The sequence below is a fragment of the Bacillus sp. LQ01 genome, from assembly GCF_057624735.1.
Map to the genome: position 1 here is coordinate 1,328,812 of NZ_JBYEZL010000001.1, position 57,671 is coordinate 1,386,482.

62 protein-coding genes and 1 pseudogene (2 of these 63 only partly in view) are annotated in these 57,671 nt (G+C 33.9%); 53 read left to right on the top strand and 10 right to left on the bottom strand.

Going from position 1 to position 57,671, the window contains the following annotated elements; all coding sequences use genetic code 11:
• From AC22L0_RS07015 to AC22L0_RS07045, 7 genes are all read left to right on the top strand, one after another.
• Window positions 1–141: the 3' portion of a GntP family permease gene (locus AC22L0_RS07015; protein ID WP_000424327.1), read on the top strand. Its footprint begins 1,299 nt before the window's first position; the window shows 141 of its 1,440 coding nt (coding positions 1,300–1,440); the start codon falls outside the window, past its left edge; it ends in the stop codon at window positions 139–141.
• Between the two features lie 79 nt (window positions 142–220).
• Window positions 221–1,423, top strand: a complete 1,203-nt coding sequence (locus AC22L0_RS07020) for an iron-containing alcohol dehydrogenase (RefSeq protein ID WP_033667951.1) — start codon at window positions 221–223, stop codon at window positions 1,421–1,423.
• A 171-nt stretch (window positions 1,424–1,594) separates the two neighbouring features.
• Entirely contained in the window at window positions 1,595–2,290 is a 696-nt protein-coding gene (locus tag AC22L0_RS07025) for an aspartate/glutamate racemase family protein (protein WP_000848569.1), read from the top strand.
• A gap of 88 nt (window positions 2,291–2,378) precedes the next feature.
• A complete protein-coding gene (locus AC22L0_RS07030; protein ID WP_000493255.1) occupies window positions 2,379–2,852 on the top strand; it encodes an SAM-dependent methyltransferase in 474 nt (157 codons plus the stop codon).
• The gene (locus AC22L0_RS07035) at window positions 2,849–3,289 is read left to right on the top strand and encodes a GNAT family N-acetyltransferase (RefSeq protein WP_001223866.1); all 441 of its coding nucleotides are present in this window, start codon (window positions 2,849–2,851) and stop codon (window positions 3,287–3,289) included. The genes AC22L0_RS07030 and AC22L0_RS07035 overlap by 4 nt, the downstream gene beginning before the upstream one ends.
• Before the next feature lie 175 nt (window positions 3,290–3,464).
• The gene (locus AC22L0_RS07040; RefSeq protein ID WP_001050149.1) at window positions 3,465–3,950 is read left to right on the top strand and encodes a DUF2975 domain-containing protein; all 486 of its coding nucleotides are present in this window, start codon (window positions 3,465–3,467) and stop codon (window positions 3,948–3,950) included.
• 10 nt (window positions 3,951–3,960) lie between these two features.
• Entirely contained in the window at window positions 3,961–4,179 is a 219-nt protein-coding gene (locus AC22L0_RS07045; protein WP_000152538.1) for a helix-turn-helix domain-containing protein, read from the top strand.
• Window positions 4,180–4,420: 241 nt separating this feature from the next.
• Here AC22L0_RS07045 and AC22L0_RS07050 read toward each other — a convergent pair whose 3' ends face one another.
• Together AC22L0_RS07050 and AC22L0_RS07055 are read right to left on the bottom strand one after the other, a co-directional pair.
• Window positions 4,421–4,948 (bottom strand): HAD-IIIA family hydrolase, encoded by a 528-nt coding sequence (locus AC22L0_RS07050; RefSeq protein ID WP_000181772.1) that lies wholly within the window; start codon window positions 4,946–4,948, stop codon window positions 4,421–4,423.
• A gap of 29 nt (window positions 4,949–4,977) precedes the next feature.
• The gene (locus tag AC22L0_RS07055; RefSeq protein WP_000009776.1) at window positions 4,978–5,409 is read right to left on the bottom strand and encodes a GNAT family N-acetyltransferase; all 432 of its coding nucleotides are present in this window, start codon (window positions 5,407–5,409) and stop codon (window positions 4,978–4,980) included.
• A 153-nt stretch (window positions 5,410–5,562) separates the two neighbouring features.
• On the opposite strand from AC22L0_RS07055, the gene AC22L0_RS07060 reads away from it, so the two are divergent.
• The 6 genes from AC22L0_RS07060 to AC22L0_RS07085 all read left to right on the top strand — a co-directional run bounded on the left by AC22L0_RS07060 (window position 5,563) and on the right by AC22L0_RS07085 (window position 10,409).
• Window positions 5,563–6,273: an ABC transporter ATP-binding protein gene (locus tag AC22L0_RS07060; protein WP_487272179.1), complete on the top strand. Its 711-nt coding sequence runs from the start codon at window positions 5,563–5,565 to the stop codon at window positions 6,271–6,273.
• Window positions 6,266–7,480, top strand: coding sequence for an ABC transporter permease (locus AC22L0_RS07065; protein WP_087967893.1), 1,215 nt, complete (start codon window positions 6,266–6,268; stop codon window positions 7,478–7,480). Before AC22L0_RS07060 ends, AC22L0_RS07065 begins: the two co-directional genes overlap by 8 nt.
• A 267-nt stretch (window positions 7,481–7,747) precedes the next feature.
• Window positions 7,748–8,335: a YpjP family protein gene (locus tag AC22L0_RS07070; protein ID WP_001134421.1), complete on the top strand. Its 588-nt coding sequence runs from the start codon at window positions 7,748–7,750 to the stop codon at window positions 8,333–8,335.
• Window positions 8,336–8,441: 106 nt separating this feature from the next.
• Complete coding sequence (locus tag AC22L0_RS07075; protein ID WP_487272180.1) at window positions 8,442–9,077, top strand: HAD family hydrolase; 636 nt, start codon at window positions 8,442–8,444, stop codon at window positions 9,075–9,077.
• A gap of 1 nt (window position 9,078) precedes the next feature.
• On the top strand, window positions 9,079–9,465 hold the full coding sequence (locus AC22L0_RS07080; protein ID WP_087967891.1) for a VOC family protein: 387 nt from the start codon (window positions 9,079–9,081) through the stop codon (window positions 9,463–9,465).
• 11 nt (window positions 9,466–9,476) lie between these two features.
• Window positions 9,477–10,409, top strand: a complete 933-nt coding sequence (locus AC22L0_RS07085) for an aminoglycoside phosphotransferase family protein (protein ID WP_087967888.1) — start codon at window positions 9,477–9,479, stop codon at window positions 10,407–10,409.
• A gap of 50 nt (window positions 10,410–10,459) precedes the next feature.
• Here AC22L0_RS07085 and AC22L0_RS07090 read toward each other — a convergent pair whose 3' ends face one another.
• Window positions 10,460–11,917: a serine hydrolase gene (locus AC22L0_RS07090; RefSeq protein ID WP_087967887.1), complete on the bottom strand. Its 1,458-nt coding sequence runs from the start codon at window positions 11,915–11,917 to the stop codon at window positions 10,460–10,462.
• A 198-nt stretch (window positions 11,918–12,115) separates the two neighbouring features.
• Here AC22L0_RS07090 and AC22L0_RS07095 point away from each other — a divergent pair, with 198 nt between their 5' ends.
• From AC22L0_RS07095 to AC22L0_RS07115, 5 genes are all read left to right on the top strand, one after another.
• The gene (locus tag AC22L0_RS07095; RefSeq protein WP_087967886.1) at window positions 12,116–13,072 is read left to right on the top strand and encodes a thymidylate synthase; all 957 of its coding nucleotides are present in this window, start codon (window positions 12,116–12,118) and stop codon (window positions 13,070–13,072) included.
• Between the two features lie 19 nt (window positions 13,073–13,091).
• Window positions 13,092–13,580, top strand: coding sequence for a dihydrofolate reductase (locus tag AC22L0_RS07100; protein WP_000637207.1), 489 nt, complete (start codon window positions 13,092–13,094; stop codon window positions 13,578–13,580).
• Between the two features lie 155 nt (window positions 13,581–13,735).
• On the top strand, window positions 13,736–15,721 hold the full coding sequence (pbpC, locus tag AC22L0_RS07105; RefSeq protein ID WP_001227247.1) for a penicillin-binding protein 3: 1,986 nt from the start codon (window positions 13,736–13,738) through the stop codon (window positions 15,719–15,721).
• A 241-nt stretch (window positions 15,722–15,962) separates the two neighbouring features.
• On the top strand, window positions 15,963–16,598 hold the full coding sequence (locus AC22L0_RS07110) for an FMN-dependent NADH-azoreductase (protein ID WP_000170025.1): 636 nt from the start codon (window positions 15,963–15,965) through the stop codon (window positions 16,596–16,598).
• 110 nt (window positions 16,599–16,708) lie between these two features.
• Window positions 16,709–17,428: a lysophospholipid acyltransferase family protein gene (locus AC22L0_RS07115; protein ID WP_000616577.1), complete on the top strand. Its 720-nt coding sequence runs from the start codon at window positions 16,709–16,711 to the stop codon at window positions 17,426–17,428.
• A 41-nt stretch (window positions 17,429–17,469) separates the two neighbouring features.
• On the opposite strand, the gene trhA is transcribed toward AC22L0_RS07115, so the two are convergent.
• Window positions 17,470–18,126 (bottom strand): PAQR family membrane homeostasis protein TrhA, encoded by a 657-nt coding sequence (gene trhA, locus AC22L0_RS07120; RefSeq protein ID WP_000136889.1) that lies wholly within the window; start codon window positions 18,124–18,126, stop codon window positions 17,470–17,472.
• Window positions 18,127–18,339: 213 nt separating this feature from the next.
• On the opposite strand from trhA, the gene AC22L0_RS07125 reads away from it, so the two are divergent.
• The 4 genes from AC22L0_RS07125 to AC22L0_RS07140 all read left to right on the top strand — a co-directional run bounded on the left by AC22L0_RS07125 (window position 18,340) and on the right by AC22L0_RS07140 (window position 20,886).
• Window positions 18,340–18,525 (top strand): twin-arginine translocase TatA/TatE family subunit, encoded by a 186-nt coding sequence (locus AC22L0_RS07125; protein WP_000492443.1) that lies wholly within the window; start codon window positions 18,340–18,342, stop codon window positions 18,523–18,525.
• A 42-nt stretch (window positions 18,526–18,567) separates the two neighbouring features.
• Window positions 18,568–19,308, top strand: a complete 741-nt coding sequence (tatC, locus tag AC22L0_RS07130) for a twin-arginine translocase subunit TatC (protein ID WP_000390120.1) — start codon at window positions 18,568–18,570, stop codon at window positions 19,306–19,308.
• A gap of 329 nt (window positions 19,309–19,637) precedes the next feature.
• Complete coding sequence (locus AC22L0_RS07135; protein ID WP_000629012.1) at window positions 19,638–19,889, top strand: DUF2535 family protein; 252 nt, start codon at window positions 19,638–19,640, stop codon at window positions 19,887–19,889.
• A gap of 154 nt (window positions 19,890–20,043) precedes the next feature.
• Window positions 20,044–20,886: a DegV family protein gene (locus AC22L0_RS07140; protein ID WP_001169470.1), complete on the top strand. Its 843-nt coding sequence runs from the start codon at window positions 20,044–20,046 to the stop codon at window positions 20,884–20,886.
• Between the two features lie 329 nt (window positions 20,887–21,215).
• Here the strand turns inward: AC22L0_RS07140 and AC22L0_RS07145 are convergent, their stop codons facing one another.
• The gene (locus tag AC22L0_RS07145) at window positions 21,216–22,190 is read right to left on the bottom strand and encodes an MBL fold metallo-hydrolase (protein WP_087967885.1); all 975 of its coding nucleotides are present in this window, start codon (window positions 22,188–22,190) and stop codon (window positions 21,216–21,218) included.
• A gap of 335 nt (window positions 22,191–22,525) precedes the next feature.
• Between AC22L0_RS07145 and AC22L0_RS07150 the strand changes: the two genes are divergently transcribed.
• Window positions 22,526–23,113 (top strand): SCO family protein, encoded by a 588-nt coding sequence (locus AC22L0_RS07150; RefSeq protein ID WP_000833331.1) that lies wholly within the window; start codon window positions 22,526–22,528, stop codon window positions 23,111–23,113.
• A 34-nt stretch (window positions 23,114–23,147) separates the two neighbouring features.
• Here the strand turns inward: AC22L0_RS07150 and AC22L0_RS07155 are convergent, their stop codons facing one another.
• Entirely contained in the window at window positions 23,148–23,612 is a 465-nt protein-coding gene (locus AC22L0_RS07155; protein ID WP_001288085.1) for an Hsp20/alpha crystallin family protein, read from the bottom strand.
• 217 nt (window positions 23,613–23,829) lie between these two features.
• Here AC22L0_RS07155 and asnB point away from each other — a divergent pair, with 217 nt between their 5' ends.
• From asnB to AC22L0_RS07205, 10 genes are all read left to right on the top strand, one after another.
• Window positions 23,830–25,731 (top strand): asparagine synthase (glutamine-hydrolyzing), encoded by a 1,902-nt coding sequence (gene asnB, locus AC22L0_RS07160; protein WP_000333816.1) that lies wholly within the window; start codon window positions 23,830–23,832, stop codon window positions 25,729–25,731.
• A 93-nt stretch (window positions 25,732–25,824) separates the two neighbouring features.
• A complete protein-coding gene (locus AC22L0_RS07165; RefSeq protein WP_000627522.1) occupies window positions 25,825–26,184 on the top strand; it encodes a GNAT family N-acetyltransferase in 360 nt (119 codons plus the stop codon).
• 51 nt (window positions 26,185–26,235) lie between these two features.
• Window positions 26,236–26,565: a hypothetical protein gene (locus AC22L0_RS07170; protein ID WP_000200459.1), complete on the top strand. Its 330-nt coding sequence runs from the start codon at window positions 26,236–26,238 to the stop codon at window positions 26,563–26,565.
• 102 nt (window positions 26,566–26,667) lie between these two features.
• Window positions 26,668–27,654 carry an N-acetylmuramoyl-L-alanine amidase gene (locus AC22L0_RS07175; RefSeq protein WP_048567962.1) on the top strand — a complete coding sequence of 329 codons (987 nt, stop codon included), beginning with the start codon at window positions 26,668–26,670 and terminating at the stop codon, window positions 27,652–27,654.
• A gap of 239 nt (window positions 27,655–27,893) precedes the next feature.
• The gene (locus AC22L0_RS07180) at window positions 27,894–28,856 is read left to right on the top strand and encodes an ABC transporter substrate-binding protein (protein ID WP_000581991.1); all 963 of its coding nucleotides are present in this window, start codon (window positions 27,894–27,896) and stop codon (window positions 28,854–28,856) included.
• 131 nt (window positions 28,857–28,987) lie between these two features.
• Complete coding sequence (gene dat, locus AC22L0_RS07185; RefSeq protein ID WP_000648368.1) at window positions 28,988–29,863, top strand: D-amino-acid transaminase; 876 nt, start codon at window positions 28,988–28,990, stop codon at window positions 29,861–29,863.
• A gap of 98 nt (window positions 29,864–29,961) precedes the next feature.
• A complete protein-coding gene (locus AC22L0_RS07190; RefSeq protein ID WP_001105283.1) occupies window positions 29,962–30,609 on the top strand; it encodes a nitroreductase family protein in 648 nt (215 codons plus the stop codon).
• 258 nt (window positions 30,610–30,867) lie between these two features.
• Window positions 30,868–31,356 carry a putative periplasmic lipoprotein gene (locus AC22L0_RS07195; RefSeq protein WP_000713496.1) on the top strand — a complete coding sequence of 163 codons (489 nt, stop codon included), beginning with the start codon at window positions 30,868–30,870 and terminating at the stop codon, window positions 31,354–31,356.
• 125 nt (window positions 31,357–31,481) lie between these two features.
• Window positions 31,482–31,688 (top strand): hypothetical protein, encoded by a 207-nt coding sequence (locus tag AC22L0_RS07200; protein ID WP_487272181.1) that lies wholly within the window; start codon window positions 31,482–31,484, stop codon window positions 31,686–31,688.
• Window positions 31,689–31,941: 253 nt separating this feature from the next.
• Window positions 31,942–32,490 (top strand): cysteine hydrolase family protein, encoded by a 549-nt coding sequence (locus AC22L0_RS07205; protein WP_000816768.1) that lies wholly within the window; start codon window positions 31,942–31,944, stop codon window positions 32,488–32,490.
• 29 nt (window positions 32,491–32,519) lie between these two features.
• Here AC22L0_RS07205 and AC22L0_RS07210 read toward each other — a convergent pair.
• Window positions 32,520–32,615: pseudogene (locus tag AC22L0_RS07210) on the bottom strand (DNA mismatch repair protein MutT); the annotation flags it as partial.
• A 226-nt stretch (window positions 32,616–32,841) separates the two neighbouring features.
• On the opposite strand from AC22L0_RS07210, the gene AC22L0_RS07215 reads away from it, so the two are divergent.
• The 7 genes from AC22L0_RS07215 to adhP all read left to right on the top strand — a co-directional run bounded on the left by AC22L0_RS07215 (window position 32,842) and on the right by adhP (window position 39,809).
• Window positions 32,842–33,279: an Hsp20/alpha crystallin family protein gene (locus AC22L0_RS07215; RefSeq protein ID WP_001245054.1), complete on the top strand. Its 438-nt coding sequence runs from the start codon at window positions 32,842–32,844 to the stop codon at window positions 33,277–33,279.
• 300 nt (window positions 33,280–33,579) lie between these two features.
• On the top strand, window positions 33,580–34,464 hold the full coding sequence (locus tag AC22L0_RS07220; RefSeq protein WP_087967883.1) for a mechanosensitive ion channel family protein: 885 nt from the start codon (window positions 33,580–33,582) through the stop codon (window positions 34,462–34,464).
• 158 nt (window positions 34,465–34,622) lie between these two features.
• Entirely contained in the window at window positions 34,623–35,741 is a 1,119-nt protein-coding gene (gene casK, locus AC22L0_RS07225) for a two-component system sensor histidine kinase CasK (RefSeq protein ID WP_001008465.1), read from the top strand.
• Between the two features lie 14 nt (window positions 35,742–35,755).
• Window positions 35,756–36,397 carry a two-component system response regulator CasR gene (gene casR, locus AC22L0_RS07230; protein ID WP_000694629.1) on the top strand — a complete coding sequence of 214 codons (642 nt, stop codon included), beginning with the start codon at window positions 35,756–35,758 and terminating at the stop codon, window positions 36,395–36,397.
• 204 nt (window positions 36,398–36,601) lie between these two features.
• Entirely contained in the window at window positions 36,602–37,456 is an 855-nt protein-coding gene (locus AC22L0_RS07235; protein ID WP_087967881.1) for a MurR/RpiR family transcriptional regulator, read from the top strand.
• Window positions 37,457–37,620: 164 nt separating this feature from the next.
• On the top strand, window positions 37,621–38,478 hold the full coding sequence (locus tag AC22L0_RS07240; RefSeq protein WP_000704316.1) for a PhzF family phenazine biosynthesis protein: 858 nt from the start codon (window positions 37,621–37,623) through the stop codon (window positions 38,476–38,478).
• A gap of 293 nt (window positions 38,479–38,771) precedes the next feature.
• Window positions 38,772–39,809 (top strand): alcohol dehydrogenase AdhP, encoded by a 1,038-nt coding sequence (adhP, locus tag AC22L0_RS07245; protein ID WP_000649109.1) that lies wholly within the window; start codon window positions 38,772–38,774, stop codon window positions 39,807–39,809.
• Window positions 39,810–39,957: 148 nt separating this feature from the next.
• On the opposite strand, the gene AC22L0_RS07250 is transcribed toward adhP, so the two are convergent.
• Together AC22L0_RS07250 and AC22L0_RS07255 are read right to left on the bottom strand one after the other, a co-directional pair.
• On the bottom strand, window positions 39,958–40,977 hold the full coding sequence (locus tag AC22L0_RS07250; RefSeq protein WP_000836565.1) for an ABC transporter permease: 1,020 nt from the start codon (window positions 40,975–40,977) through the stop codon (window positions 39,958–39,960).
• Window positions 40,974–41,876 carry an ABC transporter permease subunit gene (locus AC22L0_RS07255; RefSeq protein WP_000932684.1) on the bottom strand — a complete coding sequence of 301 codons (903 nt, stop codon included), beginning with the start codon at window positions 41,874–41,876 and terminating at the stop codon, window positions 40,974–40,976. The genes AC22L0_RS07250 and AC22L0_RS07255 overlap by 4 nt, the downstream gene beginning before the upstream one ends.
• A gap of 562 nt (window positions 41,877–42,438) precedes the next feature.
• Between AC22L0_RS07255 and gntK the strand changes: the two genes are divergently transcribed.
• From gntK to gnd, 3 genes are read left to right on the top strand one after another with little or no spacing between them, the layout of a single operon-like run.
• On the top strand, window positions 42,439–43,977 hold the full coding sequence (gene gntK / locus AC22L0_RS07260) for a gluconokinase (protein ID WP_098878684.1): 1,539 nt from the start codon (window positions 42,439–42,441) through the stop codon (window positions 43,975–43,977).
• A gap of 14 nt (window positions 43,978–43,991) precedes the next feature.
• Window positions 43,992–45,341, top strand: a complete 1,350-nt coding sequence (locus tag AC22L0_RS07265; protein ID WP_000260202.1) for a GntP family permease — start codon at window positions 43,992–43,994, stop codon at window positions 45,339–45,341.
• 18 nt (window positions 45,342–45,359) lie between these two features.
• Complete coding sequence (gnd, locus tag AC22L0_RS07270) at window positions 45,360–46,256, top strand: phosphogluconate dehydrogenase (NAD(+)-dependent, decarboxylating) (RefSeq protein ID WP_000765995.1); 897 nt, start codon at window positions 45,360–45,362, stop codon at window positions 46,254–46,256.
• A gap of 27 nt (window positions 46,257–46,283) precedes the next feature.
• Here the strand turns inward: gnd and AC22L0_RS07275 are convergent, their stop codons facing one another.
• Complete coding sequence (locus tag AC22L0_RS07275; protein ID WP_002196444.1) at window positions 46,284–47,048, bottom strand: DUF2711 family protein; 765 nt, start codon at window positions 47,046–47,048, stop codon at window positions 46,284–46,286.
• A 139-nt stretch (window positions 47,049–47,187) separates the two neighbouring features.
• Between AC22L0_RS07275 and AC22L0_RS07280 the strand changes: the two genes are divergently transcribed.
• The 10 genes from AC22L0_RS07280 to AC22L0_RS07325 all read left to right on the top strand — a co-directional run.
• A complete protein-coding gene (locus AC22L0_RS07280; RefSeq protein WP_000526236.1) occupies window positions 47,188–48,408 on the top strand; it encodes a glycosyltransferase in 1,221 nt (406 codons plus the stop codon).
• Between the two features lie 34 nt (window positions 48,409–48,442).
• On the top strand, window positions 48,443–49,597 hold the full coding sequence (locus AC22L0_RS07285) for a CgeB family protein (protein ID WP_000422327.1): 1,155 nt from the start codon (window positions 48,443–48,445) through the stop codon (window positions 49,595–49,597).
• A 144-nt stretch (window positions 49,598–49,741) separates the two neighbouring features.
• Window positions 49,742–50,278 (top strand): NADPH-dependent FMN reductase, encoded by a 537-nt coding sequence (locus tag AC22L0_RS07290; protein WP_000780356.1) that lies wholly within the window; start codon window positions 49,742–49,744, stop codon window positions 50,276–50,278.
• Between the two features lies 1 nt (window position 50,279).
• Window positions 50,280–51,509 (top strand): MFS transporter, encoded by a 1,230-nt coding sequence (locus tag AC22L0_RS07295; RefSeq protein ID WP_000097173.1) that lies wholly within the window; start codon window positions 50,280–50,282, stop codon window positions 51,507–51,509.
• Between the two features lie 63 nt (window positions 51,510–51,572).
• Window positions 51,573–52,130: a YdcF family protein gene (locus tag AC22L0_RS07300; RefSeq protein ID WP_001045710.1), complete on the top strand. Its 558-nt coding sequence runs from the start codon at window positions 51,573–51,575 to the stop codon at window positions 52,128–52,130.
• Window positions 52,131–52,230: 100 nt separating this feature from the next.
• Window positions 52,231–53,178 carry an ABC transporter ATP-binding protein gene (locus AC22L0_RS07305; protein WP_000614079.1) on the top strand — a complete coding sequence of 316 codons (948 nt, stop codon included), beginning with the start codon at window positions 52,231–52,233 and terminating at the stop codon, window positions 53,176–53,178.
• A 3-nt stretch (window positions 53,179–53,181) separates the two neighbouring features.
• Window positions 53,182–54,693, top strand: coding sequence for an ABC transporter permease/substrate-binding protein (locus AC22L0_RS07310; protein WP_000181014.1), 1,512 nt, complete (start codon window positions 53,182–53,184; stop codon window positions 54,691–54,693).
• 213 nt (window positions 54,694–54,906) lie between these two features.
• Complete coding sequence (locus AC22L0_RS07315; protein ID WP_000129448.1) at window positions 54,907–56,334, top strand: basic amino acid/polyamine antiporter; 1,428 nt, start codon at window positions 54,907–54,909, stop codon at window positions 56,332–56,334.
• Between the two features lie 77 nt (window positions 56,335–56,411).
• On the top strand, window positions 56,412–56,672 hold the full coding sequence (locus tag AC22L0_RS07320) for a hypothetical protein (RefSeq protein ID WP_000391445.1): 261 nt from the start codon (window positions 56,412–56,414) through the stop codon (window positions 56,670–56,672).
• Window positions 56,673–56,777: 105 nt separating this feature from the next.
• Window positions 56,778–57,671 carry the 5' portion of an AAA family ATPase gene (locus AC22L0_RS07325; RefSeq protein WP_000766197.1) on the top strand. 924 nt of this gene lie beyond the right edge of the window, so 894 of the gene's 1,818 nt are visible here — the first part of the coding sequence; its start codon is at window positions 56,778–56,780; its stop codon lies off the right edge, out of view.

Here is a 57,671-nt window from a genome sequence, read left to right on the forward strand (position 1 = left end):
AACGGGGCTATTATTACTATTCTTACAGTAACAGGATTAACTCATAAACAGTCATATAAAGATATATTTGCTATTACAATTTTGAAAACGGTTGCTGTATTTTTAGTTATCGCATTCTATACTTTAACAGGACTCTATTAAAAAATTTGAATCGTAAAGATTCATCAAATCGATAATTTATATTATAAAATATTAATTAGGATAAGAAGGGGTGGGGGACTTGCAGGAGGTTTCTGAGTTTCGTATGCCAAAGTCGGTATTATATGGAAGGAATTCGCTTGAAAAACTGGGAGAACAATCAAAAAAGTTAGGGAAAAAAGCTTTTATAGTTACTGATACAATTATGGAGAAATTAGGATATGTTGAAAAGTGTATGCAACAACTAAATAAGAAAGGTATTACTGTTAGCACATATAATAAAGTGGATGCTGAGCCTACAAATATACACGTATTAGAAGCGTTATCTCTTTGTAAAGAGGAAAAGTGCGATTTTATTATCGGTATTGGTGGTGGAAGTTGTATTGATGCTGCGAAAGCGGTAGCGGTTTTATATAAAAATGGTGGAGAAGTTGAGGATTATGTCCAAAAGGATATTGAAATAGAAAACAATCCACTACCACTTATTGCAATTCCAACAACTTCTGGTACTGGTTCGGAAGTTACAAGTGTAGCAGTAATTACGAATAAAAAAACAGATGTAAAAATGATGATGAAGCATCCTAGTTTTATACCGAAAGTAGCAATTATAGATCCAGTTTTGACAAGTTCGTTACCACCACAAATTACGGCAGCAACAGGAATAGATGCGTTATGTCATGCGATTGAAGCTTATATTTCTAAATTTTCACAACCACTTACAGATGTACTTGCTCTTTCAGCTATTGAAAGTATTATGAAATATTTACGTATAGCATATGAAGATGGACATAATATGGAGGCAAGAGAAGCGATGATGATTGCTTCCTTACAAGCTGGAATTGCATTTTCGAATGCATCAGTTACATTAGTTCATGGAATGTCAAGGCCAGTGGGAGCATTATTTCATGTACCGCATGGAATATCAAATGCCATACTATTACCTACAGTGTTAGAGTTTACGAAAACAAGTGCAGTGAAAAGGTTAGCAAAAATTGGACGTAACTTAAATAAGGATTTGTATTCGAATTCTGATGAGGAAGTAGCAGACTACACGATTGGGGAAATAAAAAAGCTTTGCTATGATCTTCGTATTCCAAATTTAAAAGAATACGGTATCGATGAAATTGAATTTGAAAATGCTATCTCTAAAATGGCATCAGATGCAATTGAAAGTGGTAGCCCAGCTAATAACCCACGTGTTCCATCATATGATGAAATCAAAGAGTTGTATCGAGAGTGTTTTAATTATAAGTATAAAGAATTTATAAAAATATCAGATTATTAATTTCAGAATATTCTATAAAAATTTCCTTGGAAATGAAAGTACAATTATTCTATATTATTACGTTAAAACAAGACTTTATATTCCAAACTTAAAGTCTTGTTTTATTGTGTATAATATACATAATAAAACGTTGTTATTAGTTTTATAAAAAAAGTTTAGGTAGGTGTTTATATGAAAACGATAGGTCTTATAGGTGGTATGAGTTGGGAATCAACTTCTGAATATTATCGAATTATTAATGAAGAAATAAAAGAGAGATTAGGAGGGCTACATTCAGCAAAATGTTTGATTAATAGTGTGGATTTTGAAGAGATTGAACGATGTCAGTCTAGCGGAGATTGGGATGGTGCTGGAGAAATTCTAGGGAATGCGGCATATTCATTACAAAAGGGAGGAGCAGACTTTATAATCATTTGTACAAATACAATGCATAAGGTAGTTGGAAAAATAAAGGCCAAAATTGATATTCCAGTCTTACATATTGCTGATGCAACTGCAAAAGAAATTAAAAGAAAAGACATTCAAAAGGTTGGTCTGCTTGGAACTAAATATACAATGGAGCAAGATTTCTATAAGTCACGTATTGAAGAGCATGATATAAAAGTAATAGTACCATCAGAAAAAAATAGAAAAGAAATAAATAAAGTAATATATACAGAATTATGTTTAGGAAAAATAGTATCTCAATCTAGAGAATATTATAAAAGAGTCATCGAAGAGTTAGTGCAAAAAGGAGCACAGGGAATCATATTAGGTTGTACAGAAATAGGGTTATTAATAAAGCAAGAAAACGTATCTGTCCCGATATTTGATACAACTCATATACATGCAATTGAAGCAGTCAAGGTAGCTCTAGATAGAGTATAATTATATTATGTAAACTTTATTCGTATATCTGGAAAACATTCAGAAAATATTTTATAATGTAAGTGGTTACATTTAAGGGGGAATGCGTATGTTTTCAGTTCAACCAATCGCATTTGTACATAATGAAAGAAAGGAAATAAAAGATGATGAGTGGGGAGAAGTAAGATCTCGTATAACTTTAACTGAAATGTATGCAGAAGAGAGTATACAAGGGGTTGAAGATTTTTCTCATATTGAAGTTGTTTTTTATTTTCATAAAGTAACTGACGAGCAAATTCAGTATTTTGCTAGACATCCTAGAAATAATAAGGATTATCCTGAAGTAGGTATTTTTGCACAGCGCGGGAAAAATCGCCCAAATCGCATAGGTGTAACAATTGTAAAGGTGATCAAAAGAGAAGGTAAATCAATTATTGTTGAGGGATTAGATGCTATTGATGGCACTCCTATATTGGATATAAAACCAATAATGAAAGAGTTTATGCCGACAGAAGAAATACACCAGCCTAAATGGGCAACGGATATAATGAGACAGTATTGGAAGGGGAATGGAGTAAAATGAGAATATATGAGGCAACAATTGCAGATTTAGATGGACTAGCATCAGTTTTTAATAACTATCGCATGTTTTATAGGCAAGATTCTGATTTAGAAGGGGCAAAAGTATTTTTACGAAATAGAATTGAGAAAAAAGAGTCTGTTATTTTCGTAGCAGTTGAAGACGGCGAATATATTGGGTTCACGCAACTATATCCATCATTTTCTTCTATTTCAATGAAAGAATTATGGATTTTAAATGATTTATTTGTACAAGCGGCGAAGCGTGGAGCCGGAACAGGTAAAAAATTATTAGAAGCTGCTAAAGAATACGCATTAGAAAATGGAGCAAAAGGTGTAAAGCTGCAAACGGAGATTGATAATTTATCAGCACAACGATTATACGCTGAAAATGGTTATTTGAGAGATAATCGTTATTTCCATTACGAATTAACGTTTTAAAAAATTAAGTTGAAAGAGACATTTTCAAGAAAAAGAATTTCTTTGTAATGAGAAATTCTTTTTTATTTTTGCCTAAATTAAAAAACATGACGAAAATAAAACGATATTTATTTATTGTTAAACAATAAATATTGTGATAAAATTATGTTGCCATTAAATAAGTGAGGTATTGTAAATGAATCTTAAACGAAGTTCAACAACGTTCTTAAAAGTAATTATTTTTCTTGCTGGAATTTCAGTACTTGCTTTATGCATATTTTTAGTGCCGGAAATGGCGAATTTCGCAGCAAATTTGTATCCTAATATTGCTCCGATGAAATATCTTGTTTTCATTGTGATGTATGGAGCAGCTGTGCCTTTTTACGTTGCTCTTTATCAGGCTTTCAATCTTTTACAGTACATTGATGAGAACACAGCGTTCTCGGAATTGTCAGTAAAGGCGTTAAAGAATATAAAGCGCTGTGCAATTACAATCAGTGGTTTGTATGTATTAAGTTTACCACTTTTTCATTTTATAGCGAAAAAAATGGACCCTCCTATTGGGCTAGTGGGACTCATTATCGTTTTTGCTTCGCTCGTTATCGCCGTTTTTGCTGCTATCCTCCAACGACTTCTACAAGAGGCAATTAACATAAAATCAGAAAATGATTTGACGGTCTGAGGTGGCGGATATGACAATCATTATTAATATTGACGTCATGTTAGCAAAACGAAAAATGAGTGTAACGGAGCTTTCGGAGAGGGTTGGAATTACGATGGCGAATCTTTCTATTTTGAAAAATGGGAAAGCAAAAGCGGTTCGTTTTTCAACATTAGAAGCGATATGTAAAGCTTTGGAGTGTCAGCCAGGGGATATTTTGGAGTATAAAAACGATGAGAATACTCAATAAAAACAGATAACAAATGTAAATAATAGAAGTCAATAAAGAAGGGATAGCCACTAAGCTATTCCTTCTTTACGTTAATTGCTGTTACTAATAAAAAATATAATTTGAATTGCAATGTTTGCGTATCAAAAGGGAACTTGCTACCTTTTGAGGTGATCCGTTTTGTGGAATACAATTATTTGCCAAAAAGGCTATTTTAACTATGTTTTAAATTATTTCGGGTGAATCAAAATTTTCATTTGTATTATAGTTGATTTAAAACCCAGTTTGTTGCATCTTCAAAGTTATCTGCAATGTAGTTTGGTTCAATATGTGCCCATTTGTCTCGGTACGTATGCAAAGCATCATACCCAGCGCCTGTTCGGACTAGAATCGTAGTCGCATTTACTTTTGCTCCTGCAACAATATCAGTCCAGCGATCACCAACTACAGCACATTGTGTTAAATTAAGTCCATGTTTTTTTGCTGCTTTAAGCAGCATGCCTGTACTTGGTTTACGGCATTCACAACCATCACCGTGTTTATGAGGACATACATAAATATCATCAAAACCGAAGCCTTCTAATTCTTGTACAAAATCGGCTACAGTTGCAATTCCATCTGCGATACCAGGTTGATTTGTGAAAGAGAAAATTTTTATATTTTTAGCTTTTAGTTTTTGCAAGGATGTTTTTGTGAATGGAAATAATGAAAAAGATCCTGGATAATGTATTGTAGTGTCACCACCAATTGTACCGTCACGATCAATGAAAATTGCTTTAATGTTTGTCATAGTTATAGTCCCTTCAATTTATAAGTAGTTTAAAAATGTTTTACAAATCTGTAGCCATTTACTTCATATCCTAATTTTTTGTAAAAAGGATGAGCTTCTACTCTTTTTGTTCCACTAACTAGCCATGTGCCAATGCAATTATGTTTCTTTGCTAATTGCTCGGCATAATCCATCAACACTTGTCCAATGCCTTTCCGTCGTATGTTAGAATCAACGCTAATAATTGAAATCTCTCCATAACGTGTTACATCTTCTAAATTTTCACGTATACGAAATCCAAGTAATCCAAATATAGCTTCTTCTTCCTCGTAAACATATAAAAAATCAAACGGACTCATTTGTACGAATTGTAATCGGTTGTTCATATCTTCATAGGAAATAGAGGAACCTTTTAATTCTTTCGTTAAAGAACAAAGTGCGTCTATATCATCTATCGTTGCTTCACGAATTTGAAAAGACATATTATCCACTCCAATAAAATGTAATCAAACATTTAATATTCTGTTAAAAAATGTTTTTTCCTGCTATGAAAATAAATATTTTATAATGATATATAGATAGTTATATGTTATTCTTTTCCTTGAATGTATTAGAAATGGAAAGAAGGGGAATGCATGTTAAAAGTAAATATCCGCTCAGCTGGATATGAAATAGGCGAAAAAATAATTCATGATATAGCTTTTTCTATCGAAAAAGGTGAACTAGTTGCTCTTATTGGAGCAAATGGTGCTGGGAAGAGTACGACGATTAAAACGATACTCGGATTACTTGTAAATATGGACGGTGAAATATCATTCGGTGAAAAGAAAAATCCGTATGCATACGTACCAGAACATCCAACATACTATGATTACTTGACGCTCTGGGAACATATTGAATTATTAATGGCAGCTCGTGGAAGTGAAATGGGAAGTTGGGAAGAACGAGCGGAACAATTATTACATACTTTTCGAATGAATAAGCATAAACATGAGTATTTATCAAAATTTTCAAAAGGCATGAAACAAAAATCGATGCTAATATTGGCGTTTTTAACTGAGCCAGATTTTTATATCATTGACGAACCTTTTATCGGTTTAGATCCGGTAGCTACGAAAGAGTTTTTAAATTATTTATATAAAGAAAAAGAGCGCGGGGCAGGAATTTTACTTTGTACGCACGTATTAGATACTGCTGAAAAAATTTGTGAAAGATTTTTACTCATTTCACAAGGTACATTAGTCGCAGATGGACATTTAGAATCTATTCAAATATTAGCGGAAATGCTGGGTAGTTCATTATTAGACTGCTTTGATGTAATTGTAAGGCGTGAACAACATGATTAAACAACAATTTTATAAGAGATTACGCCATGAACTTGAGCGGAAATGGAAGTCTATACGTTCGGTAACAGATTGGACAGTCGCATTATATATTATTATTCCAGCACTTATATTTATGGGAATCTATTATCGATCGCTATGGATAAATGAATTATCAACGGAAGAGACGATTTATTTCGGATTAGGATTACTCGCATTTTATCTAGTAACATATCCAAGAGGAGTTCGTTCATTTTTTGAGCAAGCGGATAGTTTATTTTTAATTTCGTATGCAACACATATGCGAAAATTAGTCCAGTATGGCATGATGTACACATTTGTTCGAATAGCGATAACGAATATAATAGTAGTCGTTATTATGTTACCGGTGTTGATGAAAAGTATCGAAGTAACAGAGATACAAGTCCTATTATTTTGGGTATTCTTTACTATATTTCGATTTATGTTGTCGTTGTTAACGAGATTTGTTCATGTACATGTGGGGAAACGATGGGTTTTATGGATTGTAAAAAATGTAGTATTTTCTATGAGCGTGTCCTTTTTTGGAATTAGTTTATTTTTTATTTATAAAAATCCGTTGTATTCAATTTTATTTATCGGTCTAGTAATTTTCTTAAGTAGTGTATTAGTAAAAGAGAAAATGAATTATAAAAAGTTCTTTTTTAAAGAAATCGAGAAAGAAAAGGAGGAAAGCATGCGCTGGACGAGCGGAATTATGCAAGTTGGTGGTCATGCGGCTAAACCGAGTAGTTCGAATAAAAAACCGTGGATGTTTCCGCGCTCTAAAAGACTTTTAGGGAAAAAAGCTGATTCTCGTATTGTCGAATCTTTTTTGAAAGAATTTTTCCGTACAAGTACTGCACGAATATTTTATATTCAAATTGTATGTATCAGTACTGCAAGTATAATTATGACTCCAAGGTGGATTGCAGCTATTGTTCTGGTATTTGCTGTAGTTGCAATTTCTCGCTATGCACGTGATTATTGGAATGAATTTACGAATAAGATGTTTCTTCGTTTATATTGTGATGAAGGGAAATTACTATTGTTAAGATGGAAGGCAGATCGTTATTTACTACTACCAGCAATACTTTTATATGGAATAGTTATACTTTCACAGTTTTATTTATTGCCAGCTGTGGTAGGCAGCGTTGTTTTTATTTTATTAATTCTATGGATTGTATTTCTACCATTAAAAAAGAGCCATTGACGGCTCTTTTTCTAGTCTGTAACACATTGATAAATAAAATATACTAAAACGAGTATGCTTGCGGCGGAATACATGACATCTAAAGTCATTCAAGTGCCTCCTCAATATCGTGGTATTAATATTGTATGAAATCTTACAATTTCATATTCAAGTGAAAAATATGTGAACGTTAACAAAATTGTAAAGTGCAAAAATTACAATCATTTTGTATAATAGAAGAAACCACCGTTATATAAAAAATAATGAGTGAAAGGGGAGGGAACATAAATGCCAAATTGGTTTAGAAAAACCTTAGTCGCATTAATTACCGTATTTACATTTGGTTTAGTGACGCCTCCTTCCATATTGCTTGATAATGCCAAAGCTGCGGACAAGCCTACGAGCACAGCTGGGCAACAAAGTTTGGAGAGTACGTCCTATACATATGAAGAAACGAATGACAGGTTAACCACCGATACTTTTATTACTTATGCGATGCAAGAAGCAGAGAAGCAGTCGATGCAAAAGTTTGGTACTAAAATTGGTCCAGTAATTGAAGATGAATTTAAAGATGTAATATTACCAAAGATTGAAGAGGCAATTGCTGAGCTTGCTAGTGATGTACCAGAAGATTCACTACAATCATTAGCGATTTCTCAAAAACCAGCTGGTGGGAATAATGAAAAGATTTTTCATGTCTACGATACGAAATCAGGAAATGATTTATTGCGTTTCCATGTAAGAAGAGATCATCCACCGCAAGATGGTTATTATTTTAATTTCCATTATCATCGTTTTGATGATGGATACTCAGGACATCATGAGTTAGGAAATATTTATTGGAATACGAATGTACCGCCGAAATGGCTTTCTTAAAAAGAACAAGAGAAAATCTTGTTCTTTTTTATTTTTATAGAAGGGACAGACAACCATGTTGTTGAATAACATAGGTTTAGAAAACAGAAGCAAAGGGAGTATGGGAATGCAAAAATATATTGTTTTTGACTTTGATGGCACATTAGTAGATTCACAAAATATATTTGTACCAATTTATAATCAAATTGCTGAAAAGCACGGATATAAAACGGTAAGAGAAGAAGAAATTGAGTATTTACGCAAGTTAACGATGGCGGAGAGATGTAAACAACTCGATGTACCACTGTATAAACTACCGATATTAGCGCTGGAGTTTTATAAATTGTATCAACCTGCTATAAAAGATCTTATTTTGTTCCATGGGATGAAGGAAGTATTAGATGAACTACATAAAAAAGGCTACGGAATTGCAGTCATATCATCGAACTCAGAAGAGCATATTCGGGCGTTTTTACAAAAGAATGATATAGAAAATATAAAAGAAGTGTATTGTTCTAAAAATTTGTTCGGTAAAGACAAGATGATAAAAAGATTTTTAAAATCGAAAAAGATAACAGAGAAAGATATGTTATATGTCGGTGATGAACAGCGAGACGTAGCAGCGTGTAAAAAGGCTGGAGTGAACGTAATTTGGGTATCTTGGGGATATGATGTTATTGAAACAGTGAAAAAAGATGCACCAGATTACATGGTTCATAAGCCGATGGAAATTGTGCAAGTAGTACAAGGAGCGTATTCTTAATATGAATACACTACGAGCAGGCATTCATCATATTGAATTTTGGGTAGCAAATTTAGAGGAGTCCATTTCTTTTTATAATAAGTTGTTTTCCATAATTGGGTGGAGAAAGTTAAATGAAGTAGCATATAGCACAGGAGAAAGTGAAATATACTTTAAAGAAGTAGATGAGGAAATTGTAAGGACGTTAGGGCCTAGACATATTTGTTATCAAGCTATTCATAGAGAAGTAGTTGATGAAGTAGCAGATTTTCTTTCTAGTACGAAAGTGAAGGTAATACGTGGTCCAATTGAAATGAATCATTATTCGGAAGGTTACTATACGATTGATTTTTACGATCCGAATGGATTTATTTTAGAAGTTGCCTATACACCAAATGCAGAAATGTAAGGGGAATAGATATGAAGATAATTACAGCACGGCAAAGCAATATACAAATAGTAAAAGATGCAGCGAATATTGAAGAAATTTCTAAAGGTTTCTCTCCAGATAAGAAATATGTAATTACGAATGCAAATAATGAAAAATATTTATTTCGGACAGGCGATATAAAAGAGTATGAAAGAAAGAAAATAGAGTTTCAAATTTTAAATGAAATGGTAAAACGTAACGTACAGGCACAAAGGCCAATTGAAATAGGTATATTGGAAGAAGAAGGTGTATGCTATAGTATTTTTTCATATTTAGAAGGGGAAGATGCGAAGAAGCTATTGCCTACGTATTCACCAAAAGAACAATATGATATTGGTATAGAGGCAGGAAAAGATTTAGCAGAAATGCATACATTTGAAGCTCCTAAGGATATACTTCCATGGTATGAAAGAGCTATGAAAAAACATAGTAAATATGTAGAGGTATACAAAACATGCGGAATAAAAATAAAAAATGATGATAAAATCATAAAGTTTATAGAAGAAAATGAAATATATTTAAAGAGCCGCCCGAATCGATTTCAACACGATGATTTTCATTTAGAAAATATAATTGTACGGGATGGAAAATATGTAGGTGTTGTTGATTTTAATGGCTATGACTGGGGCGACCCAATTCATGATTTCGTAAAAATTGCACTGTTTGCAAGGGATATTAGTATTCCGTATTCAATCGGACAAATAGAAGGATACTTTAATAGGAAAATACCAGAGGAGTTCTGGAAATTATACACGGTGTACGTTGGCATGACAGTTTTCTCCTCAGTTGTCTGGACATTACGAGCAGCGCCGCATATGTTAGATGATATGTTGGAGCGTCTTACTATAGTTTTAGAGGATCATAATAACTTCGAGTTATCGAAGCCAATTTGGTTTCAACCAGATAAGATTGATATGAAATAGAAAAGGTAGGTGTGATTCGCACCTACCTTTATTTTTTAACATCAAGATACTTATTTAATTTTCTTAAATGTAAGCGGCTGAGTACTTAATGTAGCTGGTACATGTAACTGAAGGGATGGGAATTCACCACTTACATTCATTTCATAAGCGAATAATAAGCTCATTTTCATTTGGAATAAGTCAACTTTTGTGGAGAAGATGTCGTAATGATGATGCCCTAATTGAATATCCATTTCCATAAATTGTACATATAACGAATCATCTCGTTTGTATACTTGTAATGTTCCGTATGCAGGATGTTCAAAAGTACCAGTATAATCCTCTAACTTGTGCGAAGGTGTAGTCCCTTTAATTTGTTCAGGGAGGGATTCAGTTGCTTCTTTCATCATTTCCTTCATTTTTTTAGTATCTTCTACAGCACGTTTATGCCAATCAATGGATTCTAATTCAAGTAGTTCGTCATAAATTTGATTAGCGAGATAAGTAGGAAGTAATGTTCCTCCAGCATTCGTTAAAATAACAAGGCCTATGTTTTCTGTTGGTATGAATGAAACAAGCGCTGAAAATCCATCGATATTACCGCCATGATGAATCACTTTTTTACCACGATAAGCGCTAATAAACCAACCAAGACCGTAACTATTTAATGGAGATTCAGGGAGTGATAAAACCGGTTGGTCTGGAATTGAATTGTGTGGTGTATACATTTGTTGTAATAATTCAAAGGTGATTAATTCATGATCTCCAAATTTTCCTTCATTTAAGTGGAGAAGTACCCAATTTGCCATATCTTCAATTGTGGAATTAATACACCCAGCAGCGCCAACTGTATCGATGTTACGGAATGGAACTGCTTTTATTTCACCGTCATTTTCAATGTAAGGTAAAGCGTAATCATCTGTAGTTTGTGAATCGTTAACAGAGAAGTTTGTATGTCTCATATTTAAAGGTTCTAAAATATGTTCTGTAGTGTATTGCTCCCACGTTTGATTTGTAATGTTTTCAACAATGTAGCTAATTGTTGCATACATTAAGTTGTTATATAGAAATGCAGTCCGGAACGGTGCATCAAGTGGTAAATGTTTTATTTTTTCAACGAGATCTTTTCGAGATAAGGAAGAACTGTACCAAAGAGCCTCATGACGACTCACTCCAGTTCGATGAGAAGCTAAATCCCGTCCTGTAACTTGTGAACTAGCAAGTAGTTCAGATAAAGTAAAGTTAGGTATATAAGACGGGACAGGAGCATCCCAATTAAACTTTTTTTGCTGTGCTAACAAGCTTAATGAAAGTGTACCAAACGCTTTCGTTGAGGAACCGATTGCGAATCGAGTATTCGGTGTAACAGCCTCTTTTGTTTCTATATTACGATAGCCGAAACCTTCTGAAAGAATAACTTCACCGTCTTTTATAACAGCGACAGCAACACCAGGAACATTTAAATCCTTCATCATTTTTTCAACCGTGGTTTGTAAAGAAGTCATAACAGGTGTTTCAATTTTAGACATATTTCTAACCTCCAAATATAAATTTTGATCTACCGCACTATACTTTCGGTAATAGAAAATGAAAACCTTTTAAAATATGGAAAGTTAATAATTTTGTAAGAATTAGCGCAAGAAATTTTATTAATTAAGATTATTAAATTTACCATTTTTCATGTTATGATAAATTCCATATACGATTGAAAGAAGGTTTTCCTACATATGAAACATGCTGAAAATGAATACTTAAATTTATGCCGCCATGTAATGGAACATGGTACGAAGAAAGAAGATCGTACAGGGACAGGAACTGTATCTGTATTTGGATATCAAATGCGTTTTGATTTGAGCAAAGGATTTCCTTTATTAACGACAAAAAGAGTACCATTTCGCCTTGTAGCAAGTGAACTACTTTGGTTTATGAAAGGTGATACAAATATTCGCTATTTATTGCAGCATAATAATAACATTTGGAATGAATGGGCGTTTAAGAGCTGGGTAGAAAGTGATGAGTATACTGGTCCTGACATGACTGATTTTGGTCTTCGCTCACAACAAGATGAAGAATTTAAAGTACAGTACGATGAGCAAATGGAATTGTTTAAAAAGAACGTTTTAGAAGATGATGAGTTCTCAAATAAATATGGTTATTTAGGAGACGTTTACGGTAAACAATGGCGTGCTTGGAAAACGACAGCTGGTGAGACACTTGATCAATTAAAAGATGTAATTGAAATGATTAAAAAAACACCAGACTCACGTCGTTTAATCGTTTCTGCTTGGAATCCTGAAGACGTACCGAGTATGGCATTACCGCCTTGTCATACATTATTCCAATTTTATGTAGCGGACGGAAAACTTTCTTGTCAGCTATATCAAAGAAGTGGTGACATATTCCTTGGAATTCCATTTAACATCGCAAGTTATTCACTACTAACACATTTAATTGCACATGAATGTGGTCTTGAAGTAGGAGAATTTGTTCATACAATTGGAGATGCACACATTTATACAAATCATTTTGAACAAGTAGAAAAGCAATTGGCACGTGAACCACGTCCATTCCCGAAACTTACATTAAATTCAGATGTGAAATCTGTGTTTGATTTTGAAATGGAAGATTTAAAGATTGAAGGATACGATCCGCATCCAGCAATTAAAGCACCGGTTGCAGTATAATTGTAGAGGAGATGAAAAAATGATTGTTTCATTTATGGTCGCGATGGACGAAAATAGAGTAATTGGTAAAGATAATAATTTACCTTGGCGTTTACCGAGTGAATTACAATACGTGAAGAAAACAACGATGGGCCACCCGCTTATTATGGGAAGAAAGAACTATGAAGCGATTGGTAGACCACTGCCTGGAAGACGTAATATTATTGTAACTCGTAATGAAGGGTATCATGTTGAAGGCTGTGAAGTTGTTCATTCTGTAGAAGAAGTATTTGAACTATGTAAAAATGAAGAAGAGATTTTTATTTTTGGCGGAGCGCAAATTTACGATCTCTTTTTACCTTATGTAGACAAGTTATATATAACAAAAATCCATTATGCATTTGAAGGAGATACATTCTTCCCAGAAATGGATATGACAAATTGGAAAGAGATTTTTGTAGAAAAAGGTTTAACGGATGAAAAAAACCCGTATACGTATTATTACCATGTATATGAGAAGCAACAATAATAAAAAAGATTGATGTGAGAATTCACATCAATCTTTTTATTTGTATTCACCAATATAAGTTTATAGATGAGATTCGATAGTGCTATAATGATAGGTAGCATGTAAAAATGCTAAAATTTTCAAAAGTACTAATATAGAAAGAGGAGGAGAATCGATTGAGAAAGATATGGGGGATTCTTTTTCTTTGCTTAACATTCATGTTAGTTGGATGTGGTAAAGAAGAAAAACCACAAGAAGCGTTTGATACATATGTAAAAGCGTGGAATAAACAAAAATTTGCAGATATGTATGATCAACTATCAAAAAATGCAAAAAAAGATATTTCAAAGAAAGAGTTTACTGAGAAATATGAAAAAATTTATTCTGGTATCGAAGTGAAAGACTTAAAGGTAGAAACAGGGGAAGTAAAAGAAGATAAAAAAGATGAAGGTCCTGTTCCTTTTAAAGTAAGCATGGATACAGTTGGTGGTAAAATCACATTTGGTCATGAAGCGAAAATGGTGAAAGAAAAAGATGGAGATAAAGAATCTTGGAAAATAGATTGGACTCCTGATTTTATTTTCCCTGGCATGACGAAAGATAGTAAAGTGCGTATGCAGACAACACAGCCAAAACGTGGTGAAATATACGATCGTAATGGAAAAGGTCTTGCAACGAATGGGAAAGCTTCTGAAATCGGATTGATTCCTGAAAAGTTAGGCGATACTGCTCCGCAAACGAAAGAAACAGTAGCGAAGTTATTAAATATGTCTGTAGAAGAAATTGATCAAAAATTAGCTGCTAAATGGGTAAAACCAGGGTATCTCGTACCAATTGGAATTTTGCCTGAAGGGGCAACACAAAATACATACATTGATTTACCAGGTGTTTCAACAAAACCTGTAAATGTTCGTACATATCCGTTAGGGGAAGCGGCAGCTCATCTGACTGGTTATATTGGAAAGGTAAATGCTGAAGATTTAAAAACGCTACAAAAGAAAGGCTATCAAGCTGATGACCCAGTTGGTAAAGCTGGCTTAGAGCAAGTATTAGAGGAAAAGCTACGCGGTAAAAAAGGTGGCCGTGTCTTTGTAGAAGATGCGCAAGGAAAAGAAATTAAAAATTTAGCAAAAACAGATGCTGTTGATGGAGAAAATGTAACTTTAACTATTGATAGTGTTGTTCAAGAAAAAACGTATAATGAAATGAAGGGCGAAGCTGGTTCAAGTGCAGCAATTAATCCGAAAAGTGGAGAAACAATTGCACTAGTAAGTAGTCCAGCATATGATCCTAATATAATTGCACGAGGGACATCAAAGGCACAACGCGAAGCGTGGAATAATGATCCGAAAAAACCAATGACAAATCGCTTTACACAATTGTCGGTACCAGGTTCTGTATTTAAACCTATTACAGCTGCAATTGGTCTTGAAACGAAAACGATTGATCCAAAAGAAGAGTTGAAAATTGAAGGATTAAAATGGACAAAAGATTCTTCTTGGGGTAATTACTATGTAACGCGTGTGAAAGATGCAAATCCGATTGATCTTGATAAGGCGATGAAATACTCGGATAATATTTACTTCGCACAAGAAGCTTTAAAAATCGGAAAAGACAAGTTTATGAGTGAAGCAAAAAAATTCGGATTCGATGAGAAACTACCAATTGAATATGGATTCCCTGCTTCTAAAATTGCAAATGACGGCATTAAAAATGATATTCAAATGGCAGATACAGGATATGGACAAGGACAAGTATTAATGACTCCTCTTCATTTAGCTTTAACGTATGCGCCAATTGTAAATGATGGAGCGATTCCGTCACCGTATATTATTAAAACAGATAAACAACCAAAAGCTTGGAAAGAAAATGTAATTTCTAAAGGAAATCAGGATATATTAAAAACTGCAATGACGAAAGTAATTAATGATCCAGATGGTACAGGGAAAATTGCTAAAATTGATGGCATGACTCTTGCTGGAAAAACAGGTACAGCGGAATTAAAAGTATCAAAAGAGGCCGAAGGAAAAGAACTAGGTTGGTTCGCTGCATTTGATTTAAATTCACCAGATATGGTCATTACAATGATGATTGAAGATGTAAAAGGTAGAGGCGGAAGTAATATTCCAGCTGAAAAAGTAAAACATGTATTTCAAAAATAATATGTAATAGAAGGCTATCTCTATAAGTTGTAGAGGTAGCCTTTTTATATGAAAGAGTTCTTAATATCTGTATACTAAATTTTAAGGAAACAAAGTAAATCATTAACTTACGAAAAAAAAGTAGCTATTTTTTATTGACATTGATTAAAACTTTTTGTATTATACTTACATAAGGTAAGTTGTTAACTTTTAAAAAATAAATCTTGAATTAAAGATAAAGAGAAAAAAGGGAGAGAATACAATGACAAAAGTACTATTTATTACAGCAAATCCAAATTCAGCAGAAGGTTCTTTCGGAATGGCAGTAGGGGAAGCTTTCATCGAAGCTTATAAAAATGAACATCCACAAGACGAAGTTGTAACAATTGATTTATTCAATACTACAGTACCAGCAATTGATGCAGATGTATTTGCTGCTTGGGGTAAATTTGCAGCAGGTGAAGGCTTTGAAGCTTTAACTGAAGTTCAACAACAAAAAGTAGCAGCAATGAACACAAACTTAGAAACATTTATGAATGCAGATCGTTATGTATTCGTAACTCCAATGTGGAACTTTAGCTATCCACCAGTAGTAAAAGCATACTTAGATAACGTAGCAATCGCAGGTAAAACATTCAAATATACTGAAAATGGTCCAGTCGGCTTATTAGAAGGTAAAAAAGCACTTCACATTCAGGCAACAGGTGGCGTATATTCTGAAGGAGCATACGCAGCTGTAGACTTCGGTCGCAATCACTTAAAGACTGTATTAGGATTTGTCGGTGTAAATGATACTGAATATATCGCAGTTGAAGGTATGAATGCAAACCCTGAAAAAGCACAAGAAATTAAAGAAGCAGCAATTGCTAATGCTCGTGAATTAGCAAAACGTTTCTAATATAGAATGCTTAAAAAGTCCAAACACTTGCTGTTTGGACTTTTTTTCTTCTTTTTCCTTCGTTTGTCTAGTATAATGAAGGTCGGAATGATAATAGGTGGGGGTTCTGTATGATTCAAACGTTTTTTAAAATCTTTTATTTAATTTTAATCGTAATTGCGATTACACCGAGAATGTGGCGTCTTAAAAGACAAGTAAATACGATGGCGCCAAAAGAAAAAGACAATGCTGTGTATAAAACGACAAATTGGTTTGGTAAGAAAATGGTACGTGTAGCTGGAGGGGCAGTAGAAGTGAAAGGACTTGAAAATGTTCCGAAAGACAAGCCAGTACTAGTTGTAAGTAATCACCAAAGTAATATGGATATCCCTGTTTTACTAGGTTACTTAAATAAACCAATTGGATTCGTTTCAAAAGCAGAGATTAAAAAGTTCCCAGTTGTACCAACTTGGATGGAACTTATGAATTGTGTATTTATGGATCGTAGCGATCGTCGTCAATCTCTTCAAGCGATTAAAGATGGAATTGAACTATTAAAGAATGGACATTCTATCGTAATTTTCCCTGAAGGAACGAGAAGTAAGGGTGGCGAAGTTGGAGAGTTTAAGGCTGGTAGTTTTCATCTGGCAGTAAAGTCAGGTGTAGCAATTTTACCTGTAACGTTAGATGGTACATATAAGATGTTTGAAGCGAATGGAAATCGTATGAAGCCAGCTCATGCAACAGTAACAATTTCTAAGCCGATTACACCTGAAGATTATGCGAATATGGATATTAAAGAATTAACGAAGCATACACAGGAAGTTATCGCATCACAATTACATAAGTAATAAAAAAGGATTCAGCTTATAGTAAGCTGAATCCTTTTTTATTATGCTGTAGGTAAGACATAAAAGAGTACACAGAAGAACATCATCGCACTACCACCTAAAACGAACAGGTGCCATATGGCATGGTTGAAAGGTAGCTTTTCCCAAAGGAAGAATATAGCTCCGACAGAATATAAAATTCCACCTGCTAAAAGTAGTGAAAAACCATGTCCAGTTAGATTTTCATAAAGTGGTTTAATGGCAACGATTATGAGCCAACCCATAATGATGTAACATAAAGTTGAAGCCTTTATAAAGCGACGTACAAAGAAAATTTTGAAGACGATACCTCCGATTGCTAGTGTCCATATTATAGCAAGCAACGTCCATCCTAATGGGCCACGAAGTGTAATAAGTAGAAAAGGAGTATACGTGCCAGCAATCAATAAGTAAATGGCTGAATGATCTAAAATAGTAAATATTTTTTCTACTTTAGGATGATGAATGCTATGTAGCAATGTTGAAAACAAGTACAGTAAGAACATGCTTACACCATAAACAGTAAATGCAACTACAGCTGATGCGGTACCGTGCTTAGAAGCATGAATAATCAATATGATTAAGGCAGGGATGCTTAAAATGGCACCGATACCATGTGTAATTGCATTTGCAATTTCTTCTTTTACAAATTGGGTCATTCGTGTCATTTTTTCAGTCATAATGCAAATCCTTTCTACTATCATAAAATAATATGTCATTTCCCTTACCATATCATACACAAGAGCAATAGAAAATGAAATTTGTATAATTGATTATATTTTTGAATTTTTTTGACAAAAGACAATGGATTTGTTGACGTTTTCAAACTTTTTTGACAAAATAAAATTATGTAATAGTAGGACAAGGAAACTACTAATAAAGGGGATGGGGAAATGTTTTCAAATATTGGCTTTCCAGGGTTAATTTTAATTTTAGTAGCAGTACTCATTTTATTTGGACCTAAAAAATTGCCGGAAATCGGGAAGGCTTTAGGAGAAACGTTAAAAGAGTTTAAAAAATCAACGAAAGAATTGACAGATGACGCATTTCAAGAAAAGGAAAAGAAAGAAAAAATGTAGTGTATTTTCCTTGTAATGGATAAATAAAGTGTGGTGAACGAGATGGAAGATCGGGAAATGAGCGTAGTAGAACATATTGTTGAGCTTCGAAAAAGAGTAATATATACGGTGTTATCCTTTGTACTATTTTTAATTATTGGATTTACTTTTACAAAGGATATTTATTTTTGGCTTGTAAAAGATTTACCAATGAAATTAACTGTTCTCGGTCCAAGTGATGTATTGTGGATTTTTTTCTCGATTGCTACAGTATTTGCTATCGTTTGTACAATTCCTTTTGCTGCTATACAAATTTGGTTATTTGTAAAACCGGGTTTACATCCAAATGAACAAAAGATGACAATAATGTATATACCGGTATTGTCTATATTATTTCTCGCAGGTTTATGTTTTGGATATTTCATTGTAATGCCGTTTCTATTTCACTTTTTAACTACGATAGGTAATGAAATGTTTAATACGATGTTTACGACAGAAAAGTATTTTCATTTTGTACTTAATTTAACAGTTCCATTTGCTGTGATTTTTGAATTGCCAGTCGTTGTAATGTTTTTAACTAGTATTGGAATACTTACGGCGGAATTTTTAATAAAAATAAGAAGGTATGCTTACGTAGCATTAATTATCATTGCATCTTGTATATCACCGCCAGACTTTTTATCTCATAGTTTAGTTGCAGTGCCGCTTATTTGTATTTATGAAGTAAGTATTGCGTTATCAAAGGTTGTTAGTAAGAGGAAAAAGAAAAGAGAAGAAATGCAGTCGAAAAGTGCCTCGTTATAAAGGCACTTTTTTATTTATTTGTTATACTATAGCTATAAACGTATACAATATATAGAAGAAAAAAATTATAGAATCTCCAAAATTTAGACAAACTTTGCGCTTTTATAAGCTTATACTAAATGTATTAAACAATTGATGGATAATGAGATTCCCGTCTCAGAGATATTTAGGACGGGAAGGTGAATTAGGTGGAGATGAATAGAGTATAAATCTTCTAGCCATAAGGACTACAGAAATCATATAAGTCTGATTTTACTCCACTTTAAACAACGTGTTACAGCGCAAAGTAGAGGAAGTTCAAAAATCCAATGAAAAAGAGGATTGATATTGTGATTACGAAAAGTTTTTATTTCACTCATTCAACAGGGGATTGCATTAAAATATTCGAAATCCCTGTCCTACAGGCACAGCATCCATTATCGTTTCTAATTCAGTCTCGTCTTCAATTATTTATTGCAAAAATTCAAAAACAAAAACACCCAAGATTTTCGTATTCTTTCCGTGAATATTTACAAAATTGTTTGAAGTGGAATGATTATTTAAATGTATATAAAACAAATACCCTTGAAAAAAATGCATGATACGAAGTACGGACAGGGTTAGTAAACTCTGTCTTTTTCATTTTAGATATGAAAATATAATTAATTTGATGAAATTTCGTTCCAAATTGTTGAAAGCAATGGGAATACTAGTATAATAACAAGGAGAGCGTATTGGAAAGGGAAGAAGTATAGTATGCAAAAAATTAAAATTGTAACAGATTCAACGGCAGATTTATCACAAGACGTAATCGAAAAGTATGACATTCATGTTTTACCATTATCAATCTCTGTAAATGGACAAACATATTTAGATCGCGTTGATTTACAACCTGACGAATTTATTGAAGAAATGATTAAATCAGAGGAATTACCAAAAACATCACAACCAGCTATGGGTACATTTGTAGAAATGTATGACAAGCTAGGGGAAGATGGAAGCGAAGTCCTTTCTATCCATATGACAAGTGGAATGAGCGGTACTGTAGCAACTGCAAATAGCGCTGCATCAATGACTGATACAAAAGTAACAGTTGTTGATTCTCAATTTATTACACATGCTTTAGCATATCAAGTAATTGAAGCTGCAAAAATGGCAAATGACGGACGCTCACTAGAAGAAATTTTAAAACGTGTAGATGAAGTAAGAAAGAATACTCGTTTATATGTAGTAGTGGATACATTAGAAAACTTAGTGAAGGGTGGACGTATCGGTAAAGGAAAAGCGTTTATCGGTTCGCTACTTAATATAAAGCCAATTGCTAGTCTTGAAGACGGTGTTTATAATCCTGTAACGAAAGTTCGTAGCCAAGGCCAAATTGTAAAAACATTAGCTAAGTTATTTGAGCAAGATACGGCTGGAAAAGTCGTAAAAGCTGTTGCAATTCCGCATGCAAAAGCAATTCCTTTAGCTGAAAGTATGAAAGCGGCGGTTGAAAAAGTGAGTGGATTTGCTCAATCAGAAATTTTCTATACAACGCCTATTATTAGTACTCATACAGGTCCGGGCGCAATCGGATTTATGTATTTAGCAGAGTAATAAAAAAGCTACTTGAAAATATATTTCAAGTAGCTTTTTTATGTAAATAGAAAGTAAGAAATAAGAAGAGCTACACAGGCACTACCGCTAATGATATAGCGAGTCTGTAAATATTCATTCATAGAAAACACCCTTTATCCCGCTATTTGCGGACAGTAAAACTCTCCACCTCAAATTTAGCTGGAGCAAAGAGGTTAGGTAGCGGGCTGCTCGTAAAAGCTTGATCGGTGAAGGCAAATAATCAGTGGGGATGAAGAAATCCCACTAATTAAAGTTTCACTATAGGATTTTCTATATTATATGTTGGATATAGAAAATCAGTCATTACGTTACACATGTAAAGTTTCAATTTTTTCGTTTATTTGCTTATCATTTGTTGCGTTACTATAAATAAAAGTTTGACCTAAAAAGAGTACATGCAGTTGTTCCCACGGTAACATGCGCAAATTCCAATTATTTCGAAGTCTAGTTATTGCTTCACGAGGTGTTTCATCGGCGAGTGCAAAAGCTCCGTAATGCATTGGTATAAAATGTGTAGCGTTTAAATCTAAATAAGCTTGCACGGCCTCTTCAGGTGAAACATGAGATACTTTCATAAACCATTCTGGTTCATAAGCGCCAATGGGCATAAGAGCAATATCAATTAAAAAGCGTTCACCAATTTCTTTGAAACCTTGGAAATAGCCACTGTCACCACAAAAATATATGGTTTCCATAGTCGTTTCATTATCAATAATCCATCCACCCCAGTGAGACGTATTCATATCAAATAAGAATCTTCTCGTCCAGTGCTGAGCAGGTACGAAGTGAAAAGAAACTTCGTTAATTATCGTACTTTCCCACCATTTATACTCTTCTACATGTTTAAATTTCTTACGAGTAAATAATTTTTTTAATCCAATAGGTACAAGATATAGAACATCATCATTCAACTGACGAAGAGTTGAAAAATCTAAATGATCATAATGACCATGTGAAATAAGGACAATATCAATTTTAGGTAGTGCTTCTATAGAGAGTCCAGGTTCTGTAAGTCTTGGAACTAGCTTTAATTTATTAGCCCATACTGGATCTGTTAATATATTAAGTCCATTCGTTTGGATAAGAAAAGTGGAATGCCCAATCCATGTGATAGTCGTTTTTTCAACATTACTTTGCAAAAATGCACTTTGTTTAACGGGTGATTGTTCTATTAAGAAAGAAAAATCTTTTTTGTTTTGCTTTCGTTCTTTACGCCAGCGTAAAAAAGAGCGAATTGATTTTTTTGTACTAACATTATCCATATTTTCATAGCGCTTTGCCATGAACATCACCTCATTTAAAATCGTTGTATTTGTATTGTACCGAAATGTTGTTAAGGAATACAGTGTAAAACATGGATTAATGTTTAAGGAATTGTTAAAAAATAGGGAGAGGTATTTACAAAAGTAACAATGAAATTAGTTTTATCACTTTTATTTAGAGAAATAATAGTAAAAAAATATATTTTGTCTAGTAATTCGCTTGAAATAAAGAAGTAACATACGTAAATTCGTACGATTTCGTGAACAAATGTAGTAAACAATTTTCTCGTAGTGTTAACTTTTGTTATTATAAACATAACCTATTTAAATTTAGGATAGAGAAAAGAGGTTTATAAATGAAGCGTTATCAAAAAATAATTGGTCTTATGGTTGTATTTTGTCTCTTTGTACTTGCTGGATGTAGTGAATCAGGTTCAAAGCTTCGTAAACCATTAAATTGGGATTTAGAAACCTTCCAATTTACAAATCAAGATGGAAAGAAATTTGGTACAAAAGATTTAAAAGGGAAAGTTTGGGTTGCAGATTTTATGTTCACAAATTGTCAGACAGTTTGTCCACCAATGACTGCAAATATGGCCAAGCTTCAAAAGATGGCAAAAGAAGAGAAATTAGACGTTCAGTTTGTTTCGTTTAGTGTAGATCCAGACCTTGATAAGCCAGAAAATCTGAAAGCTTTTATTCAAAAGTTTACAGAGGATACTAGTAACTGGAATTTATTAACGGGGTATTCGTTAGAAGATATTACAAAGTTTTCAAAAGATAATTTCCAATCACTTGTAGATAAGCCGGAGAACGGTCAGGTCATGCATGGTACATCATTTTATTTAATTGATCAAAACGGAAAAGTAATGAAAAAGTATAGTGGCATTAGTAATACGCCATACGAAGACATTATACGTGATATGAAGCGATTAGTGGGTTAAAAATAAGGGTGCATAGCACCCTTATTTTTTTGCATTAGTCTATCGATAAAATGTCATGTTGCTGGGGAAGTTTCGGCGCCCGAATTTCTAATACGCCGTTTTGATAAGAAGCTTTTGCCGCTTTTTTATTGATTGAATACGGCAATTTAATCAATCTTGATGCTTCTGAAATGGAACGTTCTCGGCGATAATAGTTATGGGATGTTTGTTCTTCTTCCTCTTCAAGTATCTCTTCTTTTACAGAGACTTTTAAGTATTCACTTTGTATTTCAATTTGGATTTGTTCTTTTTGTATACCTGGTAGTTCAGCTGTAACAACGAGTTCTTCACCAACTTCATATAAATCTACAGGGAATGTTAATAAACGGTTTCCTTTTTGGAAAAAATGATTTAAATCAGCGATTACATTGCGAAGAGGTGTTTGCTCGAAGAAATCATCAATTTGCTTTAAGTAATTACGAACCGGTGGGCGAGAAGAATCTTTTTTTTCTTCACTCATGGTATTCCCTCCTAGAAATCAATTTGCAATATCATATGACAAAAGCGGAGAAAGGTGAGTGCCTAGTTTTCATGTTTTCATAAAAAATTGTTAAAAATGTGAAATGGAGTGATTTTTTTATAGTTTTTGGTCGCCATATTCAGTTGATTATGCTAGTATAAATAGGGTTGATATAGTAGTATAGAGACAGAATGAAAACTGAAAGAGGGTAAGAAGTATGTGTGGTTTTGTAGGATGTTTATGTGAAAACCCTAGAGAGTTTTCAGAAACAGAAAAACATCAATTTGAAAATATGAACACGATGATTTTCCACCGTGGTCCAGATGACGAAGGATATTTTCGTGATGAACATGTACAATTTGGCTTCCGCCGTTTAAGCATCATTGACTTAGAGGCAGGACATCAGCCGCTAACTTATGAAAATGATCGATATGTAATTATTTTTAATGGTGAAATTTACAACTATGTAGAATTACGTGAAATGTTACTTGAAAAAGGTGCAACGTTTGCAACGCAATCTGATACAGAAGTTATCATTGCATTGTATGCACATATGAAAGAAAAATGTGTAGACTACCTTCGTGGTATGTTTGCATTTATGATTTGGGATCGTGAAGAAAAGAAACTTTTCGGTGCACGTGACCACTTCGGTATTAAACCTTTATACATCGCACAACAAGGTGATACTACATTCTTCGCATCTGAGAAGAAAAGTATTATGCATGTGATGGAAGATAAAGGCGTTAATCCAACGTCACTACAACATTACTTTACGTACCAATATGGTCCAGAGCCAGAAACTTTAACAATTGATGTTAATAAAATCGAGCCTGGTCATTATTTCGTAAAAGAAATCGGTAAAGAGATGGAAATCCATCGCTACTGGAAACCTTATTTCAATGCTTCAAGTGCAACGAAAGAGGAGCATATCCAAGCAATTCGTGATGTGTTATATGATTCAGTAAAAGTGCATATGCGTAGTGATGTACCAGTAGGTTCATTCTTATCTGGTGGTATCGATTCATCTATCATCGCTTCTATCGCAAGAGAAATGAATCCAAATCTTTTAACATTCTCTGTTGGTTTTGAGCAACGTGGTTTCAGTGAAGTTGATGTTGCGAAAGAAACTGCTGAGAAATTAGGCGTTAAAAACCATAACGTATTCATTTCAGCGAAAGAATTTATGGATGAGTTCCCAAAAATCATTTGGCATATGGATGATCCTTTAGCTGATCCAGCAGCTGTACCATTGTACTTCGTTGCGAAAGAAGCACGTAAACATGTAACAGTTGTTCTTTCTGGTGAAGGCGCAGACGAGCTATTTGGTGGTTATAACATTTACCGTGAGCCAAACTCACTAAAAATGTTCTCTTACATTCCTAGCCCAGGTAAGAGCGTTCTAAAAGCATTAAGTGGTGCTCTTAAAGAAGGATTTAAAGGTAAGAGCTTCCTAGAGCGTGGATGTACACCAATTGAAGAGCGTTACTATGGAAATGCTAAAATCTTCCGTGAAGAAGAAAAAGCTGAATTAATGAAGTATTACAATGAAAGTGTTAACTATATGGATATCACGAAACCATTGTATAACGAGATTAAAGATTATGATGATGTAAGTAAAATGCAGTACATTGACATGTTCACATGGCTACGCGGTGACATTTTATTAAAAGCTGATAAAATGACAATGGCAAACTCATTAGAACTTCGTGTACCGTTCTTAGATAAAGAAGTATTCGATGTTGCATCTAAAATTCCAACTGAATTTAAGATTGCTAACGGAACTACGAAAGCTATTTTACGTGAAGCAGCACGCGGAATCGTTCCAGATCACGTATTAGATCGTAAAAAACTTGGATTCCCAGTACCAATTCGTCACTGGTTAAAAGACGAAATGCATGATTGGGCTATAAATATTATAAACGAAAGTAAGACAGAGCATTTAATCGACAAACAGTATGTATTAAACTTACTGGAAGCACATTGTGCAGATAAAGGCGATTATAGCCGTAAAATTTGGACTGTACTTGCGTTTATGGTATGGCACCAAATTTATGTTGAGCATAAATACGATACGAATAAGTTCCATGAAGAAACAAAACGTGCGTATAGCTTAGTTTAATTAGAAAAACCTTAAGATCGCATACGGTCTTAAGGTTTTTTTCATAAATAGGAAGTATTATTGATACAATAATAGTAAAAGGATGGACAACATATGATTACGTTTGAGAAAGTTACTGTAGAAAATGAAAGCGTTGTTAAAGAAATGTTTAAATCGCATAGTTTAGGTGAGAAAAAGGTACAGTACTGTGTGAAAGTTGATGATACATATATTGGTGTAATAGATTATAGTGTACAAGAGGAACGGGCTGTTTTATCACAGCTAATTATTCATTTTGATTACCAAGGTTACGGTTATGGTACAAATACGTATTTTACATTTGAAGAAATGATGAAACAAAGAAATGTGAAAGAAATAAAAGTGCTACAAGAGAAATTAACAGAAAAGGCGAAGTCTTTCATAGAGAGTTTTGGTTTTGCTTCAGAAGATGAAGAGTATGTAAAGAAAATATAACGATGATTATTTATGCGATACAATAAATATAAGGCAGGTGGATGTATGACGATGACTTCTGGTCTTGTATTAATTGGAGGGTGCTTTATAGTAGCAGAATTATGTCATATAATCATTCGGAAAAGAATGAGTAAGAAAAAAAAGCCGTATGAATTACAATACATCCCTGTCTTTTTCATTATGTTTTGTATGCTTAGTACATTACAAAATTTAATGAACTTTCCACCACTTGTAAATGTTTTTTTAAAGTTTGGTTTACTTTATAGTGGTGTTGGAATAGCACTTTTATTTATTTTATTTTGCATACGTTATGTTCACTATCAATCGTATATATTTATTTTAAATTGGTTAAAGCAAGATGATAGAAACCGCCTTACATAAGGCGGTTTTTTTATTTGCAATTGTAACAGAACCTGTACATTTCACATAAAATAGGACGAGTAGAAATGCAAACATATTACAAGAAAGGGGCGGGGCAATAAAATGAAACTTGTTATAGACGCAGGGCACGGTGGATATGATTCTGGTGCTGTTGGTAATGGTTTAGTAGAAAAAAACTTAACACTTCAAATTGCTAGACGCGTTCGAGACATTTTAACGGTAAATTACCCAATTACAATTAAAATGACACGTGATAGTGATGTGTTTATTTCTTTATCTGAACGTGCTAATATTGCTAATGCTTTCAGTGCGGATTATTTTATTTCATTTCATATTAATAGCGGCGGGGGTACAGGTTTTGAAAGTTATATTTATAATGCGTTATCCAATAGCAGCACTGCATATGCAAAGCAACAAAAAATGCATACAGCTGTCAATCCTGTATTAACAAAATATGGTCTTCGTGATCGAGGAGCAAAAAAAGAAAATTATGCGGTATTAAGAGAAACCACAATGGATGCAATTTTAACTGAGACTGCTTTTATTGATACAGCGTTTGATGCAAATTTATTAAAAAATCCACAATTTATTGAAGATCTAAGTCAAGCGTATGCAAATGGAATAGCAGCTATTTTTGGAGTAGCTCCAAATCCACAACCCCCTAACCCACAACCGACACCTCAAACGAAGGGAATCGCTTATATTCTTGGGAAAAATGTAAATTTAAGAAATGGTCCATCAACTTCTTCCTCAGTTATTCGTCAATTAAATTCTCCAGAATCTTACGTTGTATATCAGGAAAGTAACGGATGGCTAGATTTGGGGAATGGGCAATGGGTGTATAATGATCCTTCGTACATTAATTTTGTAAAGACAAGCAATAGTGATGGAAGCCCGATTGGGGTTGCATATATACAAGGGATGAATGTAAATTTAAGAAGTGGTCCATCAACTACATCTGCAGTTATCCGCCAATTAAATTCTCCAGAATCTTATTTAGTATATATAAATGAAAATGGTTGGTTAAACCTTGGTGGAAATCAGTGGGTATATAATGACCCAGCGTATATTAAATATACTCAATATTAGGAATTAAAATGATAATGCAATATGGATGCGTATCCTTATTATGTATAACAAGGATACGCATTTTAATAACAACATTTATTTTCATACTTATGCACTATGTTTTAAAAAGAAACATTAGAAAAGCGGATAGAATCTAAATAGTATATATTAAAAAAGTTTTCTTATATACATTGACAATGTATATAAGATACATTAATCTTTAAATGTTAATGATAATCGATTTCATTTAGGGAGGACATATGATACATACTAAAAAACTAATTATGTTCTGCATTATGATACTCATGGTTGTAATTGCAGGATGTAGTAAAGAAGAGAAAAAAGAAAATAATATATCAGCGAAAGCAAAAGATTCATATACGGTAAAGCATGCAATGGGTGAAACGACAGTAAATGGTACACCTAAAAAAGTTGTTGTTTTAACAAATGAAGGCGCAGAGGCTCTCCTAGCTGTGGGCGTAACGCCAGTGGGGACTACGAAACCACGTGCTGGTGATGAATGGTATCCTCATTTAGCGAAAGAGTTAAAAAACACGGAAGTTGTAGGAACTGAACGTGATATTAATTTAGAGGCTGTAATGAAGCTTAAGCCAGATTTAATTATCGGAAATAAAATGCGTCATGAAAAAATATATGATCAGCTAAAAGAAATCGCACCAACTGTTTATGCAGAAACATTACGCGGTGATTGGAAAGAAAACTTTACACTTTATACAAAAGCTGTAAATAAAGAAAAAGAAGGGCAAAAAGCTCTTGATGATTATAAAAAACGCATTGAAGGAATGAAAGAGAAGTTAGGCGATAAATTGAATTCTAAAGTTTCTATTATTCGTTTCGTGCCAGGTGATGTTCGTATTTATCAAAAAAACTCATTCTCGGGTGTTGTTTTAAATGATATTGGATTTAAACGACCACCATTACAAGATAAAGATGATTTTGCGATAAAAGGAATTACAAAAGAGCAGATTCCAAATATGGACGGAGACTACTTATTCTATTTCACGTCTGATAAAGATGCAGATAAGAATAATGAAGGAAATTCGTTAGCGAAGGAATGGACAGAAGATCCACTCTTTAAGCAACTACAGGCTTCTAAAAATAATAAAGTATTCCAAGTAGATGAAGTGATTTGGAATACAGCAGGTGGTATTGTAGCTGCAAATCTTATGTTAGATGATATTGAAAAATATTTTCTGAAGTAAATGAATAGTCGAGTGCATCCCTTTAAATAAGTGATGCACTTTTTTGTTTGTTAAAATACAGAAAATTCCTTCTTTTGAGTGTAGATAAGTTGTACAATTAAAACAATCATGTGATAAAGGAGTGGGGAAGAATGAAAGCTACTCATAAAGATTGGATTTTATTTAACGGAAGAATTGTAAATACGAAGGAAGAACAGCCGATGATTCCATTAGAGGAGAGAGGCTTTCAATTTGGTGATGGTATATACGAGGTATTCAGACTATATGACGGGAAGCCACATTTATTAGATTTACATTTAGAACGATTTTTTAACTCTATGGCAGAAATAAAACTAATTCCACCATTTACGAAGGAAGAATTAGTAGAAGAGTTATATCAAATGATTGAAAAAAATCAGTTTCAAGAAGATGGGAATGTATATTTACAAATATCAAGAGGTACACAACCGCGCAATCATGTATATGAATCAGATTTACAACCAACATATTTTGCAAATCTTGTTTCGTTCCCAAGACCAGTTGCTTCAATGGAGGCAGGGATTAAGGTGACAGTAGAAGAGGACATCAGGTGGAAGTTTTGTCATATAAAATCTTTAAATTTGCTTCCTAATATCATGATCAAAAACAAAATAAATGAACAAGGGTATCAAGAAGCAATATTAGTACGAGATGGTATTGTGACTGAAGGGTGTCATTCCAATTTCTTTATCGTGAAGAATAATAAGTTGATTACACATCCAGCGGATCATTTCATTTTACATGGTATTACACGTCACTACGTAATTACATTAGCGAAAGAGTTACATATCGATGTAGAGGAACGAGAGTTTTCATTACAAGAAGTATATGACGCTGAGGAGTGCTTTTTTACAGCGACGCCACTTGAAATATTCCCAGTCGTTCAAATTGGTGATGAACAGTTTGGGGCTGGTGAAAGAGGACCAATTACGAAAAAACTACAAGCTGCATACGAAGAGAGTATTCGTTTGTTTAAAGTGACAAATTAATCATGAAGAAAAAAGCTGGTATTCTTCCGGCTTTTTTTCATGATATAATTCAAGCATAGGACAAGTTTTGAAAACGCTGTAAAAAGGGGATTTAATATATGAATTATGAAGATTTTAAAGAAGTAATTCACGGAAGACGAAGTGTTAGAAAGTTTACAGATCAAGAAGTATCTACTAATGATATAAAAGAAATAATTGATTGTGCTCGTTACGCACCGAGTGATACGAATTCACAAACGTGGGAATTCTTAGTTATCATGAATCGAGAGAAGATTAAAGAAATTGAACAAATGACATGGGATGCATTACATAAACTTGCGGCAAAAGCAGCAGAAAATGGAGAAGAGAAAGCAGGGAAATTACTTACACGTTCTTTCGGACCATATGCAACAGCTTTCTCGGAGGCACCAGTATTAATTGTATGTTTGGCAACACCATATGAATCAAAGTTCCGTGAAAAGATATTTGATCCAATTGCTTTTGTTCCAGATTCCGTTTGGGAAGAAGAAGGCATTAAGAGTAGCTGTTTAGCGGCACAAAACTTAATGTTAGCTGCACATGCAAAGGGACTTGGTACTTGTCCAATGACAGGGCCAGTATTGCTAGCTCAAGATGAACTGCGCCAATATTTACAAATTGCGCCTGAAAAACAAATAAATATGGTTATTTCACTCGGATTTCCGAAAGATAAACCGAAGAAACTTCCAAGAAAAGAAGTAGATGAGATTACAACGTTTGTTTTTTAATTGCTGTATAGAAAAGACATTGAACTAACAATGTCTTTTTATTTTTGAGGGTATGTAATTCATATGTTGGGCTAAAATGATAGATAAGAGGGAATTACTATTTATTTCATAAAAAAAATTAATGTTCTATTAAGGAAAGTATGATACATTAATCGTGAGCAAGATTCTATTTGTTCATGAAAGTGTTGAAAGTAGTCTCAAAATTTAAAAGTTATTTTTGTATAATAAATTATAATGAAGTTGCAGGGGGGATGAATTTTGAAAAAATTCATAATCACTGGATTGTCTGTATTGTTATTAGTTGGTTGCGGTGCTCCACAGGAAAAAGAGGACGCGCAATCAAAACAGGAAGAACAAGTTGTAAACGCAAGTGATGAGAATATGGTTGTATTTCCTGAAGGAGCAATGTCAATTGGAGAAGGGAAAGTAAAAGTTATTACTCCAGATGGTACTTCTGAAAACGGCAATATACCGACTGTATTCATCAAAAAGGATACGTTAATTCAGCAAGTTGAATTAGAACTTTCTAATTTTCAAAGTGATAAAGAAACATTCGTATTTGTAGATCAAATGTATACGGATAAACATCAAGTAACTAGTACAACGCAGACAACAGTGCAGTTAAAAGAAAAAACGCTGGAAACAGGTAGTCATACAATTACTGCAGTTCAGTATGAAAACAATGACCCGAAAGGAAAGGTTATTAGTTTTAATCAAGCAACATTTGAGACAAAACCTGCGTCTTAACAAGAATAAAAAGTACATTACTCAAAAAGTAGTGTGCTTTTTTGTTTGGACTAGAGTGTGCAAGAGTGAATAACTTATTTCATTTTCTAATACGATTAAATAGGAAGTAATCACTTGTTACTACTATGACAGAGAAAGAGGTTGAAGATGTGAATCGGTGTATTCGTATCGTCTTGATTAGTATGATGATGGCAGTATTTTGGTTTACGATACAAGAGATGATTCAAGCTACGCTCAATTATCAAATTCATGACTTATCAATAGGAGCTATTTGTTTTACCATTGTTTATCTATCATATCCCGCACTAACGGGCAGTAAGACCTTACCTTAAAACTCGGTATAGGTGAGGAGATTAGGTGGGAGATCAACTGCCTGTAAATGCACGATTGATGAGGGCTGATAATCATTGGAGATGAACAAACTCTCCAATGATTAAAGTTTCACTTTATGATAAACTCGGATTAAGGTGAGTTTTGCAAGAAAAATGTAGGTATTTCATTTGAAATGTCGAATAGTACATACGATGTCGTAATAACAAATTTTCTATTGTTTACTGTGAAACAGAAGAAGGAGAGATAGTGGTTATGAAACGAGCTCTTATTAATATTGATTATACATATGATTTTGTAGCGGAAAAGGGTGCTTTAACTTGCGGGAAACCAGGACAGGAAATTGAGAAGGAAATTGTACATATAACGAAGCAATATATTGAAAATGGAGATTACGTTGTCTTTGCTATTGATAGACATGAAGAAAATGATGTATATCATCCAGAATCAAAGTTATTCCCGCCTCATAATATAGCTGGTACAAGTGGAAGAGATTTGTTTGGTGAATTACAAGATGTGTACGAAACATATAAAAATGCAGAGAATGTATATTACATGGATAAAACACGGTATAGTGCATTTGCAGGAACAGACTTAGAGATGAAGTTAAGAGAAAGAGGAATTGAAGAGGTTCATCTTGTAGGGGTATGTACTGATATTTGTGTTCTTCATACAGCAGTAGATGCTTATAATAAAGGGTTTAAAATTGTAGTTTTTGAAAAGGCGGTTGCATCTTTTAATGCACAAGGGCATGAATATGCACTTGGACATTTTAAGTCATGCCTACATGCAGAAGTGAAGTGAAAAAAGAGGCCTTTAAAAAAGGTCTCTTTTATTTGTCCTTGTTCATTGAAAACAGCTACCGCAACGCCTAATAAATTGAGTGGTCTTGATCCGACAACTTCTCTAATTTCTTCGATATACCCCATTGTAGGTAACCTCATTAAGGAAAAATAAGAGCATATAAACTATTCGTTATTATATAAATATATTCCTCTTTATAAATGTAAGAGATGTCAAATATCTCATGTGTTTTATTTGGTAAAATATACATCAAAAAAGGTCAAACAAAAACTTTGACCTTTTTTGACCAAATGTTATAATAAAGGCAGAAAGAGATAATCTTTCATTCATAAATAATAAGGAGGAAAAAATATGCGTAATTTATTTCCAGAGATAACAAAACGTCAAAATGGTATTTTTGATTTTGGGCCTTCTTTATTAGAAGGGATGACAGATGCTTTCTTTAAGCCACTGAACATGGATACTTTTAAAGTAGATGTTCATGAGCAATCTGATAAATATACTGTGAAAGCAGATTTACCAGGTTTTCAAAAAGAAAACATTCAAGTTGATTTTGAACAAGATGTATTAACGATTCAAGCAACTAATCATAATGAAGTAGAAGAAAAAAATGAGAATGGCACATATATTCGTAAAGAACGTTCTATAGGTTCTGTAACTCGACGCTTTAGTTTTAAACAAGTTGAGGAAGGAAATGTTAGAGCAAATTATAAAGATGGCGTACTGACAATTGAATTGCCAAAATTGAAAGAAGAAAAAAGTAGTAAGACAACAATTAATATCGAATAAAAGAGCTGATAAATTCAGCTCTTTTTTTACGTAGTTAATGAATAAATGAGTTGAAATCGTAATGAGATGAATAAAGTTTTAACGTATAAAAAAATTTCACGATTTGCTCCCCCTTAGGTTATTAAAAAGGGTATATTTAAAGGGAAAGGAAAAAGAACAGCTAGACATACTGTTTAAAGTGAATTAGTAATAGAGTCAAAATACATAGTAAGGGTAGCGGCATTTTAGATTAGGATAATAGACTTTTCTGGAACAAACTTAGGCGATTATGAATTTTTTAATTAGTAAGGAAGTGGTTAAATGAGCTTATTAACGTATACGGAAGAATTTTTTAATTATGTAAGAGAGTTTTTACTTTTAAGATTTTTACTATTTGCTTTAGTTTTAATCATTATTTCTTTTGTAATAAACCGTATTATTGATTGGTTTTTTAGGAAATCAAGCTTTTTTGATGAAGAGGTAGAGCAGACGATTCAAAGTGTAATTCGATCTATTTTTAGATATATCATTATCATCAGTCTTATCATATATTTAATTAGCCAATTTGTAGATATAAAAAGTATTATTGCAGGTGCAGGGATAGCTGGAGTTGTCATCGGTTTTGCTGCACAACAGATGCTAAAAGATGTTATATTAGGCTTTGCAAGATTAGCGGACAAAGAGTTTCGGGTTGGTGATTTTGTAACTTTTAACGGAACAAATTCAGGAACTATTGAAGAGATTAGTATTCGTTTTATGCAAATTCGTGAATGGTCAGGAAAACTACTTACCATCCCGCACGGAGAGATTAGAACGATACAAAATTTTAATAAAGGATGGATGCGTGTAATTGAACGCATCACGGTAAGTTATCAGGAAGATCCAACAAGAGTGAAGGAATTGTTAGAAGAAGTATGTGTTATATGCAATGAAAAATTGAATCAAACTCTTTATAGAGTAGAGGATGAGGCTGTTGAACCATTTAAATACGTCGGTGTTACAGACTTAAATCCTAACTTGAAATATGTTGGCTATGAATTTTGTATTACAGGTTTAATAAAGCCAGAAGATTATTTTGAAACTTCTAGACAAGTAAGATTTGAATTAATGTCTATGTTCCATAAAAATCAAGTGCAAATGCCAGCAGCGAATATGGTTGTTACTACTGAAGGTTTACATGGTGGACAATCTTTATCGGACAGCTAAAGTAGAATCGTTTGTTAACAAAAATTCTGCTTCCAACATTGGATAGAATAACAATAATAAAATGATTGATATAAAGAAAGGGCTGAAGGAATTCGGTTCTTTTTTTATTTATAGAATTTAGAAATTTCTTAATGTTATAATTGTAGTTGGTGATGAGAATGAACTTTGAAGAAAAAGAGATGCGTCGTTTAGAAGCATTAAAAGAAATTGCTGAATTATTAAATGAAGCAACAAACTTACAGGATATGTTAGAAAAAGTGTTGCATACATTGTTACAAGTAATGAATTTACAAACAGGGTGGATATTCTTTATTGATGAAAGTGGAAAGCACAGTATGCTTGTAGACGAAAATTTACCAGAGGCTCTTACGTGGCAAAAGAAGAAGCCGATGTGTGAAGGAAACTGTTGGTGTGTAGAACGTTTTGTGAATGGGAGATTGGAAAAAGCGACTAATATTATTGAATGTAAGCGAATAGAAGATGCAATTGAATGTAATTGGGGAGAGACAGAAGATGTTACACATCATGCGACAATTCCGCTTAGGTCTGGATCAGAAAAATTTGGTCTACTAAATGTGGCTGCACCTCATAAGACTCATTTTTCTGAGGAAGAGTTAGCATTATTAGAATCAATTGCATTTCAAATTGGAACGACAATACAACGTATTCAATTAGTTGAGAAAGAACGTAAATATGTAGTGGTAGCGGAAAGAAATCGACTTGCACGTGATTTACATGATTCAGTAAAACAATTGTTATTTTCTATTATGCTAACAGCGAAAGGTACTCTGAATATGACGCAAGATAGAGAATTGCAAGAGATGTTAAGTTATATTGGGGAATTATCACAAGAAGCATTACAAGAGATGACGCTATTAATTTGGCAATTAAGACCTGAAGGATTGGAGAAAGGATTAGCAGAAGCAATTCAAAATTACGGGAAGTTATTAGGAGTTCAAGTGGAAGTTCGAATTGATGGGATGGTTTCAATTGGGGATGAAATAGAAGAAGTTTTATGGCGTATTAGCCAAGAGGCGCTACATAATTGTAAAAAGCATGCTTCGTGTGAAAAGGTACATATTCTTTTGAAAATAGAAAATAACCAGTTACATTTTTACATAGAAGACAATGGAATAGGATTTATACAAGAACAAGTAAGGGAATCAGCACTTGGCCTGAAAAGTATGAAGGAACGTATTCAGTTAATGAAGGGATCGTTTCAAATTATAACAGAGCTGAAAAAGGGTACAAAAATAGAAATTCAATTGCCGATTTGAAGGGGAGAATAAGGTTGAAGATTAAACTGCTACTAGTTGAGGATCATCATATCGTTCGAAGAGGACTTGTATTCTTTTTGAAAACGAGAGAAGAATTTGAAATTATTGGGGAAGCGGAAAATGGCGAAGAGGCATTACATTTCGTGCAAAAAGAAAGACCAGATGTCGTACTAATGGATGTATCGATGCCGAAAATGGATGGAATTGAGGCAACAAAACGTCTAAAGCAATATGATGAGACAATAAAGGTACTTATATTAAGTAGTTTTTCAGAGCAAGATTATGTTATACCAGCACTTGAAGCTGGAGCAGATGGTTATCAATTAAAAGAAGTACAACCTGAGCAACTTGTCGCTTCTATTATTGCAGTACATCAAGGAAATGCGAATTTTCACCCGAAAGTAACACCTGCATTAATGGGGCGTTCTGCAGTAAAGAAGGAAGTAGAAAATCCTTTTTCAATGTTAACGAAAAGAGAGCAAGAGGTACTTCGCGAAATTGCGAAAGGAAGAAGCAACAAGGAGATTGCAGCAGAACTTCATATTACAGAACAAACTGTGAAAACACACGTTTCAAACGTTTTAGCTAAATTGGAAGTGGATGATCGTACGCAAGCCGCATTATACGCAGTGAAACATGGAGAGAATTATTCATAAGCATGAATAATTCTGTTATATCGTATGACAGAATACATAGGAGCAATTAAAAATTATAGTAATCCCTAATATAGGTTTTTCTTCTTTCGATAATTAGGTACAATAAAGTGAAACTCTAATCAGTGGAGGACCATCCCCACTGATGATTAGTTTAACTAATCGGTTTTTACAGGATAAAGCTACGATGGAAGGGGAGGATATGTTATGCCTGGTACAAGAAGTGGGATTGGAAAGATTCAGGCTTCGTTAAATGGTTTATCACCGAAATTGCGAAGTATTGCCGAACATATTTTGAAACATCCACAAGATGTTGTACATAAATCTATTACAGAATTAGCTGAAGTTACGAATAGTTCCGAAGCTACGATATTCCGCTTATGTAAAAACCTTGGTTTGCAAGGTTTTCAAGATTTAAAGATTACATTAGCTCGTGAAATTGTACATACACCGATGCAAAATATCCATGAAGAGGTATCAGCAGAAGATAGTATGGTAACTGTTGCTAAAAAAGTTTTTCATTCGCATATTACAGGACTGCAAGATACTTTACATTTGCTTAATGAAACGGCACTTGAGCAGGCTGTACGAGCCTTACAAGAAGCAAGTCGAATTGAGTTTTATGGAAATGGTGGCTCTGGTATTATTGCAATGGATGCGTATCATAAGTTTATGAGAACGGGTATTTCTTGTATCGCTCATACTGATTCGCATTTTCAAATTATGGGGGCAGGTTTACTCTCGGAAAATTCAGTTGTTATTGGTATTTCTCATTCTGGTAGCAATAAAGGATTACTTGAAGCGTTAGAAGTAGCGAAAGCAAGAGGAGCCAAAATTATTGCGATTACGAGCTATAAGAAATCAGCATTAAGTCAACTTGCTGATATAACGTTATATACATCAACACGTGAGACTGAATTCCGCACAGAAGCAAGTTCATCACGATTAGCACAGTTAAGCTTATTAGATACTTTGTATGTAGGGTTGTCGTTGCAGCGACAAGAGAAAACTCTAAAAAATTTACAAAGTATACGTGAAACGATTTCGATGAAGCGAATATAAAAAAAGCTCTTCAAATGAAGAGCTTTCAGACTGTAGACAAACTATTTTTGGAGAGTTCAAATGCTAAAAATAGTTTGTTTCTTATTTTAGGGATAATTTATCCAATGGAATTTATATGTAGTGCTTTCTATACTATAATTTACTATAAGTGAGGAAGGTGTCTTATGAAAATATCTGTTTATGTTGCAAGTGCATTTAGCAAGGATCATAAAGGCGGAAATAAAGCAGGAGTGGTATTTATTGAGAATACATTGACCACTACTCAAAAAATGGAAATAGCCAAACAACTGGGCTATGCGGAAACCGCATTTATATCAGAATCTGAAATTGCTGATTATAAATTTGAGTATTTTACACCAAAAGAAGAAGTTGATTTATGTGGTCATGCCACAATTGGCTCTTTCGCGATACTGATGCATTTAAATAAACTTTTCAGGAATCGCTATACGATTGAAACGAACAGCGGTGTTCTTACTATTACTATAAAAGATGACATCATATTCATGGAACAAAATAAACCGATATTCTATGATGTTGTATCTCCAAACGAGTTCATCGACTGTTTTGATAGTAAAGATATAGAAAATAAATACCCAATTCAAATTGTCTCCACGGGCTTAAAAGATATTTTAATTCCTATAAAAAGCGAAACACAATTACATGCACTGCAACCTAATTTTGAAAAAATTAAAGAAATCAGCAAGTATTATAATGTTGTCGGGATGCATCTATATACTTTTAATGACAATCGAATTATATGCAGAAATTTTGCTCCGCTATACGACATCAATGAAGAAGCAGCGACTGGAACTTCGAACGGTGCATTAGCTTGCTACCTTTATGAACAGGACTACTTGAAAAAAGAAGTCTATGTATTTGAACAAGGTTATTCTTTACACTCGCCTTCTGAAATATTAGTTAAATTAGCAACCAATAGCAAAAATAAAATAGAAAAAGTTTATGTTGGTGGCAAAGGATATTACTGTGAAACTAAGTGTTTACATGTAGAAAATATTGAGTGAAGAGCTTTTTTATCGGTGAGAAGTTTGTTAATTTATTTTGTTTTAGAAATATGTGACTTACTTATAGTCAATGATAAACTCTCATTTTTAAAAATTTAAAATAAAGACCGATTTGTGTAATAATTCAAATATTGTTCATAATTTCACAAGTTGTTTATGAAGTATCATGTTATGATGAAGATGTAATGATGATTGAACACTTAAATTTGGTAGAATAACTAGCCAAAGTAGTGAAGAAAGTAGTTGTGAGATAAACTCATTAAAATGCTAAAACACTAAAGGGGAGATCACATATGAAAGCAGTAGTGGTTAATAAAAACAGCAAAGCAAACATCGAAGTGATTGACAAAGAATTACGTCCGTTACACTCAGGTGAAGCGTTAGTAGATGTAGAGTATTGTGGAGTTTGCCACACTGATTTACACGTTGCGAATCATGATTTTGGTAACACTGATGGCCGTATTCTTGGTCATGAGGGTGTAGGTATTGTTACGAAAATAGCTGATGATGTTACTTCACTAAAGATAGGTGACCGTGTAAGTATTGCATGGATGTTCCAATCTTGTGGACGTTGTGAATATTGCGTAACTGGTAGAGAAACATTTTGCCGTGAAGTTAAAAACGCTGGTTATTCAGTGGATGGTGGTATGGCTGAACAATGTATCGTTACAGCTGATTATGCGGTAAAAGTACCAGAAGGATTAGATCCTGCTCAAGCATCATCAATTACTTGTGCTGGTGTAACTACATATAAAGCTATTAAAGTATCAGATATTAAACCTAGTCAACCTATTGTAATCTATGGCTGCGGTGGATTAGGTAACTTAGCTATCCAATATGCTAAAAATGTATTTGGTGCAAAGGTAATCGCAGTAGATATTAATGACGACAAATTAGCCTTAGCGAAAGAAGTTGGTGCTGATATGACTATCAATCCAATTTCTCAAGGTCCTGCTGATAAAATTGTGCAAGAGGAGTTTGGTGGCGCTTATGCTGCGGTAGTAACAGCAGTCTCTAAAGTAGCCTTTAACTCAGCAGTTGATGCAGTACGTGCTTGCGGTAAAGTAGTTGCAGTAGGGCTACCAGTAGAAACAATGGACTTAAACATCCCACGACTTGTACTGGATGGAATTGAAGTAGTTGGTTCTCTAGTTGGTACTCGTAAAGATTTGGAAGAGGCGTTTATGTTCGGGGCAGAAGGAAAAGTAGTGCCAGTTGTTCAAACTTGTTCTCTAGATAAAGTACAAAATGTATTCGAAGAAATGGAACAAGGTAGAATTCAAGGGCGTATGGTAATTGATTTTAAAAAACATAATTGTGATTGCAAATAATTCACTTTAAATATAAAAAGCATGAGTCTAGCAAATACATGTAAAAAAGTTAGACAGCATAAGAAGATGATCCCTGTATTTAATAGGAATCATCTTCTTTATTTTCTATAATATCAATGCCAATTAATACTTGATTAATGAGAAATGATTAAAGGTTTACTTTATTTGCAAACGAAAAGGAATCTTTATGTTTAACGAATTTTTTATGATCTGGAACGTTTTGAATTGCTACAATTTGCGAATCTCTTGCTTTCAGTGCATCTTGAATCCCGATGGTCATAAGCTTAATAAATAGAATCGTAATAAAGAATGAAGCGAGAGTATAAAAAATAATCCACCATGAAAGATTCATTTCATTACGATTTAATCCAATAAGACCTGCCCAATCATTAGATAGAGAAACAGGTTTGAGCACTCCGTCATAGAGTTCACGCATTTGTATGCCGCCAATTACAATGTTAAGCAACGCTAAATGGATAACGAGTATGAGTGTTTGGACGATATGTTCCATAAATAATACAAATAAGCGGTCAAGTAATAAGACTCGTAAGTGTTTTTTTATAATATGAAAACGACTAGCCCCCAGTAATTGTGAACTTAAGATGTAATCTTGTTTCATAAATTCATCAACTTCTGAGGATATGTATAAAGAAAGTGTAGGCAGAGCGACGAAAATAAGTACGAGTACTTGATAAAACGTAAATGAAATATTTGGATCTACCCCATCAGCATTTGATGTGATTATAATATTAACGGGCGTGATGAGTATGAATGCGATAAATAGAGTTGGAATATAATAAAAAACTTCTGAGCATGACTGGAAAAATCTCTTGAGTTTTGGAGCAAATAAACTTAAGAGGATTCCTATACATGTTCCGCATAAAATTCGAAAGAAGCTAATTGCCATGGCCAATAAAATAGTGAATTTTGCTCCTTCTACAATTTGTAAGAAAACAGACTCTCCAAAACGATCAGATCCAAAAGGTGGAATTAACGATGGCGGAAAGGGGGCCTTTCCAAGTAATTCGTTATTGTCATTGTAAAGTAACTGAGGAGGTTTTGGGATGTTATCTTTAAAGAACCAACTATAAATAAAACTAGCTGAAATAAGTATGAATAGATAAGTAAAGCCGATTAAAAAGCGTTTTGATTTCCAAATAGATTTCATAATGATACTCCTTTCAATTGCTTTTTCCATCTATTCATCATGAATGAGACTATTTGGAAAATGGCGTAAAATGGTAAAACAATCATAACAAGTATGATAAATGCAGCTGGAGGTGAAACAAACGCCTTATTAAATAAAAATTGAATAATGCCTTCCATATTAAAAACAAATTCTAAAATGAATAAATTAGAAAGTAAGAAAACAAAAATCGTTTTTAAATGGTGGAAGAAGTGGATAGATATATTTTTGAATAAATGAATGCATAGTATATAACTTGATGAAAGGCCTTTTCCATATGCAACCTCTACGTAATGTTTTCCTTGCTCTTCTTTTATGTATAACACCATCATCCGAAACATTTGTAATGTAGGTAAGACAGCTAATGATAAAATAGGGAGTAAATAAGCTCGATTTTCATTAAAAGAAATAATAGTGACAGGAGATTCCCCAAATTTCTGAAGTACCCATATGAAAAATATTTGCAAACAAATCATCATCATCATATCAGGGACAGCTTCTAATATGAACACAATTCGGTTTATCCATTTTTTTATATAATCTTTTGCTAAAAAATAAAAAAATGCCATGCTAGATGATAAAAAGAGAGCAAGAAAAAAGGCTAAAAATAATATAGTAAATGAATATAGGTAAGGTTCTAAAACAGTTGGAAATAATGGTGTTTTTTTGAAATGGCCAAACTTCGGGTCTGATCCTATAATCACTAATGATTCAGGGGAAAAAACCTGTTTTAACATAGTAACGGTCTGATTAAAAAAATAAATTGGTTGAAAGGTAAATCCTTGTTGAGTGATAAATAAATAAGGTAAATTTAATAATAGTAAGAGTGATAAAAGAATTGATGAAAGCTTAATTGTGAATTGAGATATTTTATTTAACATTAAATCCCTCCGACATCTTTTTACAACATTATACAATAAATTTCGTGTTATTGTTTTTATTTTTCTGAAAAATAAAAATACTTTTCGGTTTTATAGTATGCAAGATATATTTACAAGGTAAAAAAGTGATAGTAGGGGGGCCACGCTCTATGTTTATCAAGATAAAAGACTAGTGAACCTAAAACAATAAATAAGAGCAAAATGCACAGAATTCTCATTCTGCGGTTAGTTACTTTTCTTGGCTTGATGGTGATGTTACGTGACCGCTAAAAATGAATATTGCTTTTCAACTCTTTCTTCAAGCAAATAAGTAGAACGTATGGAGGACTATGTATGTGTTGTTAATGAGAGGAAAGAGTGTATTGCGTAACGAATATAACGTAATTTTACCCCATGGAAAAGCTAAATGTAGTATATAAGTGAAATGGAATGAGGGGATTTATTTTTTGATATGAAAAAAATTTCTTTTTATAACTTGATAAATGAAAAAAATATTTTATATACTAATTCATGTAAACGGTTTACTAAATCGTATTTTGCTAGAAATGAAGGGAAGATTCGCATGGAAACAAGGGGGAGAGTAATCGGGATTGATATCGGTACCACAAGTACAAAAACGGTTGTGTTCACAGAAAAAGGAAAAGTCATTGCATCACATGCAATCGATTACCCAATTATTCAACCGAATGTAGGATGGGCTGAGCAAGATCCTGATGTAATATGTGCCGCTGTATACAAAAGTGTAAGCGTTGCCATTGAAAAAGGTAATGTATTACCAGAAGATATTTCTTCAATCGGTATTAGTACAGCTATGCACGCATTAATTGCAGTAGATGAAAATGGTGCGCCATTAACGCGTTCTATCATTTGGGCAGATAATCGAAGTACGAAGCAATCAGAAAAATTATTACAACAAATGAATGGGCATGAAATTTATAGACGTACAGGTACACCGATTCATCCGATGTCACCACTTTCTAAATTGTTATGGATGAAAGAAGAGGAACCAGAGTTATATACAAGTGCCTATAAATTCATTTCCATTAAAGAGTATGTGATTTACCAATTATTTTCACGCTACGTAGTTGATTATTCGATTGCTTCTGCTACGGGGTTATTTAATTTAGAAACATTAAACTGGGATAAAGATGTTTTAACTATGTTACATATGTCACCAGAAAAATTATCAACCCCTGTACCAACTACATATATTTTATCAGGTATGAAGCCAGAATTAGCACAGAAGATGGGGATAAGTGCAGAAACACCAATTGTCATCGGAGCAAGTGATGGGGTTCTTGCAAATGTAGGAGTTGGTGCGATATCACCGGGTGCGGCTGCAATTACGATTGGAACGAGTGGTGCGGTTCGAACAATCTCATCAAATATAAATACAGATGAGAAAGGGAGAACGTTTTGTTACGCATTAACAGATGAGCACTGGGTAATCGGTGGTCCAACGAATAACGGCGGAATATTACTGAGATGGTTACGTGATGAATTTGGTAGTCAAGAGCAAGAAGTAGCAAGAAAGCTCGGCATTGATCCTTATGATTTATTAATTAAATATGCAGAAAGCGTACCAGCTGGAGCGGATGGGCTATTGTTCTTACCTTTCTTATCTGGAGAACGCGCACCTTACTGGAATGCAAATGCTCGTGGTACATTCTTTGGAATCAATCTTCAACATAAGCGAGAACATTTTATACGTGCAGTGATGGAAGGTGTTTGTATGAGTGTATATTCAGTAGCACTCGCAATCAGGGATTGTACAGGGCCACTTACTGAAATACGAGTTTCAGGAGGGTTTGCAAAATCTGCATTTTGGAGACAAATGTTGTCCGATATGATGGGAAAAGAATTGCTTGTACCTGAAAGTCATGAAGCATCTGCGCTTGGGGCAGCGGCAGTTGCTTTGTATGCTGTAGGAAAAATTGATTCTCTTGAAGAGGTAAAGGATTGGATTGATATTGTCCATCATCATGTACCGAATAAAGAAAATACGGCTATATATTTAGAAATGTTTTATATGTATGAACGACTTTACAATCGCTTGAAGGAAGAATTTGATTGTATAGCTGCTTTCCAACGTAAAAAATAGGGGGATTGGGAGAAATGGTAGTTGGGATCGTACTAGCGGCAGTTGTCATACTACTTTTACTTATTACGGTAGTAAAATGGCATCCATTTGTCGCATTAATTTTAACAGCAATTGGTGTAGGATTAGCAATGGGAATGCCTTTAATTGGAACTTCACCAAAAGATCCAGGAATTATTGATTCTATTAAACTAGGACTTGGTAATACGTTAGGATTTTTAGCAATAGTTTTAGCACTAGGAACGATGCTTGGAAAAATGATGGCCGAATCTGGTGGTGCTGAACGTATCGCTAACACATTAATTAATCGTTTTGGGAAGAAACGAGTTCACTGGGCGATGATGTTCGTTGCATTTTTAGTAGGGATTCCGGTATTTTTCCAAGTTGGATTTGTACTATTAATTCCGTTAGTATTTACAATTGCATTAGAAACAGGGGTATCACTTATTACAATCGGTATCCCGCTAGTAGCAGGACTATCCGTTGTGCACGGACTAGTGCCGCCGCATCCAGCGGCAATGGCGGCAGTTGGTATTTTTAAAGCAGATGTAGGGAAGACAATTTTATATGCATTAATTGTCGGACTTCCAACTGCAATTATTTCAGGTCCACTTTACGGGAAATGGATTGGTGCTCGTATACATAAGGAAGTACCATTAGATATAGCGGAGCAATTTATTGAAAAAGATAATAAAAAAGAGCTTCCAAGCTTTGGGAATACATTGTTTACAATTTTACTTCCAGTATTTCTTATGCTTGGTGCATCAATAGCAGAAGTTGCATTAAATAAAACGAGTCAACTAGCACAAGTATTACACTTTATTGGAGATCCGATTGTGGCTTTATTAATTGCAACCATTTACTCTTTCTTTAGTCTTGGATATGCAAAAGGTTTCTCAAAAGATAAAGTGTTACAATTTACAAATGATTGCCTTGGACCTATTGCAAACATATTGTTAGTGATTGGTGCAGGCGGTGCATTTAATAAAGTATTATTAGATTCTGGAATTGGAACGACAATTGCAGATATGGCGAAAGAATCACATATTTCACCGATATTATTAGGGTGGGGAATTGCGGCACTTATTCGAATTGCAACTGGATCGGCAACTGTTTCTATGATGACAGCAGCTGGTATTGTTGCGCCGATTGCAGCAAGCACACCAGGTGTAAATGTTGAATTATTAGCACTTGCAACTGGTGCAGGGTCATTAATTTTATCACACGTGAATGATTCAGGATTTTGGATGATTAAAGAGTATTTCGGAATGACTGTGAAAGAAACATTATTAACATGGACTGCAATGGAGACTATATTATCTGTAGTAGCACTTGGGCTAATTTCGATATTAAATATATTTGTATAGAATAGGAGATTAATTAATATGAAACTAGGTTTAATTGGATTAGGAAAAATGGGATTCCCATTAGCTGAACACTTATATGAAGACAAGCATGAAGTAGTTGTATACGATGTAAATAAAGAGCTTGTTGAAAAGGCAGGAAAACTAGGAATTACTGCACGTCATACATTAAAAGAAATGATCGCTGAACTAGAAGCTCCTCGTACAATTTGGGTAATGGTGCCTGCAGGAGAAGTTGTAGAGTCAGTACTAAAAGATGTTTATCCGTTATTAGATGAAGGTGATATCGTTATTGAAGGCGGAAATTCATTCTATAAAGATACGTTACGCCGTGCTGAAGAAGCAAAAAGCTTCGGATTACATTATGTAGATATCGGTACATCAGGCGGTGTAGAAGGAGCTAGATACGGTGCTTGCTTAATGGTTGGTGGAGAAAAAGAAATTTACGACCAATTAGAACCTTTATTTAAAGATTTAGCAGTAGAAAATGGCTATTCTTATGCTGGCCGTGTTGGTAGTGGTCATTTCTTAAAAATGGTTCATAACGGTATTGAGTACGGCATGATGCAAGCAATCGCTGAAGGATTTGAAGTACTAGATAAGAGTGACTTTGATTTCAATTATGAAGATGTTGCAAAAGTATGGGCGAACGGATCAGTTATCCGTGGTTGGTTAATGGACTTAACTGAAAAAGCATTTGCAGAAGATCCGAAACTAGATGGCATTAAAGGTGTAATGAACTCTTCAGGAGAAGGAAAATGGACTGTTGAAACTGCACTTGAACTTCAAGCTGCAGCACCAGTAATCGCTATGTCATTATTTATGCGCTATCGTTCTCAGGAAGATGATACATTCCATGGAAAAGTAGTTTCAGCACTACGTAATCAGTTCGGTGGACATGAAGTTGTGAAAAAATAAGGATGTTATAAAAAAGAAACTACTAATTTAAAAATACCAATCAATCATTGTTTTTTTGTCACAAATGACAGCTTCAACGTTCATTGAATGAACAATATATTCTATATTTTCTTCTTTAGCTAATAATAAGGTTGTAAAGGAATCGAATATACTCATAAACGCATACTCATTATCTTCGCCAGTAATAATTAACTCATTATTGCTAATGTCCCAAATATCTAATGGAGTAGTATTATTTACCTCTAATAATCCGTTTGTATCAAGAATTGGTTCAGAGAAATATAAATTTTTTGCACCTTTAGAACCGAGGAGTTTAAGTAATTTATGTAATAAAAATATAGACGTATAATCTTCTGTTGGATAATAAAGATCTTTTTTTAAGTTTGAATATAGCTTTTCGGCTAAATCCTCTCTTTTATATTCTTCTGTATAAGCACCAATGGAAGTCAACATGGCCATTGCTAATTCTGCGTATGAATGTAATCCACTATAAGACATCATTTCCTTCCAAGAAACGGATTTCCCATTATGAATGATTTCTTCAGCGCTAGGATAGATGTGCTCATATGGTCTTTTTCTCACAGACTTTTCCCATCCTAAAGGCATTTGGACAAAAGGGTGTAGCAATATAGCTGCAGATTTAAAGGTGCTTGGTAGTTGTTCTAAAATTGGTGATTTGTCATCTAGCCAAATGTAATCCAACAAAATATAACCTCCTCTTAGACTTTGAAATGTACGGATTCCCGCATTATGTTTTTTTGTATTGATTGTATCAAATATAAAGCGCTGCATGAAATATATCTCAACATAAAAGTAAGAATAAATAAAATGAAGTTTTCATAAATAGTAAAAGGGTGCTTATGTCATCAGTATAGCTAAGAAATGTTGTTACATATGAGAAGAGCGTGTTAATAAAATATGAGGTGGTTAAATGGGAAATGAGCAAGTGAAGTCTGTAAAGAAAGAAAAAAAGTTATGTCTTTGTATGATCGTCAAAAATGAGTCTAGAATTATGGAAAGATGTTTAAATGCAACAAAATCAATTGTAGACTTTGTTTCTATTTGTGATACTGGATCGACGGATAATACGCCTGAAATTATTGAAAATTGGTGTAAGGAAAATGAGATACCTGGGACGGTTCATCATGAGCCGTTTAAAAACTTTGGTTATAACAGAAGCTTAGCTGTTTCGTTAGCGCAAAAAACATACCCAGAAGCAGATTATTTATTAATATTAGATGCGGATATGATTTTAGAGGTTGATCCGAATTTCGATAAAACGAGCTTAACGGAAGATCATTATCTTACATTACAATATGATGTTCATATTAAATATTGGCTTACACGTCTTTTGAAAGCTTCTTTACCATGGAAATCTGTCGGTGTTACTCATGAGTATTGGGATATAGATCGTTCAAAAGTTGGAGCGAATTACAATACGAGGGTAGCTCGGTTAGAGACTCTTGTCGTGAATGATCCCGGAGATGGCGGGAGCAAAGCTGATAAATTTGAAAGAGATGAGAGGTTGTTGTTACAAGGAATAAACGACCCAGAAACAACGCCAGATTTGCATATAAGATATTTATTTTATTTAGCTCAGACTTATTTTCATTTAAGTCAATTTGAGAATTCAATTAAATGGTATAAAAAACGAGTGGAAGCAGGAGGATGGGTTGAAGAGGTATTCTATTCGTTATTGCGAATAGGATTTTGTTATGAGCAGTTAGCAAATCGTTCAGCAAATAAACAAAATGAAGTGACAGATGCTGATGAAAAAGAAACTGTTAAAGGGCAAGAAGAGCAATATTTAGCATTAGCTGTTTTTTATTTTCAAAAAGCTTGGGAATATAGACCAACCCGGGCTGAACCATTATACCAACTTGCAAGGTTGTATCGATTACGATCTCAAAACAATATTGCTTTGATGTATGCTCTGCAAGGGAAGGAAATTCCTTTTCCAAAGGATGATCTACTATTTGTAGATTATCATGTGTATGATTACTTATTTGACTATGAAATTTCTATTAGTGCTTTCTATATACCTCATAAAAAACATTTAGGGGCGGTGTCGCAAAAGTATTTGGAATCGATAAAAGAAAAGATTCCATTTCATATAGCAAATATAGTAGAGAATAATGCGAAATTTTATTAAATACATTTTCGATTAAAGGAGTAGTGGAGTAATCATGGAATTAATGCGATGGGCGATTGAACTAGGAGAATCGGTGCATGGAAATACGTATGAAGAATTGATGCCACTACTAGACTATTATTATGATCGTGATCATTTAAAAGCGTATTGTATCGCAAATCTTCTTTTAAATATGGATGTATTAGATGAGGACCGGGAAAGAATCGAATTAAGAAGATGCATCGCTGCTTATTATGCTGGATTATATAAAGTAGCAAGAAAACATGCAAATGAGTTGGTACTTAAACATCCAGATGTAGATTTATATAAAAATAATTTAAGATTAATGGAAGTTTATTTGAATAAAGAATATGATTATTGTCTTTTTATATGCCCAAAGACATACGGTAGTTTCATAGATGTTGCGCGAGCTTTAAAGTGGCGGTTGGAGCAGGAGGGAAATACAGTAATTATATCAGAAACAATACTGGAAAATGCAAAGAATACAGTTGTTTTTGGAGCACATACATACGCATATAACCCGAATCTTCTTCCGAAAGATGCAATTATTTATAATTTAGAACAGCTATACGAAGGAAGTCCATATGCGCATCCCCTTTATTTAATATTATTAAAAGATAGAGTGATTTGGGATTATAGTAAACAAAATATAGAATGGCTTCAACAAAAAGGGGTAGGAAAAGAAATAAAACATGTAGAAATGAACTATGCTCCAACTTTGGAAATAAAAAAAGATGCGTTTGAAAATGAGATTATTGAAGATATTGATATTCTGTTTATAGGTGCTCTTAATCCGAGGCGACAAGCTATTTTTGATCATCTAAAAGCGATTGCCCCGAATTTAAATATAGTTTTTAAAAATAATGCGTGGGGAATTGTTAGAAATGAATTGATTGCTAGAGCTAAAATTATATTAAATATTCATTTTTACTTATCAGGAATTCTTGAAACACCTCGCGTGTCTTATGCAGTTGCGAATAAGAAATTTATTATTTCCGAAAATAGTAATCCAGAAGATGAGGTAGAGTGGCCAGGAATTGTATTTACTCCGTACGAAAAAATAATTGAAAACGTAATGAAATATATAGAATTACCAGAAGAACGGAAAAGATTAGCGGAAAAGGCATATAATCATTTTGAAGCAAATGAAAGTTTAGGTACATTGAGCATGAGAGATGAAACAAAGTAATTGTACGAAACTCATACGAAAGTATGAGTTCTTTTTTGTTTATCATACTATTTTATGAAACAAGTTAACTCTTTATATTGTATTTTGTATAGAAATTTCTGATAATATATAAGTAGAACTTGAAAACAAAGGGGAGAAATAATCATGAAACTAGTCGTTATTAACGGTACACCAAGAAAATTTGGTAGAACTCGCGTGGTGGCAAAATATATTGCGGATCAATTTGAAGGGGAATTATATGATTTAGCAATTGAGGAGTTACCTTTATACAATGGAGAAGAGTCACAACGTGATTTAGAGGCAGTGAAAAAATTAAAAACGTTAGTGAAAGCTGCGGATGGGGTTGTATTATGTACACCAGAATATCATAATGCGATGAGTGGTGCGCTGAAAAACTCTTTAGATTACTTAAGTAGTAGTGAATTTATTCATAAACCAGTTGCGTTGTTAGCGGTTGCTGGTGGCGGTAAAGGTGGAATAAATGCATTAAACAGCATGCGAACGGTCGCTAGAGGTGTTTATGCAAATGCAATTCCAAAACAAGTTGTGCTTGATGGATTACATGTGCAAGATGGTGAACTTGGGGAAGATGTAAAACCATTAATTCATGATGTAGTTAAAGAATTGAAAGCATATATGAGCGTATATAAAGAGGTGAAAAAACAACTAGGAGTGGAGTGATATGTCCTCACTTTATCATGATTCTCGCTTGTATTACATTCTAGGAGCCAATAGTCTATCTGCTATTGGTTCCGGAATTGTTATGATAACGATTCCTTGGCTGTTAATTAAAGAGAGTGGAGGAGAGACAACATTTGGTTATGTTTCTATCATTGCAACCCTCATTATGTTTTTATTAACACCATTCATTGGGCAAAGTATTGATCGTTTTTCAAGAAAATCTTTATTGCTATGTAACGAAGGAATCGGAATAGCGGTAATCGGAATAATGGTTATATGGGGATTTGCTGGGCAATCTTATCATTCTATTCACTATATTCTTATTTATATAGCCGGATCATTCTACTATTTATTATTTTATCCTACAATATTTGCGTTCAACCAAGAGATATTTCAAGCAGAACATTATAAAAGTTTAAGTGGAACGATGGAAATACAAGGACAGTTAACACAAGTTATTTCTGGAGCGGCCGCGAGCTTCTTAATTGAAATTGTATCTTTGAAGTGGATTTTGTTAGTAGACATGTTAACTTTTGCTGGAGCATTTTTTCTTTTCTTATGTATACCGTACGTAAAGAAAAAAGAAGTGAAAAGAAAAATAACATTTAAGAAGCAATTGTTTGAAGGAATTCACTTTATGAAAAAACGTCCTAAGCTCTTTTGGTTCTTACTGGCCACTTATATGCCGTTTATAGGTGTTATGATGGCAAATTATTTAATACCAGTTTATATTTCGGATATACTTAAAGCCAATGCCTCTGTATACGCAATAGAGGGGATGATGTACGGTGTCGGAGCGGTTGTTGCAGGAATCTGTATTCCACTCATAATGAAATATGTAAAAACAGAAGTTTCAATCGTTATGACGATGTTCATTTATGTAATTTCAATTACCGCAATGATTATTGAACCTTCCGTAATTTTCTTATATGGACTTGCAATTTTTCAAGCAGTTGGAAATGCGGGTACAAGAGTGGCGAGAAATGTATTGATGATGGAGGAAATTCCAAACGAAGTAATGGGACGTGTAGACAGCTTATTTCGCTTAATTGGTACTGGAATACGAATTGTATTATTAATGCTGTTTACAGCGGGTGTATCTAAAGCCGGAGTAATGCTTCCATTTTACGTATTAAGCTGCATATTGATCTTCTCATTAGGAATCGCTATTTATTATGTACTATCACAACGTAAAGTAGCGGCGAATGTTTCTAATAAATCAATCGTTTAAAAAACACTTCTGCCGCCCTTTCTTTTTCTGTATAATAAAAAGAAAGGGAGTGCAAACTTATTTATGAACAAATGGATCTTTCTTATCATTTTATTATTACCGCCACTATATATCATTTATCTGACGTTTAGAATGAACAAAGTTGCTCGTGAAAAGTTGAGCTATCACTCTCCGTACGTTCTTATACTGGGTGCAAAGTTATTTGGAGATAGACCGTCTTTATCTCTTCAAAATCGTTTGGATGTAGCGTTGGAGTATTTATTTTCCCATCCTGAAGCGAAAGTAATTGTTTCAGGTGGTCAAGGAGAAGATGAAGATATACCGGAAGCTCACAGCATGAGAAACTATTTAATGGTACACGGTATAGATGAGAGTCGTATTTTAATAGAAGATCAATCTACAAATACGTATGAAAACTTAAAGTTTAGTATGGATTTATATAATGTGAAACATGCGGTAGTTGTAAGTAATACGTATCATTTATATCGAACGAAAATAATTGCAAAGCGTTTAGGCATGAAGATGGAGGCACTAGCTGCTGAAACACCAATTCGTTCTAAGAGAAAAATGTATGTTCGCGAATATGCTGCTATTATGAAAACAATATTGTTCGACCGTTAGAGCTCAAATGTGAGCTCTTTTTTAATTTAAAAGCGTATCATTTGAAATGAATGCCATATTCCATCAAAATAAAGGAAACAACAGTAAAGGAGTTGTATTTGTGATTCAATTTAATCATGTGTCAAAATCGTATGAAGATGGCACGAAAGCAGTGGATTCATTGCATTTAGAAATTAAAAAGGGAGAATTTTTTGTTCTCATCGGTCCGAGTGGTTGCGGGAAAACAACGACAATGAAGATGATTAATCGTTTAATCGAAACGACTGAAGGATCGATTTTAATCGATGGAAAAGATATTCAACAATATAATATAAACGAATTACGTTGGGATATAGGATACGTGTTGCAACAGATTGCTTTGTTTCCTCATATGACAATTGCTGAAAATATTGCAGTTGTTCCTGAAATGAGGCAATGGAGCAAAAAAGAAATTAAAGCACGCGTCGATGACTTGTTACATATGGTTGGATTAGATCCGGGTATTTATCGAAATCGTATGCCTGATGAATTGTCAGGAGGACAAAAACAACGTGTCGGTGTCGTGCGAGCATTAGCTGCAAACCCGAAAATCATTCTTATGGATGAACCATTTAGTGCGTTAGATCCATTAAGTAGGGAACAGCTTCAGAAGGATATTGTACAGTTGCAAAAAAAGATTCAAAAAACAATCGTATTCGTAACACATGATATGCAAGAAGCATTATCACTTGGAGATCGCATTTGTATTATGAAAGAAGGAAAAGTTGTTCAACTAGATACACCAGAAGGAATTATACATAATCCGAAAAATGAATTTGTAGAGGAATTCATTGGAAATCGTGGGCGAACTTGGTATCAGGGGAAAAGTATAGCAGATGTATTGCCACTTGATCAAAGTGTGCAATTAGAAGGGCAGGCGCTATCATTACATTCTTCTTTACAAGAAGCGTTAGTTCGTGTGCGTGATGAGGAGGTCGTTCCAGTTGAAAAAAACGGTCAATATATTGGAGCGTTAACAAGTCGTCACATTGTCAATTACATTGTTGAACAAATGAAGGAAAGAGGCTAAACAGTGACTAATTTTATACAAACGTTCCAAGAACGAAAAATAGAATTACTAACTGCATTAAGTGAGCATTTACAAATATCGCTTATTTCATTATTTTTTGCAGTAATTATAGCGGTGCCACTTGGCATCTTATTAACAAGAAAAGAACGAATGGCTGAATTTATAATAGGAACTTCTGCAGTAATGCAGACAGTGCCATCACTTGCATTACTCGGACTATTAATTCCATTAGTAGGAATCGGAAAACTTCCAGCGATTATCGCATTAGTTGTGTATGCACTATTACCTATTTTACGAAATACATATACAGGAATAAGGGAATTAGATGAATCTTTAATAGAAGCCGCGAAAGCTATGGGGATGAATAGTTGGAGAAGATTGTGGAAGGTAGAACTTCCTCTTGCATTGCCTATCATTATGGCTGGTATTCGTACAGCGATGGTATTAATTGTTGGAACGGCTACATTAGCAGCTCTCATTGGTGCAGGTGGGCTCGGTAAGCTTATACTATTAGGTATAGATCGAAATGATCATGCGCTTATCATTTTAGGGGCCGTACCAGCCGCGTTACTCGCTTTATTCTTTGATATAGTACTTCGCATACTTGAACGACCGAAACGCTCTTCTAAGCGTGTTATATTGACGATATGTATTGTTTGTATAATGATTGCTTCTCCATTTCTTTGGAGTACAGAAAAGAAAGATATTGTTATTGCGGGCAAACTTGGATCAGAACCTGAAATTTTAATTCAAATGTATAAGCAGCTTATTGAACAAGATACAGATTTACACGTACAATTAAAACCAGGTCTTGGGAAAACAGCATTTGTATTTGAAGCGTTGAAATCAGGAGAAGTAGATATATACCCAGAATTTTCAGGAACAGCTTTATCTACTTTCGTGAAAGAAGAACCAAAGAGTACAAATCGTGATGAAGTATATGAGCAGGCTCGCATTGGAATGGAAAAGAAATATAATATGATTATGTTGAAGCCAATGGAGTATAACAATACATATGCACTAGCTATGCCGAAAAAAATAGCAGATCAAAAGAATATAAATACAATTTCTGATTTAGGGAATGTTGCGCAGGAAGCCAAAGTAGGATTTACATTGGAATTTGCTGATCGTGAAGATGGTTATAAAGGAATGCAAAAATTATATAACTATAAGTTCTCGAATGTTAAAACGATGGAGCCGAAGCTGCGTTATAGCGCAATTGAATCTGGAGATGTTAACGTAATTGATGCATATTCAACAGATAGTGAATTGGAGCAATACGGACTGAAAGTGCTAAAAGATGATAAAGGGTTATTCCCACCTTATCAAGGAGCACCATTATTAAGAAAAGAAACGTTACAGAAATATCCTGAACTTGAAAAGGTATTAAATAAATTATCTGGAAAGATTACAGATGAAGAAATGCGAAAAATGAATTATGAAGTTAACGTAAATGGTAAAAGTAGTGAAGAAGTCGCAAAACAATTTTTACAAAAAGAGAAGTTACTTCGTTAAATTTACAAGAAATATACAAATTTATATGTTTGAAATGGCCGTTCATTACAAAATGAGCGGTTTTTTTGTGCATACTTATACATTTTTTCAAAAAAGTATTCCATTTTTGCTCATTTTCTTTTAGAATAAGTAATGTTTTCCTGAAAAAATATAAGAGAAACGTCTATTAGAGAAAAAGGTGACTTTAATAGTTGAACGAACATAACACCTAGAATGACAGATGGGGTGGTACAAATAGAAAAGAAGTTAGGATTTTTTCCATTAATCGCATTAGTAGTTGGAACAATGGTTGGTGGCGGTGTTTTTAGTTTACCGCATGATTTAGCAGTAGGAGCAAACAGTGGTGCAATAATAATTGGCTGGTGTATTACAGCGATGGGAATGATTCCACTTGCGCTCGTATATCAAACGTTAGCAAGACAAAAACCGGAACTTGAAGGTGGAATTTATAGTTATGCACGTGCTGGTTTCGGTGAATATATTGGATTTAATAGTGCTTGGGGATATTGGCTAGCAGGAATCTTAGGTAATGTCGCAACAATTATGTTACTGTTTAGTACATTAGGTTATTTCTTTCCAATTTTCAAAGGAGGAAATAATGTTGCGTCTATCGTTGGGGCATCACTTTTATTATGGACACTTCATTTTTTAATTTTATTTGGAATTCGTGAAGCTTCTATTATGAATGTGATCGCAACAATAGGGAAGTTAGTTCCAATCGTTTTATTTATTGTTGTAATGGTAACAGCCTTTCGCTGGGACACATTTACACATGATTTTTGGGGAGAAGGAACGATCTCACTTTCCGCTATACTTGGTCAAGTGAAAAATACAATGCTTGTAACACTTTGGGTTTTCATTGGAGTTGAAGGAGCAGTTGTATTATCTGGAAGAGCGAAGAATAGTCGAGATGTTGGAAAGGCAACAGTATTGGGACTTATTTTAGTAATGTCCATTTATATTTTAATTTCTGTCCTGTCAATGGGAGCTATGACAAGAGGCGAACTTTCTGTGTTAGAAACCCCTTCAATGGGGCATGTATTAGAGCACGTTGTTGGTCCATGGGGTGCAGTTGCGATTAACATCGGATTAGTTGCTTCACTTGTCGGTACATTAATTGGTTGGTTTTTACTTGTTTCTGAAATTTCTCATGTGGCAGGAAAAGATGGCGTATTTCCGAAAGTCTTTACGAAAACAAATAAAAAGCAAACACCGCACATGGCATTATGGATTTCAAATGGTGTTGCCCAAACTATATTTATCATCGTTTTGTTTTCGGAATCAACATATCAAATTATGTATTTCATTGCCTCAACATCAATTTTATTACCATATTTATTATCAGCGTTATTCCAATTTAAATTAGTCATTACAAACGAGCTAAAAGACGCTAAATTAAAAAACGGAGCGTTAGCTTTAATTGCTTCTATTTACTCTGTATGGCTTCTTTATGCAGCTGGTTTAAAGAATTTACTACTCGTTTCAATTGTGTATGGAATTGGAATTATTGTTTACACATTTGCAAGAAAAGAACAAGGGAACCGTTGCTTTGTAGGTGCAGAGAAGTATGTGATGTGGGCAATTATTGTTGCGGCTATCACATCCATATATATGTTATTAACTGGAAATATAAAAATGTAAAAAGTCCTTTTCATTTAAAGGGCTTTTTTCTTTGTTTAGAGAATATTTACTACATAAGATATTCAGGAGGGATGAGAATGGAAGAAAAAGAACAGTTGTCTAGAATAATTGATTTAGCTAGTGAGTTAAGGAAAGTATTAGTGCAAGAATCTTTTTTTAATCATCATCCTGAACTAAGAGGAGTCATTGAAAATTTAGCAAGTTCTGTTGAAAATTTGGCGGAATTACAAATAAGTAAAGATGAAAACGCTGAAGATCGATTACGTTACGTACTTGCGAAAATGAAAATTGCTCATAATGCAATTTTACAGGAGAAAAAAGCATTTCCTTCTCATTAATATAAGTTTTTATTTTGAACCTGGCGGATAACGTCAGGTTTTTTATTTCTAGTTTTTCGTTTCTTTCATACACTAAGAATAGTATGAAAAAAGAAGGTGACTAAGGTGAAATTACATAAAGCTCTTCAGCCAAGTTTTATAAAACGAATGTACTATATGAGATTTTTAGGGAAATTTACAAAAGCTGAGAAAGAGAAGAGTGGAGAGAATTTCTTTGTACAATGCTTATCGCCAATACCATTCACTTTACAGGAACAATTTACAAATGAACCATATGTATTTGAAGGGTTATGTAGCAATAAAAAGAATGAAAAAATCTTTTCGGAATTAAAGAAGAGGAAATTAGAAAAGCAACTAGTAATGTTTCGTCTTTATTATGAAAGAGGAAATGTATACGTGGAGTTAATATGTACAGAAGAACCGAAAGAAATAGCAAGCAGCTATAAAATGATTCCGGCACCTAAAGTTACAAATAATAAAAAAAGAGAATCTTTAGAACGAAAACTTAGCAACGGTTATTTATCATTTCTTATGCCAAAATTTCCGAAAGACTTTGAGCCTCCCGAATTATTGTGGCACGATGGAAGACTTTACGGAAACATATCCCTAAAGTCATCAATTAGCTCAATCGCCTATTTTGAACAGAAACGTGAGTGTAAATATATAAACTGCAGTGACTGGACGAAGTATGTAGAAATAGCGGTAGAAGATCAATTATATTTTGTAAGTGATTATGTGTATGAGCAATTAAAAAAACGAATGCATGAAGAAGGTAAGCTAGTTGAAGTAGAGGATATAAAAGTACAAAAAGATGAATGGGAATGGGATGAGCGTGAATCGTCTTTTTTACAGTATGTACAAAGTATGGTGCATAATAAAGGGTTATATTTGGATGAAACGGATATTTATAATTTCCATATAAGTGTAAAAACAAATATGTTAACGATTCTTGGTGGTATACCGGGCGTTGGGAAATCACGGTTTGTGCAAACTTATGCA

Coding starts and splice junctions, on each gene's coding strand:
- AC22L0_RS07290 (WP_000780356.1), top strand. CDS start 49,742: ATGAAACTAGTCGTTATTAACGGTACACCAAGAAAATTTGGTAGAACT.
- AC22L0_RS07055 (WP_000009776.1), bottom strand. CDS start 5,409: ATGTCTTTTCAAATTCGTGAAGCAACGATAGATGATATAGACGCACTT.
- AC22L0_RS07235 (WP_087967881.1), top strand. CDS start 36,602: ATGCCTGGTACAAGAAGTGGGATTGGAAAGATTCAGGCTTCGTTAAAT.
- AC22L0_RS07025 (WP_000848569.1), top strand. CDS start 1,595: ATGAAAACGATAGGTCTTATAGGTGGTATGAGTTGGGAATCAACTTCT.
- AC22L0_RS07315 (WP_000129448.1), top strand. CDS start 54,907: ATGACAGATGGGGTGGTACAAATAGAAAAGAAGTTAGGATTTTTTCCA.
- AC22L0_RS07220 (WP_087967883.1), top strand. CDS start 33,580: ATGAGCTTATTAACGTATACGGAAGAATTTTTTAATTATGTAAGAGAG.
- AC22L0_RS07170 (WP_000200459.1), top strand. CDS start 26,236: ATGACTTCTGGTCTTGTATTAATTGGAGGGTGCTTTATAGTAGCAGAA.
- AC22L0_RS07125 (WP_000492443.1), top strand. CDS start 18,340: ATGTTTTCAAATATTGGCTTTCCAGGGTTAATTTTAATTTTAGTAGCA.
- adhP (WP_000649109.1), top strand. CDS start 38,772: ATGAAAGCAGTAGTGGTTAATAAAAACAGCAAAGCAAACATCGAAGTG.
- AC22L0_RS07140 (WP_001169470.1), top strand. CDS start 20,044: ATGCAAAAAATTAAAATTGTAACAGATTCAACGGCAGATTTATCACAA.
- AC22L0_RS07240 (WP_000704316.1), top strand. CDS start 37,621: ATGAAAATATCTGTTTATGTTGCAAGTGCATTTAGCAAGGATCATAAA.
- gntK (WP_098878684.1), top strand. CDS start 42,439: ATGGAAACAAGGGGGAGAGTAATCGGGATTGATATCGGTACCACAAGT.
- AC22L0_RS07165 (WP_000627522.1), top strand. CDS start 25,825: ATGATTACGTTTGAGAAAGTTACTGTAGAAAATGAAAGCGTTGTTAAA.
- AC22L0_RS07065 (WP_087967893.1), top strand. CDS start 6,266: ATGATTAAACAACAATTTTATAAGAGATTACGCCATGAACTTGAGCGG.
- AC22L0_RS07215 (WP_001245054.1), top strand. CDS start 32,842: ATGCGTAATTTATTTCCAGAGATAACAAAACGTCAAAATGGTATTTTT.
- AC22L0_RS07040 (WP_001050149.1), top strand. CDS start 3,465: ATGAATCTTAAACGAAGTTCAACAACGTTCTTAAAAGTAATTATTTTT.
- AC22L0_RS07095 (WP_087967886.1), top strand. CDS start 12,116: ATGAAACATGCTGAAAATGAATACTTAAATTTATGCCGCCATGTAATG.
- AC22L0_RS07145 (WP_087967885.1), bottom strand. CDS start 22,190: ATGGCAAAGCGCTATGAAAATATGGATAATGTTAGTACAAAAAAATCA.
- AC22L0_RS07255 (WP_000932684.1), bottom strand. CDS start 41,876: ATGTTAAATAAAATATCTCAATTCACAATTAAGCTTTCATCAATTCTT.
- AC22L0_RS07275 (WP_002196444.1), bottom strand. CDS start 47,048: ATGCAGCGCTTTATATTTGATACAATCAATACAAAAAAACATAATGCG.
- AC22L0_RS07155 (WP_001288085.1), bottom strand. CDS start 23,612: ATGAGTGAAGAAAAAAAAGATTCTTCTCGCCCACCGGTTCGTAATTAC.
- gnd (WP_000765995.1), top strand. CDS start 45,360: ATGAAACTAGGTTTAATTGGATTAGGAAAAATGGGATTCCCATTAGCT.
- AC22L0_RS07190 (WP_001105283.1), top strand. CDS start 29,962: ATGAATTATGAAGATTTTAAAGAAGTAATTCACGGAAGACGAAGTGTT.
- AC22L0_RS07205 (WP_000816768.1), top strand. CDS start 31,942: ATGAAACGAGCTCTTATTAATATTGATTATACATATGATTTTGTAGCG.
- AC22L0_RS07150 (WP_000833331.1), top strand. CDS start 22,526: ATGAAGCGTTATCAAAAAATAATTGGTCTTATGGTTGTATTTTGTCTC.
- AC22L0_RS07030 (WP_000493255.1), top strand. CDS start 2,379: ATGTTTTCAGTTCAACCAATCGCATTTGTACATAATGAAAGAAAGGAA.
- AC22L0_RS07080 (WP_087967891.1), top strand. CDS start 9,079: ATGAATACACTACGAGCAGGCATTCATCATATTGAATTTTGGGTAGCA.
- AC22L0_RS07320 (WP_000391445.1), top strand. CDS start 56,412: ATGGAAGAAAAAGAACAGTTGTCTAGAATAATTGATTTAGCTAGTGAG.
- AC22L0_RS07100 (WP_000637207.1), top strand. CDS start 13,092: ATGATTGTTTCATTTATGGTCGCGATGGACGAAAATAGAGTAATTGGT.
- AC22L0_RS07200 (WP_487272181.1), top strand. CDS start 31,482: ATGACAGAGAAAGAGGTTGAAGATGTGAATCGGTGTATTCGTATCGTC.
- AC22L0_RS07180 (WP_000581991.1), top strand. CDS start 27,894: ATGATACATACTAAAAAACTAATTATGTTCTGCATTATGATACTCATG.
- AC22L0_RS07085 (WP_087967888.1), top strand. CDS start 9,477: ATGAAGATAATTACAGCACGGCAAAGCAATATACAAATAGTAAAAGAT.
- AC22L0_RS07110 (WP_000170025.1), top strand. CDS start 15,963: ATGACAAAAGTACTATTTATTACAGCAAATCCAAATTCAGCAGAAGGT.
- dat (WP_000648368.1), top strand. CDS start 28,988: ATGAAAGCTACTCATAAAGATTGGATTTTATTTAACGGAAGAATTGTA.
- AC22L0_RS07280 (WP_000526236.1), top strand. CDS start 47,188: ATGGGAAATGAGCAAGTGAAGTCTGTAAAGAAAGAAAAAAAGTTATGT.
- asnB (WP_000333816.1), top strand. CDS start 23,830: ATGTGTGGTTTTGTAGGATGTTTATGTGAAAACCCTAGAGAGTTTTCA.
- trhA (WP_000136889.1), bottom strand. CDS start 18,126: ATGACTGAAAAAATGACACGAATGACCCAATTTGTAAAAGAAGAAATT.
- AC22L0_RS07115 (WP_000616577.1), top strand. CDS start 16,709: ATGATTCAAACGTTTTTTAAAATCTTTTATTTAATTTTAATCGTAATT.
- AC22L0_RS07070 (WP_001134421.1), top strand. CDS start 7,748: ATGCCAAATTGGTTTAGAAAAACCTTAGTCGCATTAATTACCGTATTT.
- AC22L0_RS07300 (WP_001045710.1), top strand. CDS start 51,573: ATGAACAAATGGATCTTTCTTATCATTTTATTATTACCGCCACTATAT.
- AC22L0_RS07075 (WP_487272180.1), top strand. CDS start 8,442: ATGCAAAAATATATTGTTTTTGACTTTGATGGCACATTAGTAGATTCA.
- tatC (WP_000390120.1), top strand. CDS start 18,568: ATGGAAGATCGGGAAATGAGCGTAGTAGAACATATTGTTGAGCTTCGA.
- casK (WP_001008465.1), top strand. CDS start 34,623: ATGAACTTTGAAGAAAAAGAGATGCGTCGTTTAGAAGCATTAAAAGAA.
- AC22L0_RS07035 (WP_001223866.1), top strand. CDS start 2,849: ATGAGAATATATGAGGCAACAATTGCAGATTTAGATGGACTAGCATCA.
- AC22L0_RS07295 (WP_000097173.1), top strand. CDS start 50,280: ATGTCCTCACTTTATCATGATTCTCGCTTGTATTACATTCTAGGAGCC.
- AC22L0_RS07265 (WP_000260202.1), top strand. CDS start 43,992: ATGGTAGTTGGGATCGTACTAGCGGCAGTTGTCATACTACTTTTACTT.
- AC22L0_RS07250 (WP_000836565.1), bottom strand. CDS start 40,977: ATGAAATCTATTTGGAAATCAAAACGCTTTTTAATCGGCTTTACTTAT.
- AC22L0_RS07175 (WP_048567962.1), top strand. CDS start 26,668: ATGAAACTTGTTATAGACGCAGGGCACGGTGGATATGATTCTGGTGCT.
- AC22L0_RS07060 (WP_487272179.1), top strand. CDS start 5,563: ATGTTAAAAGTAAATATCCGCTCAGCTGGATATGAAATAGGCGAAAAA.
- AC22L0_RS07050 (WP_000181772.1), bottom strand. CDS start 4,948: ATGACAAACATTAAAGCAATTTTCATTGATCGTGACGGTACAATTGGT.
- AC22L0_RS07285 (WP_000422327.1), top strand. CDS start 48,443: ATGGAATTAATGCGATGGGCGATTGAACTAGGAGAATCGGTGCATGGA.
- AC22L0_RS07090 (WP_087967887.1), bottom strand. CDS start 11,917: ATGTCTAAAATTGAAACACCTGTTATGACTTCTTTACAAACCACGGTT.
- AC22L0_RS07045 (WP_000152538.1), top strand. CDS start 3,961: ATGACAATCATTATTAATATTGACGTCATGTTAGCAAAACGAAAAATG.